Annotated in this window: 55 protein-coding genes (2 of these 55 cut by a window edge); 30 read left to right on the top strand and 25 right to left on the bottom strand. The window is 70.4% G+C overall.

The features are described 5' to 3' along the window. Together AB0M35_RS07090 and AB0M35_RS07085 are read right to left on the bottom strand one after the other, a co-directional pair. A protein-coding gene (locus AB0M35_RS07090; protein WP_363743020.1) for a DUF2637 domain-containing protein crosses the window boundary here: on the bottom strand, positions 1-220 show its 5' portion. The gene continues 545 nt to the left of window position 1, outside the view; the window shows 220 of its 765 coding nt (coding positions 1-220); it begins with the start codon at positions 218-220; its stop codon lies off the left edge, out of view. After that, positions 220-465: a DUF6284 family protein gene (locus AB0M35_RS07085; protein WP_363742554.1), complete on the bottom strand. Its 246-nt coding sequence runs from the start codon at positions 463-465 to the stop codon at positions 220-222. The genes AB0M35_RS07090 and AB0M35_RS07085 overlap by 1 nt, the downstream gene beginning before the upstream one ends. A gap of 220 nt (positions 466-685) precedes the next feature. Between AB0M35_RS07085 and AB0M35_RS07080 the strand changes: the two genes are divergently transcribed. Both AB0M35_RS07080 and AB0M35_RS07075 read left to right on the top strand, forming a co-directional pair. Next, positions 686-1540, top strand: coding sequence for a GntR family transcriptional regulator (locus tag AB0M35_RS07080; RefSeq protein ID WP_363742553.1), 855 nt, complete (start codon positions 686-688; stop codon positions 1538-1540). After that, positions 1537-2097, top strand: coding sequence for a kinase (locus tag AB0M35_RS07075; protein ID WP_363742551.1), 561 nt, complete (start codon positions 1537-1539; stop codon positions 2095-2097). The genes AB0M35_RS07080 and AB0M35_RS07075 overlap by 4 nt, the downstream gene beginning before the upstream one ends. A gap of 605 nt (positions 2098-2702) precedes the next feature. Here AB0M35_RS07075 and AB0M35_RS07070 read toward each other — a convergent pair. Both AB0M35_RS07070 and AB0M35_RS07065 read right to left on the bottom strand, forming a co-directional pair. Then, positions 2703-3344, bottom strand: a complete 642-nt coding sequence (locus AB0M35_RS07070; protein ID WP_363742549.1) for a hypothetical protein — start codon at positions 3342-3344, stop codon at positions 2703-2705. 438 nt (positions 3345-3782) lie between these two features. Then, positions 3783-3977 (bottom strand): hypothetical protein, encoded by a 195-nt coding sequence (locus tag AB0M35_RS07065; protein WP_363742547.1) that lies wholly within the window; start codon positions 3975-3977, stop codon positions 3783-3785. A gap of 502 nt (positions 3978-4479) precedes the next feature. Here AB0M35_RS07065 and AB0M35_RS07060 point away from each other — a divergent pair. After that, positions 4480-5364: an LLM class flavin-dependent oxidoreductase gene (locus AB0M35_RS07060; protein WP_363742545.1), complete on the top strand. Its 885-nt coding sequence runs from the start codon at positions 4480-4482 to the stop codon at positions 5362-5364. 50 nt (positions 5365-5414) lie between these two features. Here the strand turns inward: AB0M35_RS07060 and AB0M35_RS07055 are convergent, their stop codons facing one another. Then, a complete protein-coding gene (locus tag AB0M35_RS07055; protein WP_363742543.1) occupies positions 5415-5846 on the bottom strand; it encodes an ASCH domain-containing protein in 432 nt (143 codons plus the stop codon). Positions 5847-5955: 109 nt separating this feature from the next. Here AB0M35_RS07055 and AB0M35_RS07050 point away from each other — a divergent pair, with 109 nt between their 5' ends. Next, positions 5956-6471 carry an alpha/beta hydrolase gene (locus AB0M35_RS07050; protein ID WP_363742540.1) on the top strand — a complete coding sequence of 172 codons (516 nt, stop codon included), beginning with the start codon at positions 5956-5958 and terminating at the stop codon, positions 6469-6471. 74 nt (positions 6472-6545) lie between these two features. Here AB0M35_RS07050 and AB0M35_RS07045 read toward each other — a convergent pair whose 3' ends face one another. After that, the gene (locus tag AB0M35_RS07045; protein WP_363742538.1) at positions 6546-7088 is read right to left on the bottom strand and encodes a phosphoribosyltransferase; all 543 of its coding nucleotides are present in this window, start codon (positions 7086-7088) and stop codon (positions 6546-6548) included. A gap of 180 nt (positions 7089-7268) precedes the next feature. Between AB0M35_RS07045 and AB0M35_RS07040 the strand changes: the two genes are divergently transcribed. The 4 genes from AB0M35_RS07040 to AB0M35_RS07025 all read left to right on the top strand — a co-directional run bounded on the left by AB0M35_RS07040 (position 7269) and on the right by AB0M35_RS07025 (position 11650). Then, positions 7269-7910, top strand: coding sequence for a septal ring lytic transglycosylase RlpA family protein (locus tag AB0M35_RS07040; RefSeq protein ID WP_363742535.1), 642 nt, complete (start codon positions 7269-7271; stop codon positions 7908-7910). A 100-nt stretch (positions 7911-8010) separates the two neighbouring features. After that, positions 8011-9138 carry a PP2C family protein-serine/threonine phosphatase gene (locus tag AB0M35_RS07035; protein ID WP_363742533.1) on the top strand — a complete coding sequence of 376 codons (1128 nt, stop codon included), beginning with the start codon at positions 8011-8013 and terminating at the stop codon, positions 9136-9138. Positions 9139-9266: 128 nt separating this feature from the next. After that, positions 9267-11123: an acyl-CoA dehydrogenase gene (locus tag AB0M35_RS07030; protein ID WP_363742531.1), complete on the top strand. Its 1857-nt coding sequence runs from the start codon at positions 9267-9269 to the stop codon at positions 11121-11123. A gap of 257 nt (positions 11124-11380) precedes the next feature. Next, on the top strand, positions 11381-11650 hold the full coding sequence (locus AB0M35_RS07025) for a DUF6458 family protein (RefSeq protein WP_013730795.1): 270 nt from the start codon (positions 11381-11383) through the stop codon (positions 11648-11650). A 103-nt stretch (positions 11651-11753) separates the two neighbouring features. On the opposite strand, the gene AB0M35_RS07020 is transcribed toward AB0M35_RS07025, so the two are convergent. Next, positions 11754-12293 carry a histidine phosphatase family protein gene (locus AB0M35_RS07020; RefSeq protein ID WP_363742529.1) on the bottom strand — a complete coding sequence of 180 codons (540 nt, stop codon included), beginning with the start codon at positions 12291-12293 and terminating at the stop codon, positions 11754-11756. Between the two features lie 116 nt (positions 12294-12409). On the opposite strand from AB0M35_RS07020, the gene AB0M35_RS07015 reads away from it, so the two are divergent. Next, positions 12410-12694: a DUF6458 family protein gene (locus tag AB0M35_RS07015; protein ID WP_363742527.1), complete on the top strand. Its 285-nt coding sequence runs from the start codon at positions 12410-12412 to the stop codon at positions 12692-12694. 51 nt (positions 12695-12745) lie between these two features. On the opposite strand, the gene AB0M35_RS07010 is transcribed toward AB0M35_RS07015, so the two are convergent. Continuing rightward, a complete protein-coding gene (locus AB0M35_RS07010) occupies positions 12746-13423 on the bottom strand; it encodes a hemolysin III family protein (protein ID WP_363742524.1) in 678 nt (225 codons plus the stop codon). Between the two features lie 105 nt (positions 13424-13528). Here AB0M35_RS07010 and AB0M35_RS07005 point away from each other — a divergent pair, with 105 nt between their 5' ends. Genes AB0M35_RS07005 through AB0M35_RS06995 form a run of 3 tightly spaced genes read left to right on the top strand, consistent with a single transcriptional unit; the run spans position 13529 to position 15781 of the window. Then, a complete protein-coding gene (locus AB0M35_RS07005; RefSeq protein ID WP_363742522.1) occupies positions 13529-14200 on the top strand; it encodes an allophanate hydrolase subunit 1 in 672 nt (223 codons plus the stop codon). Then, positions 14197-15051 carry a biotin-dependent carboxyltransferase family protein gene (locus AB0M35_RS07000; RefSeq protein ID WP_363742520.1) on the top strand — a complete coding sequence of 285 codons (855 nt, stop codon included), beginning with the start codon at positions 14197-14199 and terminating at the stop codon, positions 15049-15051. The genes AB0M35_RS07005 and AB0M35_RS07000 overlap by 4 nt, the downstream gene beginning before the upstream one ends. Then, on the top strand, positions 15035-15781 hold the full coding sequence (locus AB0M35_RS06995) for a 5-oxoprolinase subunit PxpA (RefSeq protein ID WP_363742518.1): 747 nt from the start codon (positions 15035-15037) through the stop codon (positions 15779-15781). Before AB0M35_RS07000 ends, AB0M35_RS06995 begins: the two co-directional genes overlap by 17 nt. An 87-nt stretch (positions 15782-15868) precedes the next feature. Here the strand turns inward: AB0M35_RS06995 and AB0M35_RS06990 are convergent, their stop codons facing one another. The 7 genes from AB0M35_RS06990 to AB0M35_RS06960 form a co-directional block, all read right to left on the bottom strand. Beyond that, positions 15869-17704, bottom strand: coding sequence for an NHL domain-containing thioredoxin family protein (locus AB0M35_RS06990; RefSeq protein WP_363742516.1), 1836 nt, complete (start codon positions 17702-17704; stop codon positions 15869-15871). A 299-nt stretch (positions 17705-18003) separates the two neighbouring features. Continuing rightward, positions 18004-20640 carry a hypothetical protein gene (locus tag AB0M35_RS06985; RefSeq protein ID WP_363742514.1) on the bottom strand — a complete coding sequence of 879 codons (2637 nt, stop codon included), beginning with the start codon at positions 20638-20640 and terminating at the stop codon, positions 18004-18006. A gap of 340 nt (positions 20641-20980) precedes the next feature. After that, positions 20981-21118 (bottom strand): hypothetical protein, encoded by a 138-nt coding sequence (locus AB0M35_RS06980; protein WP_363742512.1) that lies wholly within the window; start codon positions 21116-21118, stop codon positions 20981-20983. Positions 21119-21341: 223 nt separating this feature from the next. Continuing rightward, positions 21342-22811, bottom strand: a complete 1470-nt coding sequence (locus AB0M35_RS06975) for a dihydrolipoamide acetyltransferase family protein (protein ID WP_363743018.1) — start codon at positions 22809-22811, stop codon at positions 21342-21344. A gap of 5 nt (positions 22812-22816) precedes the next feature. Then, positions 22817-23806 (bottom strand): alpha-ketoacid dehydrogenase subunit beta, encoded by a 990-nt coding sequence (locus AB0M35_RS06970; protein WP_363742510.1) that lies wholly within the window; start codon positions 23804-23806, stop codon positions 22817-22819. Then, positions 23806-24981: a pyruvate dehydrogenase (acetyl-transferring) E1 component subunit alpha gene (gene pdhA, locus AB0M35_RS06965; RefSeq protein WP_363742507.1), complete on the bottom strand. Its 1176-nt coding sequence runs from the start codon at positions 24979-24981 to the stop codon at positions 23806-23808. Before pdhA ends, AB0M35_RS06970 begins: the two co-directional genes overlap by 1 nt. A 634-nt stretch (positions 24982-25615) precedes the next feature. Continuing rightward, on the bottom strand, positions 25616-26206 hold the full coding sequence (locus AB0M35_RS06960) for a hypothetical protein (RefSeq protein ID WP_363742505.1): 591 nt from the start codon (positions 26204-26206) through the stop codon (positions 25616-25618). 173 nt (positions 26207-26379) lie between these two features. Between AB0M35_RS06960 and AB0M35_RS06955 the strand changes: the two genes are divergently transcribed. Then, positions 26380-27009 (top strand): phosphatase PAP2 family protein, encoded by a 630-nt coding sequence (locus AB0M35_RS06955; RefSeq protein ID WP_363742503.1) that lies wholly within the window; start codon positions 26380-26382, stop codon positions 27007-27009. Positions 27010-27019: 10 nt separating this feature from the next. On the opposite strand, the gene AB0M35_RS06950 is transcribed toward AB0M35_RS06955, so the two are convergent. Genes AB0M35_RS06950 through AB0M35_RS06940 form a run of 3 tightly spaced genes read right to left on the bottom strand, consistent with a single transcriptional unit; the run spans position 27020 to position 31830 of the window. Further along, positions 27020-28240: a hypothetical protein gene (locus tag AB0M35_RS06950; protein WP_363742501.1), complete on the bottom strand. Its 1221-nt coding sequence runs from the start codon at positions 28238-28240 to the stop codon at positions 27020-27022. Positions 28241-28298: 58 nt separating this feature from the next. Beyond that, entirely contained in the window at positions 28299-30005 is a 1707-nt protein-coding gene (locus AB0M35_RS06945) for a GTPase (protein WP_363742499.1), read from the bottom strand. A 4-nt stretch (positions 30006-30009) separates the two neighbouring features. After that, on the bottom strand, positions 30010-31830 hold the full coding sequence (locus AB0M35_RS06940; protein WP_363742497.1) for an ABC transporter: 1821 nt from the start codon (positions 31828-31830) through the stop codon (positions 30010-30012). Between the two features lie 221 nt (positions 31831-32051). On the opposite strand from AB0M35_RS06940, the gene dnaK reads away from it, so the two are divergent. From dnaK to AB0M35_RS06915, 5 genes are all read left to right on the top strand, one after another. Next, positions 32052-33929: a molecular chaperone DnaK gene (dnaK, locus tag AB0M35_RS06935; RefSeq protein WP_363742495.1), complete on the top strand. Its 1878-nt coding sequence runs from the start codon at positions 32052-32054 to the stop codon at positions 33927-33929. A gap of 46 nt (positions 33930-33975) precedes the next feature. After that, the gene (gene grpE / locus AB0M35_RS06930) at positions 33976-34740 is read left to right on the top strand and encodes a nucleotide exchange factor GrpE (protein WP_363742493.1); all 765 of its coding nucleotides are present in this window, start codon (positions 33976-33978) and stop codon (positions 34738-34740) included. Between the two features lie 84 nt (positions 34741-34824). Continuing rightward, positions 34825-36006 (top strand): molecular chaperone DnaJ, encoded by a 1182-nt coding sequence (gene dnaJ, locus AB0M35_RS06925; protein ID WP_363742491.1) that lies wholly within the window; start codon positions 34825-34827, stop codon positions 36004-36006. A 28-nt stretch (positions 36007-36034) separates the two neighbouring features. Then, positions 36035-36472, top strand: a complete 438-nt coding sequence (locus AB0M35_RS06920) for a MerR family transcriptional regulator (RefSeq protein ID WP_363742489.1) — start codon at positions 36035-36037, stop codon at positions 36470-36472. 202 nt (positions 36473-36674) lie between these two features. Further along, positions 36675-36950 (top strand): hypothetical protein, encoded by a 276-nt coding sequence (locus tag AB0M35_RS06915; RefSeq protein WP_363742487.1) that lies wholly within the window; start codon positions 36675-36677, stop codon positions 36948-36950. Positions 36951-37060: 110 nt separating this feature from the next. Here AB0M35_RS06915 and AB0M35_RS06910 read toward each other — a convergent pair whose 3' ends face one another. Next, positions 37061-37489 (bottom strand): hypothetical protein, encoded by a 429-nt coding sequence (locus AB0M35_RS06910; RefSeq protein WP_363742485.1) that lies wholly within the window; start codon positions 37487-37489, stop codon positions 37061-37063. A 269-nt stretch (positions 37490-37758) separates the two neighbouring features. On the opposite strand from AB0M35_RS06910, the gene AB0M35_RS06905 reads away from it, so the two are divergent. The 9 genes from AB0M35_RS06905 to AB0M35_RS06865 all read left to right on the top strand — a co-directional run bounded on the left by AB0M35_RS06905 (position 37759) and on the right by AB0M35_RS06865 (position 46536). Beyond that, positions 37759-38886, top strand: a complete 1128-nt coding sequence (locus tag AB0M35_RS06905) for a hypothetical protein (RefSeq protein ID WP_363742483.1) — start codon at positions 37759-37761, stop codon at positions 38884-38886. Between the two features lie 100 nt (positions 38887-38986). Beyond that, positions 38987-41578 carry an ATP-dependent chaperone ClpB gene (gene clpB / locus AB0M35_RS06900; RefSeq protein WP_363742481.1) on the top strand — a complete coding sequence of 864 codons (2592 nt, stop codon included), beginning with the start codon at positions 38987-38989 and terminating at the stop codon, positions 41576-41578. A 125-nt stretch (positions 41579-41703) separates the two neighbouring features. Beyond that, positions 41704-42081: a hypothetical protein gene (locus tag AB0M35_RS06895; RefSeq protein WP_363742479.1), complete on the top strand. Its 378-nt coding sequence runs from the start codon at positions 41704-41706 to the stop codon at positions 42079-42081. Positions 42082-42137: 56 nt separating this feature from the next. Further along, positions 42138-42722 carry a DUF4178 domain-containing protein gene (locus tag AB0M35_RS06890; protein WP_363743016.1) on the top strand — a complete coding sequence of 195 codons (585 nt, stop codon included), beginning with the start codon at positions 42138-42140 and terminating at the stop codon, positions 42720-42722. A gap of 97 nt (positions 42723-42819) precedes the next feature. Next, positions 42820-43752 (top strand): hypothetical protein, encoded by a 933-nt coding sequence (locus AB0M35_RS06885; RefSeq protein WP_363742478.1) that lies wholly within the window; start codon positions 42820-42822, stop codon positions 43750-43752. Between the two features lie 136 nt (positions 43753-43888). Further along, complete coding sequence (locus AB0M35_RS06880; protein WP_363742476.1) at positions 43889-44569, top strand: hypothetical protein; 681 nt, start codon at positions 43889-43891, stop codon at positions 44567-44569. A gap of 23 nt (positions 44570-44592) precedes the next feature. Beyond that, entirely contained in the window at positions 44593-45402 is an 810-nt protein-coding gene (locus tag AB0M35_RS06875) for an SDR family oxidoreductase (RefSeq protein WP_363743014.1), read from the top strand. A gap of 168 nt (positions 45403-45570) precedes the next feature. Beyond that, positions 45571-46101, top strand: coding sequence for an orotate phosphoribosyltransferase (locus AB0M35_RS06870; protein WP_363742474.1), 531 nt, complete (start codon positions 45571-45573; stop codon positions 46099-46101). Between the two features lie 57 nt (positions 46102-46158). After that, positions 46159-46536 carry a metalloregulator ArsR/SmtB family transcription factor gene (locus AB0M35_RS06865; RefSeq protein ID WP_007454255.1) on the top strand — a complete coding sequence of 126 codons (378 nt, stop codon included), beginning with the start codon at positions 46159-46161 and terminating at the stop codon, positions 46534-46536. 47 nt (positions 46537-46583) lie between these two features. On the opposite strand, the gene AB0M35_RS06860 is transcribed toward AB0M35_RS06865, so the two are convergent. The 4 genes from AB0M35_RS06860 to AB0M35_RS06845 all read right to left on the bottom strand — a co-directional run bounded on the left by AB0M35_RS06860 (position 46584) and on the right by AB0M35_RS06845 (position 51938). Then, positions 46584-47519: a DUF368 domain-containing protein gene (locus AB0M35_RS06860; protein ID WP_363742472.1), complete on the bottom strand. Its 936-nt coding sequence runs from the start codon at positions 47517-47519 to the stop codon at positions 46584-46586. 93 nt (positions 47520-47612) lie between these two features. After that, the gene (locus AB0M35_RS06855) at positions 47613-50138 is read right to left on the bottom strand and encodes a polynucleotide kinase-phosphatase (RefSeq protein WP_363742470.1); all 2526 of its coding nucleotides are present in this window, start codon (positions 50136-50138) and stop codon (positions 47613-47615) included. A 68-nt stretch (positions 50139-50206) separates the two neighbouring features. After that, a complete protein-coding gene (locus AB0M35_RS06850) occupies positions 50207-51634 on the bottom strand; it encodes a 3' terminal RNA ribose 2'-O-methyltransferase Hen1 (RefSeq protein WP_363742469.1) in 1428 nt (475 codons plus the stop codon). Between the two features lie 91 nt (positions 51635-51725). Then, positions 51726-51938, bottom strand: a complete 213-nt coding sequence (locus tag AB0M35_RS06845) for a hypothetical protein (RefSeq protein ID WP_363742466.1) — start codon at positions 51936-51938, stop codon at positions 51726-51728. A 153-nt stretch (positions 51939-52091) separates the two neighbouring features. Between AB0M35_RS06845 and AB0M35_RS06840 the strand changes: the two genes are divergently transcribed. Beyond that, entirely contained in the window at positions 52092-52475 is a 384-nt protein-coding gene (locus tag AB0M35_RS06840) for a phage holin family protein (RefSeq protein WP_363742464.1), read from the top strand. 165 nt (positions 52476-52640) lie between these two features. Beyond that, positions 52641-53666, top strand: a complete 1026-nt coding sequence (gene fbaA, locus AB0M35_RS06835) for a class II fructose-bisphosphate aldolase (protein ID WP_363742460.1) — start codon at positions 52641-52643, stop codon at positions 53664-53666. Positions 53667-53777: 111 nt separating this feature from the next. On the opposite strand, the gene AB0M35_RS06830 is transcribed toward fbaA, so the two are convergent. Next, positions 53778-55025, bottom strand: coding sequence for a hypothetical protein (locus AB0M35_RS06830; RefSeq protein ID WP_363742457.1), 1248 nt, complete (start codon positions 55023-55025; stop codon positions 53778-53780). A 251-nt stretch (positions 55026-55276) separates the two neighbouring features. On the opposite strand from AB0M35_RS06830, the gene AB0M35_RS06825 reads away from it, so the two are divergent. Further along, positions 55277-55705 carry a DUF3151 domain-containing protein gene (locus AB0M35_RS06825; RefSeq protein ID WP_363742455.1) on the top strand — a complete coding sequence of 143 codons (429 nt, stop codon included), beginning with the start codon at positions 55277-55279 and terminating at the stop codon, positions 55703-55705. Between the two features lie 165 nt (positions 55706-55870). Here AB0M35_RS06825 and AB0M35_RS06820 read toward each other — a convergent pair whose 3' ends face one another. Continuing rightward, positions 55871-56277, bottom strand: partial view of a chromosome partitioning protein gene (locus AB0M35_RS06820; RefSeq protein ID WP_363742453.1) — the end only. Its footprint extends 1783 nt past the window's final position; only the last 407 of its 2190 coding nucleotides appear in the window; its start codon lies off the right edge, out of view — the gene reads right to left on this strand; its stop codon occupies positions 55871-55873.

The following is a 56277-nucleotide window of genomic DNA, read 5'->3' as shown; positions in this document are numbered from 1 at the left end:
CGAGACGGACGGCGGACAGTGCGCCGCGACGGGCCGGAATCCGGGAGATCAGCTCGACTGCCAGCAGCAGCGCCACCGGCGACCACGCGGAGATGGCCTGGCTGATCACATTGTCGGCGGCGTGAAGCACGTTGCCCGCCAGTGACGCCGCAATGCCGAGGGCGAACACCGAACGGACGCCCCACCCGATGCGCTTTAGGCGCTTGAGGTCCTGAGTCATCACGCGACCGCCTTCCGGGCGGCGAGACGCGCGGCCAGCTCGGCGGCGACACGGGTCACGCGGGCCTCGGCCCGGCGCAGCCGCCGCCAGTCCAGCGGCGACGGGCCGCCCTCGGCGGTCAACACTCGGATCTCGGCGTCAACGAGGTCGATCTCTGCGTCGATCAGCGGCATCTCGCGCTCGATCGCGGCAAGGTCGGCAACAGTAGGACCTTGGAGTTCGGATGGCAGGCGCTTCCTGTGCATCGATGGCTTCCTCTGCTGTTAGCTGGCGCGGCCTAGAAGGCCGGTCCGCCCTGCTGGGCTGTGACCTACGCAACCTAACAACTGATATGCCAGCAGGTCAACTGTTAGGCCAAAGGTCGGCCGTGACCAGGTAGAACGCGTGACAGCGACCTACCATCTGGTAGGCCGCTGGTAGGCTGCTCAGGTTCGCTGGCTGCCGTGAGATGCGAGGTCCCGAGACATGACGTCCCCTGAACCCCGGCTGTCTAGGTCGGAAGCGCTGCATCTGCAAGTAGCCCGCAAGCTGCGAAACGACATCGGGGCCGGAATACTCCGAGACGGGGAAACGCTGCCATCTACCCGAGAGCTAGCCAAGCAATGGGATGTAAGCGTCTTCACCATTACCGAGGCAATGCGAGTCCTGACCGATGAAGGCTTAGTGGTCAGCAAGTCAAGGTCCAAGCGTGTAGTGCACGCGCCGGACCAAAATCGCCGTAATGAGATTCGGCTGCCCCAGCCGCAGGTAATCTTTGTTGGCGGTTATGCCGGGAGCGGCAAGACGGAGCTAGGCAGAATTCTCGCCAAGGAGACCGGCTGGCCGATGCTCGATAAGGACACGCTGACGCGACCAGTCGTCGAGGCCGCGCTAGAAATCCTCGGGCTGTCGCCGAACGACCGCGAATCCGAGAGGTATTTGACGCTTATCCGGCCTAGGGAATACGAATCTCTGATGGCTGCCGCGCTAGAGAATGTCGGCTGCGGGAATAGTGCCATCGTGACCGCCCCGTTCATTCGGGAGTTCAACGACGCATCTTGGATCTCCCGCACGCAAGCCATGTTTGCCGGACTGAAGGCTGTGACTACGCTGGTGTGGGTTTACTGCGATGCTGACTCGATGAATGGCTATATCAGGCAGCGGGGCGCAGCGAGAGACGGAGCGAAGCTTGCCGACTGGCCGGGTTACGTCGCCAGCATCAACCTTGACTTCCGACCCTCGGCCCCTCACATAGTCGTCAACAACTGCACGTCAGGCGAACCGCTGCAAAGTCAAGCCGCAGAGCTGATTAAGACCGTCCTCGGCGGAGAGCAGCCATGACTCTGGGCGTAATCCTTTACGGTCCGCCAGCCGCAGGAAAAGACACCGTTACGCAAGAATTGGTCAAGCTGGCGAACGAATACGCCCCCTTCCGTCGAATCAAGGTGGGGCGTGGTCGCACGGACGGATATCGGATGGCAACGGCTGCCGACGTCGAACGCCTGCGCGCGAATGGCGATCTCCTGTGGGAGAACGAGCGCTATGGATCAACGTACATAGTTGACTACGCGGCGTTGGCCAATGATCTCTCGCGGAGTATTCCCGTACTGCATCTAGGGCAACCCGGCGGCATCGACGCCGTGCTAGGCGCGTTCCCTTCGGGCTCTTGGATCGTCGTCTATGTATGGTCGTCGCGGAGCATCGCAGCAGAAAGGATCGAGGCGCGGCAAACCGGTGACACAGCGGAGCGTCTCGCCGCATGGGACGCGACCCCGCCGGTTGACGCAGACATTGAGATCAACACTGATCGCCTGTCCGCCGAGCAGGCCGCGCGGCGGATCGACGCGGCTGTCCGGCTGCGCGGTGCGCTGCCACCCGTGTCCCCAGGGAATGGCTGAGCTGCCAAAACAACGGGGGCAGCTCAGTTGGTAGCTGTCCCGGTGACGGGGCCTACGGCAGTGCGGCACCTCTACTTGTCTCTTGTATCTGGGAAACTTCGGAACAGAGCACGAAGAGCGTCTGCCGCTTCGGCATTAAGCTTCTCGAACTCCGTAAGCGCGTATTCGATACGACAATCGGCGATTTCGTACGATTCGGACAGTAGGTCCTGCAAATGCCTTTGCGCAGCCTCGCGCAAGCCGTCCGGCGGCTCAGGCTCCAAGATCTGCTCAGGAGGATCCCAATCAAGAGGCGCTTCGCGCTCCCTCTTCCAAGAGCGTAGCAAGTCCGCCGGAAAACGGTCGCTAGCAAGGTTGTCAATTAAGGAGTGGTGGGCGAGGCATAGTAGAAGGAGATTTGAGAATGAGTTGACATCCTTGCGGGGTAATGAAGGATCGAATCGCGGAGACCCGGGACTCGCCCCCGATATGTGGACAATGTTGGCGTTGAGGGCGGGATTGCCATCGATCATCCTAACGATGGGCTCATTGCAGCCAGGGTAGTAACACTTCCCGCTGGATAGCGCTATAAGCCCCATTTGATCTGACCTGCTAATTTTCACGTCTTACCGCCCGCCCGCCGAGGCACTTCCGCCGCTTGCTGCGTCTTTCATCGTCGATTCACCAGAGCTGCGCTGCTCCGGCATGTGAACTTCAATCATGTGAAACCTCATTGCCGATAGCATTCGCGCCTTTGACCTCTCCAATTCCTCTCGCTCATTTCGGCCGTCAAGTGCAGCTCTAGAGGAAGAGATTAAGCGAACGTTGAGTTCGCGGGCTAGCTTGACTACAGTTTCGTGGCCGAATAGCTCAAGGTCGCGCAGACCAGCTCGGAAATTTCGACTCGCAGTCATATATGCTGCAACGTGCGGAGAAGCTGCTGACGCTTCGCTAGCACTTCCAACCTGCACCTTAGGTAATTCCGCACTGGCGAGGTCTCGATTTGCATCCATCCACTCGTCAGCGGCCTCGATTAGCCGCGCATATGCGCCCTTACGCTCGGACCACAGAACTTTGTTCCGATCTTCAAGAGCAGCGTGCGCCCATTTCTCTAACTCGGTCAACCGCTTGAGCTCGGCTTCCCTTGCCTGCCAGCGCAACTGCCTCCTGGTCGTGAGGTATTGAAATCCACCAGCAACTAACGCGCCGAACAACGTACCGCCAACAGCTATCAAGCTGATCAGGTACGGGTTTACTTGAGCGGCCATACCGGCAGGCTCCTCCTGGACTCGACAGGGTGCCTCCATGGACCTCTCAGTATGGACGGTCGTGTCATGCAACGATCCTCGTGGACACGCCCGGCCGTGTCTCTGTTGTCCCTCCTGTCCCCCGTGTCCCCCGATGGCTTCTGAACTGGGTAAACTTGGGAGACAGGGGGCAAGCCGGTGTCCCCAAGCGAGCAGACCGATGATCGAGCGAGCGGGCCATTAGCGGGCCATTACGACAGGCTACGCGGTGGTACTCCAGGCCACTCGATCTCTCGCTAAGCTGCCCACCGGGGTAATCACCTGAGGCCCTTGTACGGTTCCCAAGCTGACAGTGCGGGTTCGATTCCCGTCACCCGCTCCACGCTGAAGCCCAGGTCAGGATATGTTCCCCGACCTGGGCTTCATCGATCCGGTCGGTTCTTGGGCTGCCGTGCCCCGCTACGTGCCCGGATCGATCAGGCGGCCGACGGTGATCAACTCCGTTCCGCCGAAACAGCGGTTTCCGACCGCTGTGCACTCCGCCGTTTCGGCGATACGGCGCGTCAGCGAAGCGGTGCCTGTAGATGATCGGGCGGGTCGCCGCACGGTCAGCTGTGCGGTGACCATGCTCAGGACATCGCGCGCAAACGGCATCCACTCAAGGCTGCCCGGCCCTCTGTGATCATGCGATGGACATCCACGGGCCATCACCGCGCCGGACTATCCCCCGGTCGCTCCCGGTACGTGCGGCGAAAGTGTTCCCGCTGTTCAGGCCGCCGAGGACATGCCCCTGGGCACTACACCGCCGCTTTATCGACTGGACCAGGCAGCCGCCAGCGGTACAGCAGCGAGGACAGCAACCATGTCCGCCACACCGATGCCGACATGAGCGTCCGCATTGACCCGAAAGGGCCATGCTGGGCCGCTGGCTCCGTCGGTCACCGGAAGCGGTCGGTGGCCGACGGTCGATACGCTGCCGGCCGTGGGTGCGATCAAGCCGTGGCAACTGTTCATCCTCAGCCTGTGCTGTCTGGTGCCGCTCGCCGCGGTAGCCGTCGCCGGCCTCTGGGTGGCGCGACGTGACCGCAAGTAGTGATCACGCGCTCCGACGGAATTGAGCCGAGGGTTCAGCGCGCCCGATGTCCGCCGTACCCTGGTGATCATGCGGATTGGCATCGTGATTCTGCCCGACCAACGCTGGTCGGTGGCTCGGCACCGCTGGCAGCAGGCCGACGAGTGGGGGTTCGACCACGCCTGGACGTACGACCATCTGGGCTGGCGGGATCTGGTGGACGGGCCCTGGTTCGACTCGATGGCCACGCTGACCGCCGCGGCGACGGTGACCTCCCGGATCCGGCTCGGGACGCTGGTGGCGTCGCCCAACTTCCGGCATCCGGCCGGGTTCGCCCGGCAGGTGACGGCGCTCGACGACGTCTCCGACGGGCGGGTGCTGCTCGGGATCGGTGCGGGTGGCATCGGCTTCGACTCTGCGGTGCTCGGCGGCGAGACCCTGCCGCCACGGCAGCGGGTGGACCGGTTCGCCGAGTTCACCGAACTGCTCGACGCGATCCTGCGCCACGACGGTACGACCTGGCGCGGCGACTGGTTCGCGGCGGTCGACGCGCGCAACAACCCGGGCTGCGTGCAGCAGCCTCGGGTGCCGTTCGTGGTCGCTGCGAACGGGCCGCGGTCGATGCGGCTCGCCGCCCGGTACGGCCAGGGTTGGGTGACCATCGGTGTCGGCGGCGACGACCTCGACGCCTGGTGGGCGGGGGTGGCCGAGACGGTGACCCGGTTCAACGCGGTGCTGGAGGCGCAGGGGCGTGACCCGGCCGGTCTGGACCGCTATCTCTCCTTGGACGCGGCTCCGGTCTTCTCGCTGAGCAGCGCTCAGTTCTTCGCCGACCAGGTGGGGCGGGCGGCTGAGCTGGGTTTCACCGACGTGATCACCCACTGGCCCCGGGAGAGCAGTTGGTACGCCGGTGACGAGGCGATCCTGGCGGACGTCGCCACCCGCCTGCTACCGCAGCTACGCGGCTGAGAACGCTCGCCGGTTGCCCGCCAGAGCGCCGGCCTGCGACCAGGCCGGGCTCAGGTGCTGAGGTCGCCGGTGGCGATGCCACCCGCACCGGCGCTGACCAGGCGGAAGCGGATGCAGACGATCTGGGTGTCGTCGGTGACCGGGGTGCCGATGCGGGCCCAGTAGGCGGCGTGACCGGCCCGCCATTCCTCGATCGAGCGGTCACCCTCACCCTCGGCGCGGGCGAAGTCCCAGGGCACCTCGGCGAAGCGGCACACCTGCACATCGGTCACCTCGACGACACCCACCAGCACGTCGTGGTCGTCGACGAGAGCCAGCCGCTCGCCGACGTGCTCAAGTTCCTCGCCGTCCTCGGCGTACTCGTCGAGCAGACCGGCAGTCGCAACCTTCACGCCGTTCAACACCAGGGTGTTGAGGTTGGTCCGCAGCTCACCGGGGGTGCCGAGAGCGAGGGCGCGCAGGTCGCCGATCCGTGGCCACATTCTGCCGAGGGTACCGGCCGACCAGCCGGTCGGCGGCCGGTGGCGCTTCGGCCATGCCGCTGCGGCTTTCCTGGCGGTACGGTCGATGCCCGACAAGAAGGAGATGTCCATGGCGGACCGACGTGCGGTGCTCATTCCGGGCCGTGGTTACGACACCCGGTACCCACTTTTTCTCTATCTGGGTGAGGCACTGCGGCGGGCCGGTTTCGGGCTGCACGGGATCTCCTGGCAGGTGCCGGAGAACTTCGACGTGGACACCATCGGCAGGTGGGTGTGCGACCAGGTGGCCCCGTCCCTGACCGAACGCACGGACCTGCTGGTCGGTAAGTCGCTCGGCACCCTGGCCGCGCCGTTGGCGGCGGCGCGCGGGTTGCCCGCCGTCTGGCTCACCCCGCTGCTGCACCGTGGCGAGCTGGTCGACGCGCTGCGTCGGGCCACCGCCCCGTTCATCCTGGTCGGTGGTACGGCGGACTCGTCCTGGGACGGCGATACCGCCCGGCGGCTGACTCCGCACGTGCTGGAGATCCCGGCCGCCGATCACGCGCTGATGGTGCCCGGGCCGCTGGCCCATTCCGCCGAGGCGCTCGGCCGGGTCTGCACCGTGGTCGAGGGCTTCGTCCGCTGAGTGGGGCGGGCAGGGTGCTGGTGTTAACAAGGGGCCCTTCCTCTACCTGAGGCGTTAATAAGGTGCCCTTCCTTTCACTCGGGCAGGGTGGTGAGGGCGTGGATGCGGAGGGCGGTGGCGACGGCGGGAGGGCAGTCGGCGACCACGGCGGAGGTGCCCAGCGGTTCGGCGCCCAGGGTGGTGCAGATTTCGTAGAGCGCTTGGACCTGGGCGGCGGTGGCGACCCAGTCGTCCACCACCAGGACTCGGTCACCCACGCCGAGGTGCCGGTTCTGCACCGCCAGGTCGACGCGCCGACCGCGGAAGTCGGGTGGGCTCTGCGCCCAGGTCAGCGGCCCGGCGGGCAGCCGTCCGTCGCCCGGCTTGTGTGCCGGCACGAAGCCCACGCCGAGCGCGGTGGCGGCCAGCGGGCCGAGCAGAAAGCCGGTGACCGCCGGAGCGACGACCACGGTGGGTCGGGCTGACCGGAACGGTGCGACCAGCGCGGGGCCCAGCTCGGCGAGGACGGTCGGGTCCCGCCACCAGCCGGAGACGTCGCTGACTAGATGGCTCGCGTCCGGGCCCGGATCGACCCAACGGAACAGCTCGGCGAGACGTTTGCTCAGCTCAGCGGACATCTTCCTATCCTGCGCTCGCACCGCGTTCGGCACCGGGCCGCCCGGCCCATCGCGGGTCGGATGATCGGCTTCAGGTATCGCCGCAATTCCGGTGATATCACCGTGATCACGTTGACTTCCGAAGTGCTTCTCTCGTTATGGTCCGACCCGATTTGATCCGTTGAGGAAAGGACCGGGCCGGTGACTGGTAGGCACACTCGTATCCGCAGGATCACCTCGCCGGCCGGTATCGCGGCCAGCGCGGTGGTGGCCGTCGCGCTCGCCGTCGGCGGTACTGTGGGCGCCGTACGGCTGACCGCCGGGTCGGAGCCGGTCCGGCCGGCGGCGATCGACCTCTCGCCCACCCTCGCCGAGTCTGACCCGGCAACCGGCTCGCCCAGTCCGAGCGCCAGCGTCTTGCCGAGCGCGACCGCGAGCCCGACCCCGAGCCGCACCGCGCAGGCACCGTCGCGCAGCAAGCCGCGTACGCCCAGCCCCAAGGCGACGCCCACCACGAAGCCGACGCCCACCGCGAAGAAGACGACGGCTCGGCCGGTGGTGGAGACCGGATCGTGCGGCGCCTCGTTCTACTGGCAGGGTCAGATGACCGCCAACGGCGAGACGTTCAACCCGGAGGAACTGACGGCCGCGCACAAGACGTTGCCCTTCAACTCCAAGGTGCGGGTGACCAATCCGGCAAACGGAAAGTCGGTCACCGTCCGGATCAACGACCGGGGTCCGTTCATCGACGGTCGTTGCCTGGACCTGTCGCGGGCCGCGTTCGCCGAGATCGCGTCGCTCGACCTGGGGCACATCGAGGTCCGGTACGAGGTGCTCGGCTGACGTGGTTCCGGCCGGCGATCGGCTCTGGGCCGCGATCCTGGCGGCCAGATCCCGCTCGTACGACGGGTCAGGTTCGTGCTTTCGTTCACATCCATCAGGCATGCTGTCGGACGTACGTAAACGACTCCTCCAGCCGGGCCATAGCCCGCTGAGCCCCGGATCCCGCGCCGGCCTCGGCGCGGCCCTCGTTCTGCTCGCGATCGTCTCCGCCGTGGAGCTGGCGGACGGCCGTGCGGCGAACTACATCGCGTTGCTGGTGGCCGTGCCCTTCCTGGCCGCTGCGTTGGCGTACTGGCGGGTGGTGCTCGGCGCCGGCGCCGCGGCGTCCCTGCTCGGTGCCGGCTTCGCGCTGGCCGAGCGGACGCTGTCGTTCTCTGCCGCAGTTGCCGTGGCGGGCATCGTGGTGGGCACCGGTATCGCGGTCGCGGTGGCGTCGGTGCGGGAGCGGCAGGACAAGCAGATCGCTGAGCTGTCCAAGCTCGCGGCGGTCGCCCAGCAGGCGGTGCTGCGCCCGCTCGGTCCCCGGGTGGGCACCCTTTCGGTGGCCGGACGGTACATCTCCTCGACCGCGCGAGCGGAGATCGGTGGCGATCTGTACGAGGCGATCGACACCCCGTACGGCGTCCGCATGATCATCGGAGACGTACGCGGCAAGGGGCTGGAGGCGGTCCGGCTGGCCAGCATCGTGCTGGGCTCCTACCGGCACGTGGCCTACGAGCGGGCCGACCTGCGGGCCGTGGTGGCGGACCTGGACCGCGCGGTGGCCCGCAACGTCGGCGACGAGGACTTCGTCACCGCGGCGCTGGTGGAGGAGCGTGGCGGCACGCTGACCATCGTGAACTGCGGGCATCCCGCTCCGCTGCTGTTGCGCGGTGGTGCGGTGATCCCGCTGGAACCGCCCGCCCCCGCGCCGCCGCTGGGCTTCATGCCGGTGGTCCGTCCTCGGGTCGAGCGGCTGGAGCCGGGCGATCGTCTGCTGTTGTTCACCGACGGCCTCGGCGAGGCGCGCCGGGACGGCGAGTTCTTCCCGACTGCGGACCGTGCCTGGCGGCTGCTCGGGCACGGGACGGTCGCCGACGGCCTGGCCTCCCTGGAGACCGCGCTGAAGGAGTGGGTGCACGGTCGGCTCGACGACGACATCGCGCTGGTGTTGATGGAGTACACGGGCACGCCGAGCGGCGTGACGGCGGTGGTGCCGAGCTGGGAGGTCGGTGCGGCCGAGAGCTGACGGCGTCGGCCGTATTCGCTCGTGTGTAATTGCCGTCACTTCGACGGGCGACTTGTCGCTGTCTACCCACGGGTAATACAGTCGGGGTTACTGATCGGTAACACCTGTCCGGAAGCGGGGCCAGCGGCATGACCCACTACAAGAGCAACCTTCGGGACCTCGAGTTCAACCTGTTCGAGGTGTTCGGGGCGGACCGGGCGTTCGGCCAGGAGCCGTACACCGACCTCGACGTCGACACGGCGCGGACCTTCCTCGCCGAGATGGACCGCCTGGCACGCGAGGACCTGGCCGCCAGCTACACCGACAGCGACCGCAACCCGCCGGTCTTCGACCCTGCCACGCACACCGCGCCGCTGCCGGAGTCGTTCAAGAAGTCGTACCAGGCGTTCATGGACGCCGAGTTCTGGCGCCTGGACCTCCCTGCGGACCTGGACGGCAGCAACGCCCCCCGGATGCTGTGGTGGGCGCTCGCCGAGTTGGTGCTCGGCTCGAACGCCCCGATCTGGATGTACGCCTCCGGCCCGTCCTTCGCGCACGTACTGCGCGTCGAGGGCACCGAGCGGCAGAAGAAGTGGGCGAAGCTCTTCGTCGACAAGCAGTGGGGCTCGACGATGGTGCTCACCGAGCCGGACGCCGGATCGGACGTGGGCGCCGGCCGGGCCCGCGCCATCCCGCAGCCGGACGGCTCGTGGCACATCGAGGGCGTCAAGCGCTTCATCACCTCAGGTGAGCACGACCTGAGCGACAACATCGTCCACTACGTACTGGCCCGTCCGGTCGGGGTGGAGGGCGTGGGCGGCCCGGGCACCAAGGGCCTGTCGCTGTTCGTCGTGCCGAAGTACCACTTCGACTCCGAGACCGGCGAGCTGGGCGAGCGCAACGGCGTGTACGCCACGAACGTCGAGCACAAGATGGGCCTGAAGGTCTCCAACACCTGTGAGTTGACCTTCGGCGAGCACGGTGTGCCGGCCAAGGGTTGGCTGATGGGCGACAAGCACGACGGCATCCGGCAGATGTTCATGATCATTGAGTACGCCCGGATGCTCGTCGGCACCAAGGCGATCGCCACCCTCTCCACCGGCTACCTGAACGCCCTGGAGTACGCCAAGAACCGGGTGCAGGGCGCCGACCTGCTTCAGTCGACGGATAAGACCGCGCCCCGGGTCACCATCACCCACCACCCCGACGTACGGCGCTCGCTGCTGCTGCAGAAGTCGTACGCCGAAGGTCTGCGGGCGCTGGTCTGCTACACCGCCTCCTGGCAGGACAAGGTCGCCATCGCCGAGGCGGCCGGTGACGAGAAGGCCACCAAGCTGGCCAAGCGGGTCAACGACCTGCTGCTTCCGCTGGTCAAGGGGGTCGGCTCGGAGCGGGCGTACGAACTGCTCGGGCACGAGTCGTTGCAGACCTTCGGTGGCTCCGGTTTCCTCCAGGACTACCCGCTGGAGCAGTACGTCCGGGACGCGAAGATCGACACCCTGTACGAGGGCACCACGGCGATCCAGAGCCTCGACCTGATCTTCCGGAAGATCGTCCGGGACAACGGCAAGGCCCTGATGGCGGTGGCCGCCGAGATCCAGGAGTTCATCACCACCGAGGGTGGCAACGGCCAGCTCAAGCAGGAGCGCCAGGCGCTCGGCAAGGCGCTCGCCGAGATCCAGAACATCCTCGGCGTGCTCACCGGCTGGCTGGGCGAGGCGCAGGGTGGTGACGCCCGCGCCCTGTACAAGGTCGGGCTCGCCAGCCGGCGCTTCCTGCTGGCGATCGGTGACCTGGTGGTCGGCTGGCTGCTGCAGAAGCAGGCTGACGTGGCGCTCAAGGCGCTGGCCGGTGAGGTCTCGGCGGCGGACAAGGCGTTCTACACCGGCAAGGTGGCTGCCGCCCGGTTCTTCTCCCGCGAGGTGCTGCCGCGTATCGGCGCCGACCGGCGGATCATCGAGGGCACCGATCTGGACATCATGGACCTCCCGGAGGAGGTCTTCTGATCCTCGGGGCTACGGCCTCGCCGACGGCCGGTGGGCGTGACGCCCACCGGCCGTCCGGCCGTTGACGCGCCGGTCGTCTTCCGACCGTTTCTGCCCTTCGGCGGTCGGTAGCGCCGACCCGATGCGGTTCGTCCGATTCGCCCCGGTGGTCGGCGGTGTTCGCCGGGCGTCGCGCGGGTAACCGCGGATCGGACGGGTAACCGTCGCGGGCCAGTCAACGTACGCCCAGAGCAACCGCACGGGGGAGTGCCGAGCACATGGGCATTGGTAGTGGGATCTTCCTGATCGCCATCGGCGCGATCCTGACCTTCGCCATCCGGGCAAATGTCTGGTGGGTCGATCTACGCGCGGTCGGTTGGGTGTTCATCCTGGCCGGGCTGGGCGTCCTGCTCACCACGCTCTGGTTCTGGCAGGACCGCCGTAAGCGGGCGAGGACGCTGATCGTGGAGGAGAACCGGCTGTCGCATCCGACCGCGATGATGCCGCCACCTCCCGATCCGCCGCCGCCCACCGCACCACCGAGCTGAGACAACAGCGCGCTGAGCCAGCGGGGCCACCGATCGGCCCGCCGGCTCAGCGCGCGTTCGTGTCTGCACGGAACAGCCGGCCGGACCGCGTGGTCGGTCGTACTCAGCCTCGGACGGTGTGTCGGGCGTTGATCGCTGCCGTGGCGCGAGCCAGTTCCGCCCAGGGCAGCGTCGTACGATGCACCACCAGGTCGCAGGTGCGCAACCCGTTCCGATCGGCGCGTTGCGGGTCGAGCAACTCGGACAGCAGCGAGATGCCCGGGTTGTGGGCGACCAGCAGGACCGTGCGGACCGTCGGCTCGACCCGTCGAACCAGGGTCAGCAGATCCTCCGGATGCGCCTCGTACGCATCCGGCTCGTAACGGACTCTCGGTACCGAACCGGCCGGGCCACCCTCCGGGGGTGACCCGGTCACACCCATCTCCACGCCGTGCCAGGTCTGCCGGGTACGCAGCGCCGCCGAGCAGAGCACCACCTCGGGCAGCAGCCCGTGCCGGGCCAGCCAGGCACCTGCCGCGGCGGCGTCGGCACGTCCCTGCGCGGACAGTGGGCGTTCGACGTCGAGACCGTCCGCCGTGGGCGGTTCCGCCTTGGCGTGGCGCAGCAGCACGAGCGTCCGTTCCTGCACCGGGCTGTCCGTCATGCCCCCAGCTTGCCCGATTGGCGATCTCCGTGTCGGGGTAAGTCCAGGCATGCCGCAACCTCATCTATGGCCGCGGCGAAGTGGAATGCCAGCTTCGATAGCCGAGGAGACGAGAGATGGGCATCGGTGGCAGTATCTTCCTGATCGCGCTCGGCGCGATCTTCGCGTTCGCCGTGGAGGCGGATCTCGGCTGGCTCAACGTGAGTGTCGTCGGCTGGGTGCTGATGCTCACCGGGGTCGCCGGCCTGCTCATGACCCTCTACTTCTGGAACTCGCGCCGCCGGGCCGTGGTCACCCCGGTCCGTCAGGAGCGGGTGGTCGCCGACCGGGCCGTACCGGTTCAGGAGGACCGGGTGGTGCAGGAGTACCGCGAGGTGCGCCGGCCTGGTCCCACGGTCTGATCCACGCCACCCGGGGTTGGTGGGTTCGCCCGCCAACCCCGTGGCGTGCGGTCAGGCGAAGAGTGCGAAGTAGATGGCGATGTGGTGACAGATCGCCGCGACCAGGGTGCAGGCGTGGAAGAACTCGTGATGCCCGAACACGGTCGGCCACGGGTTCGGGCGGCGCAGCGCGTAGAAGACGGCACCGACGGTGTAGATCGCACCACCGACGCTGAGCAGCACCAACGCGGTGACGCCGCCCTGGTGGAGGATGTCGGGCAGGATCGCCACCGCCACCCAGCCGAGCGCCAGATAGAGCGGTGCGGAGACCCAACGTGAGACGTGCGGCCAGATCATCTTGAGGGCCACACCGGCCAGCGCGCCGCCCCAGACCACCGCCAGCATGGTCACGGTGGCGCGGGTGTCGAGCAGCAGCAGGCAGAACGGTGTGTACGTGCCGGCGATGAACAGGAAGATCATCGAGTGATCCATCCGGCGCATGATCTGGAAGCCGCGCTTGGACCACACTCGACGGTGGTAGAGCGCGCTGGTGCCGAAGAGACCGCAGACGGTGAAGCTGTAGACGGCGCAGCTGAGCAGAGGTGTCCAGCCGGGTCGGGCGGCGGCGATCGAGCAGAGCACTATGCCACAGACCACGGCGACGAAGAACGCGTACGTGTGCAGCCAGCCGCGCATCCGGGGTTTCCCGATGTCGACCGGCCTGAGCCGGGACGGTGCTGAGGTCGTCACAACCCTAGGTTACGACACCGTAGGTTACCTTCGGGTAGTGCAACGGGTCACGCCTGTCGACGGCGGGATGACGACCGTGGTACCCGGGTCCGGAAGGATAGCGGCATGCGGATCAGACCCGTCGGCGGGCACGCCCTGCTCCTCGACTTCACCGCGCCGTCGCCCGAGCCCGCCGACCTCGACCCGCCGACCCCGGTCGAGCCGGTCGACCCCGCGCTGGTGGAGAGGTGGCGAGCCGAGCTGTGGCGCCGCCGGGAGCGGGGCGAACTGGTGGCCAGCGAGATCGTTCCGGCGGCCGCCACCGTGCTGCTCGACGGCGTACCGGACCCGACCGCCACGGCCGCCACCATCATGACCTGGACTCCGGCGTCGCCCGCAGCCGCCACGGCACCCGACGCTGAGCTGGTCGAGGTCCCCGTGACGTACGACGGGGAGGATCTGCCCCGCGTGGCCGCGCACTGGCACACGGATGTGCCGTCCGTGGTGCGTCGACTCGGCCAGACCGAGTTCCGGGTGGCGTTCTGCGGCTTCGCACCCGGCTTCGGCTACCTGACCGGGCTCCCCGCCGAACTGGCGGTGCCCCGGCTGGCCTCGCCGCGACCCCGGGTGCCGGCCGGCTCGGTGGCACTGGCCGGCCCGTACGCCGGCATCTACCCCACCGCCTCGCCCGGCGGTTGGCTGCTGGTCGGGCGTACCCCGCTGACCCTGTTCGACGTACACGCCGACCCGCCGGCCCGACTCACCCCCGGAACCCAGGTCCGCCTGGTACCGGCATGAGTGAGATCGAGGTCCTTCGCGCCGGGGCGCTGACCACCGTGCAGGATCTGGGCCGGCCGGGGTGGGCGCACCTGGGAGTTCCCCGTTCCGGTGCGCTCGACCCCGACGCGATGCGGCTGGCCAACCGACTTGTCGGCAATCCGGAGTCGGCAGCCGGTCTGGAGATCACCATGACCGGCTGTGAACTGCGCCCCACCCGGGCCACCACCGTCGCCGTAGTAGGGGCCGAGGTCGACGTACGGGTGGGCGCCCGGCCCGGCGACACCGGTCGCCCGCTGGCCGTACCGGCCGGGGCGGTGCTGCGGATCGGTCCTGCCCGACGGGGCCTGCGCTGTTGGCTGGCCGTGGCCGGAGGAATCGCGGTGGACCCGGTGCTGGGCAGCCGGGCCACCGACACCCTCGCCGGACTCGGACCGGCGCCGCTGCGTGACGGCGACCGGCTGCCGCTGGGCGTCCCGGCCGGTCCACCCGCACCGGTCGACGTCACCGTGCCGGTGGCGCACCCGGCCCAACTGCACCTGACCGCCCGGCTCGGCCCCCGGCACGACTGGTTCGACACCGTCGCGTTCGACCTGCTCTACAGCTCGGCGTACACGGTGAGTCCGTTGAGCAACCGGGTCGGCGCGCGACTGACCGGCGCACCGCTGCCCCGGACGGTGCCCGGGGAACTGCCCAGCGAAGGAGTCGTCCTCGGCGCGGTGCAGGTGCCGGCGGACGGCCAACCGTTGATCTTCCTCGCCGACCATCCCACGACCGGCGGATATCCCGTCATCGCCGTGGTGGACGACGTGACCCCGCTCGCCCAGGCCCGCCCAGGGACTACCGTCAGGTTCCATGGACCTCAACGCTGATCTCGGTGAAGGCTTCGGTGTCTGGCAGCTCGGCGACGACGAGGCGTTGCTGGACCTGGTCACCTCGGCCAACGTCGCCTGCGGCTTCCACGCCGGTGACCCCACCACGATGCGCCGGGTCTGTGCCGCCGCCGCAGAGCGCCGGGTGGCCGTCGGAGCCCAGGTCGGCTACCGCGACCTGGCCGGATTCGGCCGTCGACACATCGCGTACGAGTTCGCGGAGCTGCGTGACGAGGTCCTCTACCAACTCGGCGCGCTCGATGCCTTCTGCCGTCCGTACCGCACCCGGGTCCGCTATCTGAAGCCGCACGGCGCGCTCTACCACGCGGCGGCCCGCGACGAGACCCAGGCGGCGGCGTTGGTCGCCGCCGTCAACGACTACGACCCGGAACTGCCCCTGCTCTGCCTGCCCGGCTCGGTGCTGGCCCAACTCGCCCAGGGGGCGGGACTACGGGTGGTGGCCGAGGGCTTCGCCGACCGTAACTACCTGCCCAACGGTCAACTGGTGCCGCGTACCTCGGCCAACGCCCTGGTCACCGACCCGCATCAGGTGGCCCGCCAGGCGGTACGCATGGCGACCGAGCGGACGGTGGTCGCCATCGACGGCAGCATCATCCCCTGCACCGTGGAATCCATCTGCCTGCACGGCGACAGCCCCGGTGCGGTGGCCGCCGCGGAACTCGTCCGCGCCGCCCTCATCGACGCCGGAGCCACCCCCCGGCCGTTTTGAAAGGAAGGGCCCCTTATTAACGCCTGCGGTAGATAAGGGGCCCCCTGTTAACAAACCGCCCGGAGCGGAAACTGACCGTTTGCGGCGTCAGCTGGCGTCGAGGCCGCGTAGCACCAGGGGTAGGCGGGTCGCGCTGTCGGCGACGACGCGCACCGGCACGCCCCAGTCCTGCCGGGTCAGGTGGCACGCCGCGTGCTCCACGTCGGCGTCGCAGGTCGCCGCCTGGGCGGTCACCTGAAGCACCCCGTCGGTCACCGAGTCGGAGATCACCAGACGGCGGGACAACTCGGTGCCGGTGCCGGCCCCCTCGATCAGCAACTCGGGCGGGGACGCCGAAACCACCAGGCGGGTGGATGGGCCGTACGTCTCGTCCAGCTTCTGCCCGGGCGCCGGAGTGAAGATCACATCCAGCACCACCTCGCCGGCAGCCAGTTCGGTCGGCTTACGTTCGGTGCGGTGTCGAGGACCGTCGACGGTGTTCGCGCCGGCGGCGGAGAGCGCGCCCGGGGCCAGCCGGGTGATCCGGTGCCCGGCGGACTCCACGACCAGCACCGCACCGTCCGGGGTGAGCACCAGGTCACTCGGCTCGGCCAGGGCGGTGGCCACGGTGGACACCTGATCCGTGGCCGGGTCGTAGCGCCGTACCGCCCCGTTGTAGGTGTCCGCGATCAGCACCGAACCGTCGGGCAGTGCGCAGACGCCGAGCGGATGCTGGAGCAGCGCCTGCGCCGCCGGCCCGTCCACATGACCGAAGTCGAACAGACCCTGGCCGACCGCCGTACCCAGCACGCCGTCCTCGACGTACCGGATGGCGCTGGTTTCGCTGTCGGCGACCCAGAGTCGGGCGCCGTCGGCGGAGACGGCGAGCCCGGACGGCTGGGCCAGCCACGCCTGCGCCAGCGGCCCGTCGCGCAGTGCCTCCACCGTCGTACCGGCGTACATGCCGGCGGTCCGCTTGATCGGGTCGAACCACCACAGCTGGTGGATACCGGCCATGGCGATGACGACCTTGCCGTCGTACCAGGCGAGGTCCCAGGGTGAGGAGAGGTCGACCGAGAGCGCGTCGTGGGCGTGGTCGTCGACCGTGGACCGCCACTGCCGCCCGGTGCCGGCGACGGTGACCACCTCACCGCTGCCCAGGCGTACGCCGCGCAGCAGGTGGTTGACCGTGTCGGCGACCACCAGGTCGTAGCCGGCCACCTCGGCCACGTGCGTCGGGAGCAGGCACAGCCCCTGCGGCTCGGAAAAGGTCGCGGTGTCGGCCGTACCGTCGACCCGGCCTCGGCTGCCGGTGCCGATCGCACGCAGCAGGGTCTCCCCGTCGGCGGCCAGTTCGACCACCCGGTGCCGGGCGGAGTCCGACACCAGCAGGTTGCCGTCCGGCCCGACCACCAGCTTGCCGGGGAAACGCAGGATGGTCTGCGGCTGCGCCGGCGGGACGTACGGGCCGTCGCCCCGGTGCAGGGTGCCCTTGGTCTCGTGGGTGGCGATCAGGTCGTCGATCAGCCGGGCCAGCCCTTCGGCGTGGCCCTCACCGGCCATCGTGGCCACCACGTAACCCTCAGGATCGACCACCGCGAGGGTCGGCCAGGCGCGAGCCGCGTACTGCTGCCACATGTCCAGCTCGGGATCATCGAGTACGGGATGGTGCACCCCGTACCGTTCGACGGCGTCGACGAGCGCGTCCGGATCCTTCTCGTGCTCGAACTTCGGCGAGTGCACCCCGATCACGACGAGGACGTCCGCGTACTTCTCCTCAAGCGGGCGCAGTTCGTCCAGTACGTGCAGGCAGTTGATGCAGCAGAAGGTCCAGAAGTCGGCGATTACGATCTTGCCGCGCAGGTCGGCGAGCGTCAGCTCCCGCCCGCCGGTGTTCAGCCAGCCTCGGCCCCGCAGTTCCGGCGCCCGTACCCGTGCACTCATGCCCCCATCGTGCCGTACCGCCGGTCGTGACCGACCCGCTGGGCGTGATCCCCGGATGATCCGCACAGTTGCGCCGAAATTGCGGTATCCAAGCCGCCGGGATACCGCAACTTCGCCGCAACGGAGCCGATCACCCTTGCTAAGCCACCGCAGTCCTGCTGTTCGACACGCCGGGCCGGGAGCAGTTGCACTGCCACGATCGGGCCGCCTCTGGACCACCCGAGTATGCGAAAGCGCCCGCCCCTTGGTGGGGGCGGGCGCTTCGCGTTGGTCGTAACGGCGCGGTTGGCAGCGAGTGATCAGCTGGCGGCGTTCTTCAGACAGAGCACCGGGTTCGCCACGTTGCCGCGCAACTCGACGTACGGCAGGGCCGGGTCGGGGCACTTGTCCTTCGACTCGACCTTCGACACCACGCTGAACGACTCCGGCTCGCCGCAGACCGCCTCGACGGCGGTCTCGCCCGAGCGCTTGACACAGGAGCCGACCGCCGGGTCGAAGGCGCCGTCGTCCGATCCGCCGAACTTGCCGAGCAGCAGGAGCAGGCCGAGCGGGATGGCGAGGATGAGCACTGCGGCGACCAGCACCGCGGCGAGCACCCGACCGTTGCGCACCTTCGGTGGCGGCGCGTCGGCGGCCGGCTCGGCGACCGGCTTGAACGCGTCGAAGCGACCCTGCTCCGCCTCGGACGCCGGCGCGCTCGGGCTCCATGGCGCGTTCGCCTGGGGTGCCGGCGGGAAGGCCGAGGTGTGGTCCCCGCCGGACTCGGGGCGGGCGGGTGAACCGTAGGTGACACCGGGGCGGTCGGTCGGGCCGGCGAAGGGGTCACGAGACGCGCCGCCGAACGGGTCACCGACCGGGCCGCCGAAGCGGTCGGCCGGGCGCTCCGGTTCCGCGTGCGGCTTGACACCGTTGACCGGCCGGTCACTGGCCGGCGCGTCGGCGAAGGAAGGCAGGCCCGGCGGGAAGGCCGGTGCAGCGGGAGCGGCCGCGCCGGTGAAGGCGGCCGGTCCGGACTGCTCGTGATCCGCAAAGCGTGGATCTGGGCCCTGATCGAACCGGGGCGCCGAGGCTTGCTCATCCCGGTCCTGAGCCGACTCCTCCGGCTCCGGCCGGGCCGGGCGGCCGTACACCCGTGGTGCCGCCGTACCGGTCGGACGTACCGCGTGGTCGGCCGGCGGCGTGACCCGGCTGGCCGTCGGCACCGACGCGCTCGCCGAGACGCCACCAGCACCCGCAGGAGGGGTGGCCCGGCCGACGGATTCGGGCGAGGTACGGGGCCCGGGGATCGCGGCCTCAGCTGAGGGCTGCGGATCGTCCTGCCGCGACTCGGGCTGACCCCAGCCGATGCCGCCAGCTGGCTGCTCGACACCCGGACGTGGATTCGGCGCGGCCTGGTCACCGGCGAACTGGGCCGGGGCGGGGTAGTCGGCGGGGGGCACGGCGGCCAGGCTGGCACCCGGGACCCGCTGTTCCTGCGGCGGCAGCGGGACCATGTTGGCCGGCGAGATTCCCGGCCCCGGCGCGGGCTGATAGACGGGGTTCTCACCGGAGCGCCCGGTGTCGGATCGGGGCGACCCGACCTCGGGGGATCCGCCGCTGCCCCATGCCTCACCGGGTGCCCACGGCTCGACCTCGGTCAGCGGCGCGCGGTCGGCGGCGGTGCGGGACGGCAGCGGCGATGCCGATCCGGTGGTGCTCTCGGTGGGCGTCCATGCCGCCGCCGGGCGGTCCTGAGCCGGAGACGACCACTGAGGCCGCTCGTCGGCCGTCGGGCCGCCACCGGACCAGCCGGCCGGCTGCGGGGTGGCCCAGTCGGGCTGTGTGGGCCGGTCACCGCCGGTCTGCCGCTCCTCGGTCGCCCGTTGCTCGCCGCCCCAACCGCCGTTCTCCGGCTGCCGTGCCTGGCCGGTGGCCCAGCCGGGTTGCTCCTGCTGCTCGCCCGGCCAGGCACCGGCCCGGGCCGCATCGTCGGGAGCGGACAGTTGCTGAAGTGCCGGGTCGGCCTGTGGCACCTGGGCCGTGGCCCGGGCCGCCGGCTCGGCGCGCGTCGTCGAGTGATCGGTCTGGGCCCAGTCGGGCTGCGCGGACGGACCGCCCTGTGCCCAGTCGGGCTGCGCCGGTGGGTTCGCCTGCGCCCAGTCGGGCTGTGCGGGCGGGTTGCCCTGTGCCCAGTCGGGCTGCCCAGCCGGACTGCCCTGTGCCCAGCCGGGCTGTGCGGGCGCACCGGCCTGGGCCCACTCCGGTTCAGCGGGTGGGCTGTTCTGGGCCCAGTCGGGCTGCGCGGGCGCACCGGCCTGTGCCCAGTCGGGCTGCGGCGTCGCAGGCTTGGCCTGCGCCCACTCCGGCTGCGCCGACTCGGGCGGGCCCGCAGTGGCGGCCCAGCCGGCCGGTTGGTCACCGGGTCGGGGTACGCCGTTCCACTCCGGCTGCTGGCCGGCAGACCAGCCGGCCGACTGGGGCGCCCCTGGCTGGCCGCCGGTCGACTGGTCGGACGAGGTCTGGTTGGGCGTCCACTCTGTTGGTCGGGCGGCGTCTGATGTGGTGGCACCACCCCAGCCGGGGTTGCTCTGCCCACCGTTGGCCCAGGCGGGCTGGTCCGACGTGGACGGCGTCGCCCAGTTGGCGGGCGGCTGCTCGCCCTGTGCGGCCCAGGACGGCTGACCGCCGGTGGCCGGAGCCCAGGTGCCGGAGTTCGGGCTCTGCGCCTGCCGGGTCGCCTGCGGGTTGCCCCAGCTCGCTCCGGGCTGGTTCGCCCAGGCGGGAGCGGCCGGATCGGGTCGGGCCGGCGGTGGGGGAGCCCAGCCCAGGTCCGGGGCGGGTGCGCCGTATCCGTTGTCCTGCTGAACCGGGCGGTCGCCATACGGCGCCGATCCGCCGCCGCCCGGCGGCACCTCGTCCGGCTCGTGGCCGGGGTGGTGCGGGCCCTCGGACGTCATGCGTGCGCCTCCTCCATCACATGTCGGCCGCCGTCGCCGATCGTCTCGGCCGGGCAGCCGGCGGTGCCGGCGTGCCGGCCGTGCCGGCTCCCCCGCACCGTATCCGGTGGTCACCGGGGCGCTTCCGGGGAGCGCCGATCGTCACTGTCTGTTGCCGGGCGGTGTCGATTCGCATCTATCGCATCGGCCTGCCCGGGCGGGGGAAGACGACCGTGCCCCACCGTACCGGGCGCTGGGGCGAGGCGGTATCCCGGTGTCAGCGCCCGGGCGCAATGCCGACGACCCGCCCGGTGCTCCGGGCGGGTCGTCGTGGGGAGGAGGTGAATAACGTCGTGTGGCGTCAGTGCATGTGACGCTGGGCGATGGCGAGGATCTCGTCGCGTACGGCCGGCGAGCTGGCGGAGCGCAGGGCCCGCTCGATGGCCCGGGCGCGGCGGTTGGCGTCGCGGCGGCTACGGATTCGCTCGATCATGCTCATGGTGGGTCTCTCCTCCTGGCTATTCGGTTGTCGGCCCGTCGTTGTCTCTATTGAACCGCAAAACCACGTCAGGATCCATCGATTATTAGGTGAGCTGCAACACCAGCCTAAGAATCTTAGGTTCGAGGTGGAGTGTGGAGCGACTTTCTTCGCCCAACGGTAACGGCCGGTGTGCCGGGCGTTCACCCGTGGCACACCGGCCGTCGTCGTACTGCGTGGTGCGTCAGGTCCAGGCGAGCAGTGCCGCCTCGGGGTCGGTGAGGAAGTCACCGATGTCGCGGAGGAACTTCGAGCCCAGCTCACCGTCGATGATCCGGTGGTCGAAGGAGAGCGCGAGCGTGGTGACCATGCGTGGCTTGACCTTGCCCTTGTGCACCCACGGCTGCTCGCGCACCGCGCCGAAGGCCAGGATCGCCGACTCGCCCGGCGGCAGGATCGGGGTCCCGGTGTCCACCCCGAACACACCGACGTTGGTGATGGTCAGCGTGCCGCCGGACATGGCGGCCGGCGAGGTCTTGCCGGCCTTGGCCGTCTGCACCAGGTCGGTCATCGCGTCCGCCAACTCACGCAGGGTCAGCCGGCCGGCGTCCTTGATGTTCGGCACGATCAGGCCGCGCTCGGTGGCCGCCGCGATGCCCAGGTTGACGTACTCCTTGACGACGATCTCGTCGCCGGCCCAGGTCGAGTTGACCATCGGGTGCCGCTTGACCGCCAGCAGCACCGCCTTCGCCACCAGCAGCAGCGGCGAGACCCGTACGTCGCGCCACTCCCGCCGACCACGCAACCGGTCCAGCGCCTTCATCGCCCGGGTCATGTCGATGGTGAGGAACTCGGTGACGTGTGGGGCGGTGAACGCCGAGCGGGACATGTTCTCGGCGGTGAGCTTGCGTACCCCCTTGACCGGGATGCGCTGCTCGCGGTCGGCACCGAAGCTCGCGGCGGAGGTGGTCGGCGCGCTGACCGTCAGCGGCTCGGTCGCCGCCGGGGCCGACACGGCCCGCTGTACGTCCTCCCGGGTGATCGAGCCGAGCGGGCCCGAGCCGGTCAGCGTACGCAGGTCGACGCCGAGATCCTTGGCGAGCTTGCGTACCGGAGGCTTGGCCAGCACCGGACCGGCGAGATGGCCGTTGCCGTTCACCGTCGTCGCGGTTGACGCCGGCGCGACCTGGACCGGCACCGAAGCCGGCGCGGCCGGGGCCGAGGTGACCGGGGTCGACGTGACCGGGGCGGTGGCCTGAGCCGGGGCCGCACCCTTGCGAGGACGGCGCTTCGCGGCGGTGGTGCGCGGGCCGTAGCCGACCAGGACGGCGGTACGACCGCCGGGGGCGGGCCCACCGATCAGACCCGGCTCGACCGCACCCTCCGCCGGGGCGATGTCGACGGCGGCCAGCGAAGCCGCCGAGGGCGCGGGCAGATCCTCGGTCGAGGACTCGACCGGCCCGGCGCCCGGGTCGGTGTCGATCGCGATGATCGGCGTACCGACCTCGACCGTGGTGCCCTCCGGGTGGAAGATCGCCTGCACCTGACCGGCCCACTTCGCCGGGATCTCCACCGCCGCCTTGGCGGTCTCCACCTCGACGATCGGCTGGTTCAGCTCGATGATGTCGCCCACCTTGACCAGCCAGGCGAGGATCTCGCCCTCGGTCAGACCCTCGCCCAGGTCGGGGAGGTTGAACTCTTTGATCCGGGACATGCCGCTCACCAGCCGAAGGTGCGGTCGACGGCGTCGAGCACCCGGTCGAGGTCGGGAAGGTACTCCTCCTCCACCCGGGCGGCCGGGTAGGGGGTGTCGAAGCCGGTCACCCGTAGCACCGGCGACTCCAGCGAGTAGAAGCACTCCTCGGTGATCCGGGCCGCGATCTCCGCGCCCAGGCCGACGTTGGACGGTGCCTCGTGCACCACCACCGCGCGGCCGGTGCGCCGCACCGACTCGTACACCACGCCCAGGTCCAGCGGGGAGAGCGTACGCAGGTCGATGACCTCCAGGTCGCGGCCGTCCTCGGCGGCGGCGGTCGCGGCATCCAGGCAGGTACGCACCATCGGGCCGTACGCCAGCAGGGTGGCATCCGTGCCGGGCCGCGCGACGCGGGCGGCGTGCAGCGGGTACGCCTCGGCCAGCGGGGCGTCCAGGTCCACCTGCCCCTTCTCCCAGTAGCGCCGCTTCGGCTCCAGGAACACGATCGGATCGTCCGAGGCGATCGCCTGCTGGATCATCACGTACGCGTCCTGCGGGTTGGAGCAGGAGACGACCTTCAGCCCGGCGGTGTGTGCGAAGTACGCCTCGGGCGACTCCGAGTGGTGCTCCACCGCACCGATGCCGCCACCGAACGGGATCCGGATGACCATCGGGATGCTCAGCCTGCCGCCCGATCGGTAGTGCATCTTTGCCACCTGCGAGACGATCTGGTCGTACGCCGGGTAGACGAAGCCGTCGAACTGGATCTCGCAGATCGGCCGGTAGCCGCGGATGGCGAGGCCCACCGCGGTGCCGACAATGCCGGACTCGGCCAACGGGGTGTCGATCACCCGCTGGTCGCCGAAGTCCTTCTGGAGGCCGTCGGTGATCCGGAAGACGCCGCCGAGCTTGCCGACGTCCTCGCCCATGATGACGACCTTCGGGTCGTTCTCCAGGGCCTTGCGCAGGCCGATGTTGAGGGCCTTGCCGAGGGTGAGCGTCTCCGTGGCCATCAGTGTGCGCTCCCCTCGAACGAGTCAAAGTACTTGCTGAACTGTGCACGCTGCTCGTCGAGCAGCGGCGACCCGTTGGGGTAGACGTTGTCGAACATGGTGACCGGCTCCGGGTTCGGCATGGCCAGCACCCGCTCGCGCAGGTCGATCGCCTCTTGGCGGGCCTGCTCGTCGACCTCGGCGAAGAAGCCGCTGTCGGCGATCTTCTCCTGATCCAGGAACGCCTTCATCCGGGCGATCGGGTCCTTGGCCTGCCACGCCTCGACCTCGCTGGCGATCCGGTAACGGGTCGGGTCGTCCGAGGTGGTGTGCGCCCCCATCCGGTAGGTGTACGCCTCGATCAGGGTCGGGCCCTGCCCGTGCCGGGCGTTGTCCAACGCGTGCCGGGTCACCGCGTACGTGGCCAGCACGTCGTTGCCGTCCACCCGGATGCCGGGGAAGCCGAAGCCGGCGGCCCGCCGGTACAGCGGGACCCGGGTCTGGCGTTCCAGCGGCTCGGAGATGGCGTACTGGTTGTTCTGGCAGAAGAAGACCAGCGGGGCGTTGAACACGCTGGCCCAGACGAACGACTCGTTGACGTCGCCCTGGCTGGTGGCACCGTCACCGAAGTAGGCGATGACCGCCTCGCCGTCCTCGCCGCCGGTCTTGCCGTCCATGGTGACGCCCATGGCATACCCGGTCGCGTGCAGGGTCTGCGCCCCGATCACGATCGTGTACATGTTGAACTTGAACTCGTTCGGATCCCAGCCGCCCTGATCGACGCCGCGGAACAGGCCCAAGGGCATGATCGGGTCGATGCCGCGGCAGTACAGGACGCCGTGCTCCCGGTAGGTCGGGAAGGCCATGTCCTGCGCGCGCAGCGCCCGGCCGGAACCGACCTGCGCGGCCTCCTGGCCCAGCAGGCTGGCCCACAGGCCCAGTTCGCCCTGCCGTTGCAGGGCGGTGGCCTCGGCGTCCAACTTCCGGACGAGTACCAGGTCGCGGTAGAGGCCGCGGTACTCCTCGTCGGTGAAGTCGACGCGGTACTCGGTGCCGTCCGGGCCGGTCACACTGTCGATCCGCGCACCGGCTGGGGTGAGCAACTGCACCAGTTCCGGATCGCCGGTCACGGCCTTCTTGGATCGGGGTGCGGCGCGCCGGCCGCGGGTGCTGGCCCCGGGGTCGCCCTTTGCCATCCGTCTCTCCCTGTCGTGTCTGCGTCGGCACCGGGGGATCACCCGGCCACGCGACTCGTACGCCGGCCCCGGCTGGTGCCGGGATCGGTTCCTGGCGACCGCGCCTAGCCCCGGTGGGGGTTGCCGCGCGGCGTGAGCCGGATTCATGGCCGAACCCGGTTCGGGGAGCGCCGGCGCCCAGTCGCGCCTACCGCGTGGGTGCGCGGAGGTCGCGGCTGCACTGCCGTCGTGGCTCCCATATTCGCATCACAGGTGAGCCGTCCCACACCCTGCCTGCCCCGCATCCCAGGTCCGACCCGGTTCGTTACCCGAAATGCCGAGGTGACTGGTCGAGCGACGCCCGGCCGATCCGGTGGTGGTTCGTCACCATTCGGTCAGATGCGCGTTTCGACACGCGGTGGGGGTTGGCTGACGCAGAGCCACTCACCCACGCTGTTTCGGGTGGGCCCCGAGCCAGCCTCGGCGGTCCGTCGGCGCTGCTCATGGCGGTTCCGGCACGGGGCGACGACGAGGAGTGCGTGGTGTCGGAACCAGACGAGGGAGCCGGAATTCCCGGTCGGCACCGGACACCCGGCGATTACCGTCGGGTGGTGGGTGCCCATCGCGCCACCCGCACCTCCGGCCCCTCCCGGGGTTACCTGCTGACCGTGGCGCTGCTCGCCGGCACGGCCTCGTTGCCGGTTCTCGCCGCGATCAGCACCGGCTCGGCGACGGTGGGCAGCACCGCCCTGCCGGACAGCGGCACGCTGTTCATTCCGACGCCCTCCGTCGGGCCGGTGGTCATCCCGCCGCCACCCACCGGCGCTCCGGCCGCCACCTCGACGGCGGTGCCGTCGACCGCGCCGGCCCCGCCGGTGGACCTGCACGGCCGACGGCCGACCCGCATACCGGCCGACCTGACACCGGAGCGTCGCGCTGAGCCGCCGGTGACCTCCCCCCGGCCCAGGCTGCCGACGCCCGGCCCGGTGCCCGCACCGCATCCGCGCCCGACCCCGGCGCCCAACCCCACACCGAGCCGGCCGCTGCCCGGAACCTCCCCGTCGCCGACGGCCACACCCACCTCGTCGCCCGCCCCGAGCGACTCCACCAGCCCGCCCGCTTCGGCCGACCCGGCCGGCGGTGCCGGGCCGAGCGCGTCGGCGGAGCCGCCGGACACGACCGACCCGTCGGCAAGCACAGCGCCGCCCGCCACGACCGACCCGTCCACGTCGGCGGACCCCAGCACGCCCGGCGACCTTCGTACCCCGGCGGAGCCCGGCGCCTCGGCGGGCCCGGGGGCGTCCACCGAGCCGGCACCCGCCACGCGAGATCACCCAGGAAGTGCCGGGTCGCCGACGGTACGGTGAGGACGGCGTCACATCGCCGTCGGCGGACCGGAGCGGAGCGGGGGATCGGATCTTGGCCGACCGTGACCCGGTCGTTGACGACGTCGCTGCGGCCCGGCCCGGCCCAGGGCTGCGACTGGCCCGGATCATCACCGAGCTGACCGCGCCCGCCGTCCTGGTGTCGCTGCTCACCGTCGTGATCGGCTGGCACAGCGCCCGGGGCGCGATGAGCGGCGTCGGATGGGGCCTGGTCGCCGTCGTCTTCGTCAGCCTGATTCCGATGTCCTACATCCTCGGCGGGGTACGTCGTGGCCGGCTCACCGATCACCACGTCCGGGTACGCGAACAGCGGCGGGTTCCGCTGCTGTTCGGGCTCGGATCGGTCGCCGCCGGGCTGGCCCTGCTCTCGGTGCTGGGCGCGCCGCGACCCGTGCTGGCCCTGGTCGCCGCCGGACTGGTGGGCCTGGTGGTGGCGGTGACGGTCAGCCACTGGTGGAAGATGTCGATCCACTCGGCGGTCGCGGTCGGTGCGCTGGTGATACTGATGGTCACTTTCGGCGCCTGGCTGCTCGTCGCCACTCCGCTGCTCGGGCTGGTCGGCTGGTCGCGGGTCCGACTGGGCGATCACACTCCTGCCCAGGTGCTCGCCGGTGGTGCACTCGGTGGTCTGGTCGCGGCGGTCGTCTTCGCCCTGCTGCGTTGACCGGACGGAATCAGCCGTCGTCGGCGAGGCGGTGCCGGTTGGCGTCGATCCAGGCATCGAGGGCGGCGGGATCGTCCGGGTCGACACCGTCGGCCATCAGCTGCGCCACCGCAGCGGTCGCCGGGCTGCGACGCTCGCCGGTCGCGTAGAGCCGGACGAACTCCGGCACCATCTCCGCGATGGCGGTGTCCGTCCCGGCGGCGGCAGTCGTCGGCAGCCCACGCCTGCGGGCCGCGTACCCGGCCCAGGCGCGTAGCACCCGGGGCAGCATCGCCGCGTCGTCCATGTCCAGTACCGCCCGGCGGTGCACCCAGTCGAGCAGGAAGAACCCGGCCACGGTCGGGCTCCACCGCAGCGGATCGGCGTCCGCGAAGGTGGCCGCGTGGTCGAGCAGCAGGCCCAGGCAGAAGTGCAGCGAGGCCAACTCGGCACCGTCGACGTCGTCGAACCCGGCCCGGTTCGCCTCCGGCGAGGCGAGGAAACGCCGGATCTCGTCGGCCCGTACGGCGGCCGGCAGCGGATCGTCGGAAGGCACCGGCACAGGGCCCTGCCAGGCCGGCAGGATCGCCAGCCGGGCACCGACCAACGCGCGATCGGTGGCCAGTGAACTCGTCCCGGGCAACTGCCCCAGGTGGTCGGTGACGGCCAGGTGCCGGGTCACCTCGCCACGCATCCGGCTCGGGTCCTCCTCCCGGAACCAGGTCAGCTCGTCCTCGGCGCACAACTGCCGGACCTGGGCCAGGATCCGACTCGCCGGCCCGCCGACGAAGACGTCCTTGGCGATGCCGATGTTGTGGTCCACCAGCGCGATCAGGGCGTGTTCCGGCCCACCGATCGTGTCGTCGTAGGCGAAGGTCGCCAGGTAGGAGGTCTGGTCGCCGTAGACGTCGCCGTACGCCCAGGTGCCGGTCACGTGCACCCGGCCGAGCTGACCCGACCAGGCCGGTGCGGCAGCGCCGGGGCGTACCCGGTCCGCGCCCCTCGCGTCCGGCACGAGGGCGGCGAAGATCGCCCGTACGGTGGTCGCGGCGAGGGCCCGCCGTCGCGAGGTCGCCGCGAGGAAATCGGCCACGAACTCGCGTACGGCGGTCTCGCGGTCCGTCTCCGCGACCTCGTACACGCTGCCCAGCAGGGCCGCGCCGAGCATCTCCGCGTCGAGGGCCGTGTCGAGCTTGGTCACGTCGCGGGCGGCGTGCAGCACCGCTTCGTACGGGGTCTGTGGCGTGGCCATGACCCGACACTACGCCGCTCACGGCCCGGCCACCGGTGAGCGAACCGCCCGACGTCGGTCAGCGGTGCCGGGCGACCTCGAGAACGGTTCGCGCGTCGGCGTGCGCGGCGATCACCGCACGGACCGGTGTGAGCACGTACTCCTCGCCGATCTCGGTCACCGCGTCGGTCAGTCGGGCCTCGGCGCGCTGCCGGGCCCGGCGGGCGGCCCACCGCGCCACCGGTCGGGTCAGGGCCGCCACCAGCAGCCCGGCCAGCAGCCCGCCGAGCAGCAGCAGGGTCGGCACGGGCACCTCACCGACCATCGGATGACGCAGTTCCGGCAGTCCCAGGACCCGCAGCGCATAGCCGAGAGCGAGCCAGCCGAGCCCGGCCACGGCGGCCAGGGTCACCAGCCACTGCACCGCGCCGACCAGCCGCCACCAGATGCGCGGCCGGTTCATCCCCAGGTCGGTGCCGGCGACCGCGCGGTCCAGGGCATCCGGCAGGTCGCCGAGCCGGGACCGGGCCGCCGCGGTGACCGCGTTCGGCCAGGCGCTCGGCAGTCCGGCACCGGCCTGCTCGGCCACCGTGCGGATCGCGAGCCCCAGCGCGGACCGGTCGGCGGCGCTGGGCTCGGGCACGGACGTCGCGGCGACCAGACTCTCCGCCGGGTCACCTGGGCCGCCCGGTCGCTCGGGAAGGTGCAACCGGCGCAGCGGATCGGGGCGCAGTCGCCGCCAGAGCCGTACCAGCGGCCAGCCGGTGGCCGAGGCGGCCCGATGCCGGTACGCCTGCTCGACCGCCTCCACCACCGTCGGCACGCCCGCCGTGGCGACCAGCGCCCGGTCCAGTACGGCCAACGCCGGATCGTTCGTGGCCAACGCCGGGCGCGGCGCACCGACCATCTCGTCGAGTGCGGCGACCACCGCGTCCACGTCACCGGAGAGCCGGCGCAGCGCGGCCTGCCGCTCGGCGACACTGCGTTCGAGCGCCTCGCGCAGCCCTTTCGTCCCGCCCGGGTCGGTGATGGTGGTGGCCAGCAGCGGTACCCCGGTGAGCCCGTCGGAGTCGAGCAGTCGACGCAGGTCGGCCACCACCCGGGGCACGTCGGCCGGAGGTAGCCGGTCGGCCTGGTTGAGCACGACCACCGTGACGTCGCGGTGCCGGTGGAACTCGCGCAGGTAACTGCCGTGCACCACCCGGTCGGCGTACTTCTGCGGATCGACCACCCAGACCACCAGGTCCACCAGGCCGAGCAGCCGGTCCACCTCCAGCCGGTGCGAGTGCTGCACCGAGTCGAAGTCCGGCAGGTCGAGCAGGATCAGCCCGTGCAGCGTGGACTCGTCGTCGGCGTCCAGCACGCTTTCGCGGACGAACCGGTGCCGGGGCAGTACGCCGAGCCAGTCCAGCAGCCGGGTGCCGCCGTCGAGCGGCCCCCACACACAGGCGTGTGTCACTCCGGTGGTGGGTCGGCGTACCCCCACGGGGGAGAGATCCATCCGGGCCATCGCGTTGAACAGGCTCGACTTGCCGCTGCCGGTCGCGCCGGCGAGCGCCACGACGGTGTGGTCGCGGGAGAGCGCCAGTCGGGTACCGGCCCGCTCGACCAGCGTGCGTGCCGGCACCAGCGGAGTGTCCGGCAGTTGGCCGTCGACGATGCCGAGGAACCGGCGGATCGCCTCCAACCGGGCGACCAGCTGGTCGGCGTCCACCCGGCCGTCAGCCCGCAACGCCTCGCGCAGGCGTCCGCCCATTCCCATCACGGCCGCTCCCGGCTGGTCCATGTGCTCACGCCGGCCGCCCCTGCTCGGTCGGCCCGCTCAGGGTGGTGGTCGCGTCGACGAATCCGCTGCCCAGTCGGGCCGCCTCCACCCGCTCGGCCGCCTGGCGCAACGCGGTCGCGGTCTGCGCCGCCGGCCGGGCCTGCTCGGTCCGGGCGAGGTAGCGGGCCGCCTCGGCGTCGAGCAGGGTCCGCACCCGTTCCAGTAGATCCTCCCGGGCCTTGTTGGCCAGCGTACGCACGGCCTGGTCACCGAAGATCGCTTGCAGCACCGCCTGGCCGGCGACGGTGGTGCCCGCTCCGGTGGCGACCTCCAGCCCGGTCGGGATGAAGGCGGTCGAGGCGAAAACGGCGATCATGACGGCCAGCCCGGTCGCGTTCACCGCGTAGGCCGCCGTACGGGCCACGAAACGCCGGTCGCCGCCGGAGGTACGGACCAGTTCCAGCACCCCCCGCTGCCAGTCCCGGACCAGCCGCTCGGCGCGCTCGGGCAGGTCGGTGCCGTAGTGGGCGAGTTCCGGTACGAGCAGCGCGGCCCCGGCCGGATGAGCCTTCCAACCGGTGTACGTCTGCTCGGCCGCCTCGGCGGCCACCGCCCGCAGCAGGGTGATCAGTTGAGACTCGATCGCCTCGCGTAGCTCGGCGGCGGGCGCCGGATGTCGGCTGAACGCGGCCACGAGGCGGTCCCGCAGCCGGCTGATCCGCGCTTCCAGAGTGCGGAAGAAGTCGCTGGTGCCGACGAACTCCTGCCAGCGGGCCAGCACCTCGCCGCGGAGCAGTTGGCCGTCGCGCAGCCCCTGCTCGACCGTCCGGTTCGCGGCCCGGTACGCGGCGCGTACCCGATCGTCCAACGCGTCGGCGGCGGCCACCTGCTCGTCGGCGGCGGCAGCCAGGCTCTCGACGGCGGGTTGCAGCGCGGCCAGGGCGCCGCCGAGGGTCTGCCGGACCACCGCCGAGCGGGCGTCGGCGTCGGCGGCGAGCCGGGCGAACCAGTCGGCCAGCGGCGCGGTCACCCGGTCGGGGAGCAGGCCCTGCCCGTCGACCCAGGTCTCCGGCAGCACGAACAGCGGCGCCGAGCCCAGATCCTGCTCGGCGAGCATCTCGGCGAGGTGGGCGGCCACCTCGTCGATGGCCTCCGCCGGCACCCGGTCGAGCACCATGGCGATCACCGCGCCCCGGGCCCGCGCGCCGCGCAGCAGTTCCCAGGGGACGGCGTCGGCGTACCGGGCGGCGGTGGTCACGAAGAGCCAGAGGTCGGCGGCAGCGAGCAGTTGGCCGGCCAACGCCCGGTTGGCGTCGACCACCGAGTCGATGTCGGGGGCGTCCAGGAACGCCAGCCCGGGAGCGAGCGCCGGGGCGGTGACCAGGTGCAGGGTGCGCGGGTCGTCGCTGGGCTGGTTGGTGCGGGTGAGGCCGGGCAGCAGTTCGCCCCGGCGGAACCAGGGCGAGTCGGCCGGGTTGCAGACCAGCACGGGTGAACGGGTGGTGGGACGCAACACCCCGGCGGCACTGACCCGCGCCTGCACCAGGCTGTTGACCAGGGTCGACTTGCCGGCGCCGGTGGACCCGCCGACCACCACGAGCAGCGGCGCATCGAGGCGGGTGAGCCGGGGCAGGAGGTAGTCGTCGAGTTGGTCGGCGAGGGCGGCGCCGATCCGCTCGGCGGGCTCGGCCGAGGGCAGTACGAGCGGGAACCGGGCGCCCCGGATCGCGGCACGCAGGCCAGAAAGGGCGTCGGGTAGGTGGTCGTCCCCGGTGTCGGTGAGGCCGGTGCGGGCTGCGACGGCGGGCGCGCCGGAGAGTGAGGCGGGATCGCCGTTCGTCGTCACCGCTAAAGCGTGCCCGACCGACACAAGGTAAGACAACCGGTCAGTAGCGAGTGACGAGTTGCGCCGAGCCGACTCAACCTTGACTTGACGATTGCGTCAGGCGTGGCACTATTGAGTCAAGTTCACTCAACTTGAGGTGGGGTCGCTGCGGGCGGCGCCTGCCGGGCGGTGTGCCGGGAGTGCCCGTCACCTGCTCAACGTTACGAAGCGAGGAAGCGAAGATGGCACGTGCGGTCGGTATCGACCTCGGCACGACGAACTCCTGCGTCAGCGTCCTGGAGGGCGGTGAGCCCACCGTCATCGCCAACGCTGAAGGCTCGCGGACGACCCCGTCGATCGTCGCGTTCGCCCGCAACGGCGAGGTGCTCGTCGGCGAGGTCGCCAAGCGCCAGGCGGTGACGAACCCGGACCGGACGATCCGTTCGGTCAAGCGGGAGATCGGCACCAACTGGTCCGTCGACATCGACGGCAAGAAGTACACCCCGCAGGAGATCTCGGCCCGGACGCTGATGAAGCTCAAGCGGGACGCCGAGGCCTACCTGGGCGAGCAGATCACCGACGCGGTGATCACCGTCCCGGCGTACTTCAACGACGGCCAGCGCCAGGCCACCAAGGAAGCCGGTGAGATCGCCGGCTTCAACGTGCTGCGGATCGTCAACGAGCCGACCGCGGCCGCCCTGGCGTACGGGCTCGACAAGGGCTCCAAGGAGCAGACCGTCCTGGTCTTCGACCTCGGCGGCGGCACCTTCGACGTGTCGCTGCTGGAGTTGGCTGAGGGCGTCATCGAGGTCAAGTCGACCAGCGGTGACAACCTGCTCGGCGGTGACGACTGGGACCAGCGGATCATGGATCACCTGGTCAAGACCTTCCGTGGTGAGCACGGCATCGACCTGTCGCAGGACAAGATGGCGATGCAGCGGCTCAAGGAGGCGGCCGAGAAGGCCAAGATCGAGCTGTCCGCCGCCACCACCAGCAACATCAACCTGCCGTACATCACCGCCGGCGCGGCCGGCCCGCTGCACCTGGACGTGACGCTCAGCCGGGCCGAGTTCCAGCGCATGACGCAGGACCTGCTGGACCGCTGCAAGGGCCCGTTCGAGCAGGCCGTCAAGGACGCCGGGATCAAGGTCGCCGACGTCGACCACGTGATCCTGGTCGGCGGCTCGACCCGGATGCCGGCCGTGACCGACCTGGTCAAGCAGATGACCGGCCGGGACCCGAACAAGGGTGTCAACCCGGACGAGGTCGTCGCCGTCGGCGCCGCCCTGCAGGCCGGTGTGCTCAAGGGCGAGGTCAAGGACGTCCTGCTGCTCGACGTGACCCCGCTGAGCCTGGGCATCGAGACCAAGGGCGGCATCTTCACCAAGCTGATCGAGCGCAACACCACCATCCCGACCAAGCGTTCCGAGGTGTTCACCACCGCCGACGACAACCAGCCGTCGGTGCTGATCCAGGTCTTCCAGGGTGAGCGCGACATCGCCGCGTACAACAAGAAGCTCGGCACCTTCGAGCTGACCGGTCTTCCGCCGGCCCCGCGTGGCGTGCCGCAGATCGAGGTCACCTTCGACATCGACGCGAACGGCATCGTGAACGTCCACGCGAAGGACCTGGGCACCGGCAAGGAGCAGAAGATGACCATCACCGGCGGCTCCTCGCTGCCGAAGGATGACATCGAGCGGATGCGCCGGGACGCCGAGGAGCACGCGGAGGAGGACAAGCGCCGCCGCGACGAGGCGGAGAGCCGCAACGTGGCCGAGGCCCTGCAGTGGCAGACCGAGAAGTTCCTCGCCGAGAACGGCGACAAGCTGCCCGCCGAGAACCGCGACAAGCTCAACGAGGCCCTCGGCGAGCTGCGTGGTGCCCTCGGTGGCAGCGACATCGATAAGATCAAGTCGGCGCACGAGCGGCTGGCGCAGGTCTCGCAGGAGGCGGGCTCGCTGCTCTACGCCCAGCAGGGCGAGCAGGCCCAGGCGGGCGGCGCTGCTGGTGGTGCCGGTGCGGCCGGTGCGGGTGCGACCGGTGGCGCCCAGGCCGGTGCGCGGCCCGGTGCCGACGACGTGGTCGACGCAGAAATCGTCGACGACGAGGACAAGAAGTGACGGTCCGGACGACGCAGGCTCACGGGCAGAGGGATGAGGTAGTCGTATGACGGAGAAGCCACGAGCCGCCGCCCCGGGTGACACCGGGTCGGCGCCGGGTGGCTCGGCGCCGGAGCCGGCCACCGGCGACGCGCCGCGGGTCGTCATCCGCAACAACCGCAAGATCAGTCAGGCCGCCGAGCCGGATGGTGCGGCTGCCGATGCCGGGTCGGACGACCCGGCGGAGGGCCTGGTCGAGGATGCCGAGGTGGTGGTCGACGCCATCGAGGTCGAGGCTGCCGCGTTGAGCGAACCCGCGACCGAAGGGCCGCCGGTGGTGGACTCTCCGGCGAATCCGGTCGACAGGCCCACGAGCGGCAAGGCGTCGGATGTTGCGGCTGCCGAGTTGGGGGCGCTGCGCGCCGACCTTGAGGAGCGCACCCGGGACCTGCAGCGGGTCACGGCCGAGTACGCCAACTACCGCAAGCGGGTCGAGCGCGACCGTGGGTTGGTCACCGAGCAGGCGACCGGCTCCGTGCTCGCCGCGCTGCTGCCGATCCTGGACGACCTGGACCGGGCTCGGGAACACGGTGACCTGGTCGGCCCGTTCGGTTCGGTGGCCGAGCAGCTGATCGCCGCGTTGGGCAAGTTCGGCCTGACTCCCTTCGGCGAGCAGGGTGACCCGTTCGACCCGACGCGGCACGAGGCGGTGGCCCACCAGACCTCGGCCGACGTCACCGAGCCGACCTGCGTACAGGTGATGCGGCGGGGCTACCAGATGGGCGAGCGACTGTTGCGGCCGGCGATGGTCGCGGTGGCCGATCCGGAATAGTGCGCGACGGTGACCGGGCCGTCCTGTCCGCCGAGTTACGGCGGGCGGGACGGCCCCGGCCCGGCAATGGGGAGGAGGTGGACGTTGAGTTCCAAGGACTGGATCGAGAAGGACTACTACGCGGTCCTGGGCGTGGCGAAGACCGCCTCCGCTGACGAGATCAAGAAGGCGTACCGGAAGCTGGCCCGCGAGTCGCACCCGGACCACAACCCCGGCGACCCCAAGGCCGAGGAGCGCTTCAAAGCGGTCTCCGAGGCGTACGCGGTGCTCGGCGACGACACCAAGCGCCGCGAGTACGACGAGATGCGCTCCCTGTTCGGCTCGGGCGCGTTCCGCCGAGGTGCCCGCCAGACGGGCCAGCCCGGCGGGATGCCGTTCGACGTCTCCGACCTGTTGGGCGGGGCGTCCGCAGGTGGTGGTCGGTTCGCCGGTGGCGGCATCTCCGACCTGTTCAGCTCGATGTTCTCGGGCGGCCCGCGTGGTGCCGGTGGCGGTGCGCCCGGTCCGGCGCGTGGGCGGGACGTCGAGGCCGAGGTGGCGCTCGACTTCGACGACGCGGTCCGGGGGGTGACGCTGCCGTTGACGCTGCGGGCACCCGGTGTCTGCGACACCTGCCACGGCAACGGTGCCAAGCCGGGCACCCAGCCGAGGGCCTGTCCGGTCTGCCACGGCGCCGGGGTGACCACCCGCAACCAGGGCGCCTTCAGCTTCTCCGAGCCGTGCCGCAACTGTCAGGGCGTCGGCAACGTCGTCGACGAGAAGTGCCCGGAGTGCCAGGGCACCGGTGGCGTTACCAAGACCCGCACGCTGAACGTCCGCTTCCCGGCGGGGGTGGCCGACGGCCAGCGGATCCGGCTGGCCGGCCGGGGCGAACCGGGCGTGCGCGGCGGCCCGGCGGGCGATCTGTTCGTGCACGTCAAGGTCCGGCCCGACGAACTGTTCGGGCGCACCGGCGACGATCTCACCCTGACCGTGCCGATCACTTTTACCGAGGCGGTGCTCGGCACTGACCTGCGGGTGCCGACCCTCGACGGTGCGGTGACCTTGCGGGTCCCGCCGGGTACGCCGAGCGGGCGGGTCCTGCGGGCCCGGGGCAAGGGAGTGAGCCGCCGGGACGGGCAGGCCGGCGACCTGCTCGTCACGTTGGACGTGGTGGTGCCGGCGCGGGTCACCGACGAGGCGCGGGCGGCCCTGGAGGCGTTCGCCGAGCAGACCCCGCCGGCGGCGCGGGAACATCTCGACGCGCGGGTGCGTCGGTTCAGTTGATCGGTGAAGCGGTGCGGAGGTGAGCGGCATGGACGGGTTCGTCGGTTCGGATGACCCCGCCTACGAGGCCAAGGTGCTGATGATCTCGGTAGCGGCGCGGATGGCGGGAATGCATCCGCAGACGCTGCGCCAGTACGACCGGCTCGGCCTGGTTCAGGCCGGCCGGGCGGCGGGCGGCGGGCGGCGCTACAGCGTCCGGGACGTGGTGTTGCTGCGCGAGGTGCAGCGGCTCAGTCAGGACGACGGGGTCAACCTCGCCGGGATCAAGCGGATCATCGGCCTGGAACAGCTGCTGGAGCAGGCACAGCAGCGGGTCGCTCAGCTGGAGGCGGAGCTGGAGGCCGCGTACCGCCGGATGGCCGAGTTGGAGTCGCTGGCCCGTTTCCCCGGCCGTGACCTGGTCCCGACCAACCAGACCTCCACCGCCCTGGTGGTCTGGCGTCCCCGCCGCAGCCCCGGCCGCTGACCCGCAGGTCCGGCGGAGGCACCCACGGACCACGCTGCCCGCGTGGTTCCCGCCGGGCCTGCGTGGCCTGCTGGGAAGGGCGAGGATCTCCTTCCTGGCGTGCGCATCTTCGACAAATCCGAGCGGGGGACAGGTTGCCTTCGCTAACATCTACGCCAAATCAGGTCTAACCATCTCAATCCGTAATCCGGCGGGGGGAGCCATGACGGAAGCGGCGAGGAAGGTGGCCGAAGAGGCAGAGCTCCGGTTCGACAACCTGGCCGAGCACGTTCAGAAGCGATTCGATCGGATCACCAACGGGCGCTTCTCCGACCAGGTCAAGTCCGGCCGGTTCAGCGGTCAGACCAGCCGGCCCAGCAATCGACCCAGCAGCCGGAACACGGGTGGCAACTGGGGCGTACGGGTGGGTCAGGGCGGCCACGGTGCCGGCCAGGCGCGCACCGATCAGCATCGCCGCGAGCGGGGCGGATCGCGCTGACGATCCGCCGACGTGCGGGCCGGGAGCCACGGGGGGTCCCGGCCCGTTCGCGCGAGACCACGTCATCCGTTGGCGGGTCACCGAGCTGAGGTGCGGCTCCGGGAGCAGGCTCAGAGCCGGCGGCCCTCCCGGACCAGCCCGCCCTCACACCATTCCCGGTAGACGAACAACTCCGGATGGGTCAGCAGTACCCGGCTGTTGTGCGCCCAGGTACGCATCATCTCGTCGCCGTTACGCTCGGCCTGGTCCACCAGCTTGCGGAAGCGTCGCCGTGGATGTGCCCGGAAGTTCGTCCGGATTCCGTCGGCGGCATAGATGTAGAGGCAGTGCAGGGCGAACCGCCGGGCCGGACAGGTCGAGTCCATGGCCAGGTCGAACAACGTCATCACCAGCCGGTCACCGGAGACCAGCAGATCCCAGTCCGGTGGCATGGACGTCAACGGAACCGAATCGGGGTTGTACGCCCACGTTCGCAACTCCGCCGGGGTCGGGTCGACGGGGTTGGCGAAGCCGTGGAACGTTGACTGCTGCACGCTCACCGGCCAACCTTCCGCTCTGCCGGCGGGGGCGTCGTCCGCCCTCCGCGAACCCTGGCTGCTGGGGCGACACGGTAACGCGGTACCGGCGGGTACGGGTAGCCCTTCCTGGAAGCAATTCTCCGCCTGTCGGGCGGGGTGGATCCTCCGGACGGCCGAGCCGCCGTAGGTTGTGGCCGGACTCCGTCATCATGTCGTGGCGTACCGGTGCCCGAAAGGGCGGCTCGACCGCCACTGAGACGGGCGCAGGCCACTCTCGTGACGGAGGCTGGATGATCACCCGGCGGAGACGTTGGATGGCGATGCTCGCCCTGGCGCCGGCCCTGGTGGGCTGTTCCATCGGGGATGTCCGCCGGCTGCCGCCCGCGCCGACCTCGGTGCCGTCGACGTCGACGCCGTCGAGTCCGGTTCCGACACAGATCGCGGAGATCCGCGGTAGTCGGCTCGCCGTACCGCAGCGTTACGACCAGCCGTACGTCGAGTTCGTTGACGCCTCGCGGGGCTATGCCCTCTTCAGCGCCTGCGACGGCCGGCCGCCCGGCCCGGACTGTCCCGCCCTGCTCTGGTCCACCATCGACGGCGGTCGGTCCTGGCAACGGCTCCGGCACCCGAAGCCGGTGGCCGATAACCAGCAGATGTACGCCCTGCCGGGGGTGCTGGCCCTGTGGGCCGAGCCGCACGGCTGGTGGACGTCGACCGACGGTGGCCGGACCTTCCAACACCGCCCGGGTGAGGCTGCGCCCCCGCAGTGGCAGGCTGCCCAGGGCAAGTTTCAGATCATCGAGGAAACGGGCAAGGTCGGGCGGTGGACCGGTAAGGCGCTGCGTCCGCTGGCCACCCAACCGCCGCTGCCCGCGCTGAACATGGTGGTGCAGGGCGACGGGTGGATGGTGCGGGACGGCATCAAGTACTACGGGCCGCTGGTGGCCGCCGGGGCGGGAGAGGACGGCCGGCCGTACGCGGCGATCTCCTGGGACGAGGGACGGCGCTGGGAGAAGACCCCGGTGCCGGCACCCGACGGCGCGGTGTGGCTGCTCCGGACGGAGCTGGCGGCCGGCGAGCTCTGGCTGATCGGCGAGCGGCCGGACCGGATCAGCTTCCCGGTGCTGTGGCGGCTGGAAGGCGGCTCCTGGCAGCGGGTACGCGCCGAGGGGAATCCGGAAGCCGGACGAGCCGTTCCGCTGGGCGCCGAGGTGGTGGCGGTGATCAGCTCGCGGGGGGCGGGTGCGCTGCTCGGCGGCCGGTACGTCGACCTGCCTCGCTGGCCGTTGACCGACCGGCACCACCTGCGGCGGCTGTCCGACGGCACCCTGTTCGCCGGTACGTCGGAGACCATCCTGCTCGGCATTGGTCACCTCGGCGACCGGACCTGGGTGCAGGTGGTGTTGGAGATGGACTGACTCCCATTGCCATGGGGTAGATCACACCGCTAGGGTTGAGCGGAATAGACTCAACTCTGGTTCTGTCGGTACCAGTGGACACGCCGATCCAGGGGAGCCCATGAACACCGAACGCCTCACCACCCGCAGCCGCGAGACCATCACCGGTGCCGTCGCCCTGGCCAACCAGCGCGGGCACGCGACCGTGGAACCGTGGCACCTGCTGTTGTCGCTGCTGGACACCGAGGGTTCGACCGCTGCCGGCCTGCTGCGCGCCGCCGGGGCCGACCCCGCCGAGCTGCGCCGCGCCGCCCAGCGGGCGGTCGACGCCCTGCCCGCCGCTCGTGGTTCCAGCATCGCCGAGCCGACCCTGGCCCGTGAGTTCGTCAACGCCATCGGCGCAGCCGAGCAGATCGCCCGGCCGCTCGGCGACGAGTACACCTCCACCGAGCACCTGCTGGCCGGGCTGGCCCGGGTCGGTGGCGCCGTTTCCGGCGCGCTGAAGGCCGCCGGTGCCACCGAGGAGACGCTGGTGGCCGCCTTCCCCAAGGTGCGGGGCGGGGACCGTCGGGTCACCAGCGCCGACCCGGAGCAGACCTACCAGGCGCTGGCCAAGTACGGCGTCGACCTGACCGCGAGCGCTCGGGACGGCAAGATCGACCCGGTGATCGGCCGGGACTCCGAGATTCGCCGGGTGATCCAGGTGCTGTCCCGGCGGACCAAGAACAACCCGGTGCTGATCGGCGAGCCGGGCGTCGGCAAGACCGCCATCGTGGAGGGCCTGGCCCAGCGCATCGTCGCCGGTGACGTGCCCGAGTCGCTGCGCGACAAGAAGCTCGTCTCGCTCGACCTCGGCGCGATGGTCGCCGGTGCGTCGTACCGGGGTCAGTTCGAGGAGCGGCTCAAGTCCGTCCTGGAGGAGATCAAGAACTCCGACGGGCAGGTCATCACCTTCCTCGACGAGCTGCACACCGTCGTCGGTGCCGGCAAGGGCGAGGGCTCGATGGACGCCGGCAACATGCTCAAGCCGATGCTGGCCCGTGGTGAGCTGCGGATGGTCGGCGCGACCACGCTGGACGAGTACCGCGAGCACATCGAGAAGGACCCGGCGCTGGAGCGCCGCTTCCAGCCGGTGCTGGTCGGTGAGCCCACCGTCGAGGACACCATCGGCATCCTGCGCGGGCTCAAGGAACGCTACGAGGTGCACCACGGCGTACGCATCACCGACGCCGCCCTGGTCGCCGCCGCAGCCCTCTCCGACCGGTACATCACCGACCGGTTCCTGCCGGACAAGGCGATCGACCTGGTGGACGAGTCGGCGTCGCGGCTCCGGATGGAGATCGACTCCCGGCCGGTCGAGGTGGACGAGATCGAGCGGGCGGTTCGCCGGCTCGAAATCGAGGAGATGGCGCTGGCCAAGGAGCCGGACGCCGCCTCGGCCGAGCGCCTCGAACGGCTGCGCAAGGAATTGGCCGACAAGCGCGAACAGCTCACCGCCCTGTCCGAGCGGTGGAAGCTGGAGAAGACCCACATCACCAAGCTCTCCACCGCCAAGGAGGAGTTGGAGCGCCTCGGCGGCGAGGCCGAGCGGGCCGAGCGCGACGGCGAGCTGGAACGCGCCGCCGAGCTGCGGTACGGCCGGATCCCGGCGCTGAACAACGAGTTGAAGCAGGCGGCGGAGGAACTGGCCCGGCTACAGGCCGACGGCGCGATGCTCAAGGAGGAGGTCGGCGCCGACGACATCGCCGCCGTGGTCGCCTCCTGGACCGGCATCCCCGCCGGCCGGCTGCTGGAGGGCGAGACCGCCAAGCTGCTGCGGATGGAGGAGTCGCTGCGCGAGCGGGTCGTCGGCCAGGCCGAGGCCGTCGGCGCGGTCTCCGACGCGGTACGCCGCGCCCGGGCCGGCGTCGCCGACCCGGACCGCCCGACCGGCAGCTTCCTCTTCCTCGGCCCGACCGGTGTCGGCAAGACCGAGCTGGCCAAGGCACTCGCCGAGTTCCTCTTCGACGACGAGCGGGCCATGGTCCGCATCGACATGAGCGAGTACGGCGAGAAGCACTCCGTGGCCCGTCTGGTCGGTGCCCCACCCGGCTATGTCGGGTACGAGGAAGGTGGCCAGCTCACCGAGGCGGTACGCCGCCGGCCGTATTCGGTGATCCTGCTGGACGAGGTGGAGAAGGCCCACCCCGACGTCTTCGACATCCTGCTCCAGGTGCTCGACGACGGTCGGCTCACCGACGGACAGGGTCGTACCGTCGACTTCCGCAACGCGATCCTGATCCTCACCTCGAACCTGGGATCGGCGGTGATCAGCGACCTGACGCTCGCCGAGGAGCAGCGCCGGGAGGGTGTGCTCGCGGTGGTCCGGTCGCACTTCAAGCCGGAGTTCCTCAACCGGCTCGACGACATCGTGGTCTTCGCCGCCCTTCAGGGCGACGACCTGCGGGCCATCGTGGACATCCAGATCGCCCGGCTGCGCCGTCGGCTCGCCGACCGCCGGCTGGTGCTGGATGTCACCGACGCCGCGCGGACCTGGCTCGCCGAGCACGGGTACGACCCCATCTACGGCGCCCGGCCGCTGCGCCGGTTGGTCCAGTCCGCGATCGGCGACCAGCTGGCGCGGGCCCTGCTCGCCGGCAAGATCCGGGACGGCGACACGGTGCGGGTCGACCTCGCCGACGCCAAGGACGGTCTGTCGGTGACCGCCGCCTGACCGCCGCACCGGGACATCGGGCCCGCGTCGCGCCTCGTCGCGACGCGGGCCCCGTCGTCGGTACGGGCGCAAGACGGCACCGGGACAGTAGTGCGCCGCCAGCCGGTCCGGGTCACGATGGAGGCATGTTCGCGATGGGACGACAGCACGACGAGTTGGCGGACGCGGTCGCGGCCCTCGCCGACGCCGAGACGGTCTCCTTCGGTGGAGTGGGGCTGGCCGGCACCATGTTGCCGGAGACCGAGGCGTACCAGCGGATCGAGGAGGTTGCCGCCGACCGCCCCGACGAGGTACGCGGGCAGCTCGAACGCCTGTTGTCGGCGGGGTCACCGGCGGCCCGGGTGTATGCCGCCACCCTCCTGGAACGGCTCGATCCGCCGGCCGGGCGGGCGGCCTGGGCCGGGTTGCGGGCCGACCCGACGCAGCTGCACACCGCTACCGGCTGCGTACTGGACAGCACCACCGTCGGTGAGTACGCGGCGAACCGGCTCGCCGAGTCCTGAGCCTGCGCCGGCGGCCCGGGGACCTGTCCCGGCTGACTGACCTCGGAGGTGACCAACTGGAGAAGGCATGGGTGTACCTGCTGGCAGCCCTCGGGTGCCTGCTCGGGTTGGCGCTGGTGGCCGTGCTCCGGCGCCGCTCGGCCCGTCGGCCCCGGCGAACGGCGGGTGCGCCGCACAGCCGCCCGCGCGTCGACCCGCGTCGGATCGAGGTCGGCGACATAGTCGAGATCGGGGACGTGGCTTATCCGGTACGCGGCTCGGTCCGTCTGATCGAGGGCGAGTGGACCTGGGCCGAGCATCTGCTCGACGATCCCGACGGCCGGCGCTGGCTGTCCGTGGCGGAGAACCCTGAGTTCGAAATGGTGCTCTGGCGGTCCGAATCCGGCGATGCCGGCACCGCCGGTGCTCCGGTGGTCGAGTTCGCCGGTCGCCGGTACAGCTGGCGAGAGTCCGGCCAGGCTCGCTACACCGCCACCGGCGCCACCGGCCTCGCCCCGAGCGGGGTGATGCGCTACCACGACTACCGGGCGGCGGCCGGTGCCCGCCTCACCTTCGAGGCGTACGGCGGATCCGGCTGGCAACTGGCCCGGGGCGAGCGGCTGGATCGGGCCGACGTGATCGTCCATCCCCAGAGCCGATAGCCCGTTGCGGCAGGTGACGCGCCGTGTGGCCGGCACCGTGGCGTGCCGAACTGGTCGGGTGCCGATACGGTGAAGCGCGTTGCAGGGAAGGAGAGAGATGGCCGATCCTCAGAGCACCCCGACCCGGTCTCGGCCGGGCGTGGTGACGATTTCCACCTATTTGCTGTTGCTGTTCGCGGTCTGCCAGTTGATCAGTGCGATCATCACGCTGGCCACCATCGGCACCGTACGTGACGCGATGGAGGATGCCCTTCAGGGCAGCGAGGGCGAAGGGCTGGAGGGGATCGCCGACCTGGCGGTCGCTGTCGGCGTCGGCACCTCCATCTTCATGCTGGTGGCGGCGCTGGCGCTGGCCGGTCTGGGCCTGGTGAACCTCCGGGGCAAGAACGGTTCGCGGATCGCCACCTGGATCGTGGGCGGCATCCTGTTCTGCTGCAACGGGTTCAACGTGCTCGGCAGCATGACCGGCGGCCTGACCGCACCGGCCGACACCAGCGGGGACATGCCGAGCGCTGAGGAGATCCAGCGTCGGGTCGAGGAGGCGCTGCCCTCCTGGGCCACTCCGGTCAGCATCCTGCTCGGCGTGATCAGCCTGATCTCGCTGCTGGTGGCGCTGATCCTGCTGGCGCTGCCGAAGGCCAACGAGTTCTTCCGCAAGCCGACGCCGCAGTGGGAGCCGCCCACTCCCGGCGCCACCTACCCGGGTCAGCCCGGCTACCCGGGTCAGCCCGGCTACCCCGGTCAGGCGGGTTACCCCGGTCAGGCGGGTTACCCCGGTCAGCCGGGTTACCCGGGTCAGCCGGGTTATCCGGGTCAGCCCGGCTACCCGGGTCAGGCGGGTTACCCCGGCCAGCCCGGTGAGCCTGGTTACCCGCCGGCGCCCGGCCATCCGGGTGCCGCGCAACCGTCCGGTGAGCCCGGGTACCCGCCCATCCCCGGCCAGACGTCCTCCGGCCAGTCGGGCGACCAGGGTGGGCAGAACCCGCCGGGCCAGCCCGGCGACCAGCCGCCCAGCGGCAACTCCAACTGATCGAGGCTGATCGGCTGTTCGAGGTCCGGCCCGGCCCGCGTGGCCTGGGTCCGGCCCCCGACACGCCCGAACCGCCGCGACTGTGACGGTCCCTCCGAGTAGGTTGCTTCCCGAACGCCTACCGGAGGGACTCGTCGTGTCGTACCCCGAACAGGCGCCGGATCGTCGGCCGACCGTGGTCCGGCTCGCCGTGGCGGTGCTGTCGGTGATGGCGCTCGGGGCCCTCGGGTACGCCCTGGCGGGCCTGGCCACGGTCGGGGGCACCGTGAGTCGCTTCCGCGCTGCGGCTGCCGACACCTCGGCGGACGGCGGCCAGATCGACGTGATGACCACCCTCCTGCGGACCTCGGTCGTGCTGTCGGCGGTGGTGAGCGTGTTCGCCGGGCTTCTGCTCGCCGGTCTCGCGCTCGGCGTGGCGGCAGGCCGGACCGGTGCCCGGGTGGCCAGTTGGGTGGTCGCCGGGTTCGGCGTGCTGTTCGGCTGCTGCGGCATCGTGGCCCTGTTCATTCAGCGCATCACGCCCCTGGATTTCGGCGACGACCAGGTTGCCGCCGAACTGGTTGATCTGACCGGAAACGCCTACCCGTCCTGGTGGATTCCGCTCACCGCGACCCTTTCGGTCGCCCAGGTGCTCGGTTACCTTGTGGTAGCCGTACTGCTGGCGTTGCCCGCAGCTGGTGCCTGGTTCCGGCGTCGCCGTTCGACAGTCGCACCGATGCCTCATCCGCCGGGCGGATTTCCGCCATCGGCGCCGCCGCCATACCAGCCGTATCCGCCGCCCGGGGCCCCGCCGTCGCCCCCCTACCCGCCGAGGTGAGCAGTTCCGTGACGCCCGAGCCCGTGCCGTCCGACCAGCCGCTGGCCGGGCGCTGGGCACTGATCACCGGCGCGACTGCGGGCATCGGGGCGGCCTTCGCCGGGCGACTCGCCGCCGACGGGTGGCATCTGGTGCTGGTCGCTCGGGACGGGACCCGGCTCGCTGCTCAGGCCGCCGAGCTGACCGGCCGGTACGGCGTGGAGACCGAAATCATCACCGCCGATCTGTCCACCGACGACGGTTGCGCGCCGGTGGAGCGGAGACTCGCCGCCACCCCACCCGTCGAGCTGTTGGTCAACAATGCCGGGATCAGCTTGAACACGCCGTTTTTGCGATCTTCCGCAGCGGACGAGGCCCGGTTGCTCCGGCTTAACGTGCATGCCGTCATGCGGCTCACCCTGGCCGCGCTGCATACGATGACCGAGCGGCGGACCGGGGCAGTGATTAATGTCTCCTCCGTTGCCGGGTTCGGTGCGATCATGCCCGGATCGACGTACCCGGCCAGCAAGGCCTGGGTCACCAACTTCAGCGAGTCGGTCGGCCAGTCCGCGCGCCCCTTCGGCGTACGGGTGATGGCGTTGTGCCCTGGCTACACGCGTACCGAATTTCATCAGCGAGCCGGCATCGACATGTCGAAAACCCCCGAATGGATGTGGCTCAGCGCCCCGGCCGTGGTCGACGAAGCCTTGCGTGACCTGGGAAAAGGCAAGTTGGTCAGTGTTCCGTCGTGGAAGTACAAGCTGGCCGTGGCGGGTCTGCGGCACGCACCGCGTCGACTGCTCGACCTGGTCGCCCGGGACACCCGGGGTCGCATCGGTCGGGAGCGTGGCTGATCGGCGCAGCCCGGCGGGCGTAGCCGCGTGATTCGGTGGCCGGTGACTCGACTTGCTCCAATGAGTAACCCACCGTAACGAGCATCGTCAATCATCGGTCGCCCGGAAGAGTTGCCGCAGGTAGCCCGCGCACGCGGCACACAGCTTTGCGCAGTACCCTCTACCCCCATGGGGGACCACGACGACCTGCGTAAATTCATCTCTGACCTGGCTGTGGTCCACGGCCGGGTGGTGCTGTCCTCGGGGCGGGAGGCCGACTGGTACGTCGACCTCAGGCGCGTCACGCTCCATCACCGGGCGGCACCGTTGGTCGGCCGAGTGATGCGGGAGTTGACCGCCGACTGGTCGTACGACGCTGTGGGTGGTCTGACGTTGGGTGCTGATCCGATCGCCCTGTCGATGCTGCACGCCACCGGACGTCCGTTGGACGCGTACGTGGTGCGGAAGGCGGGCAAGGCGCACGGGCTGCAACGGAGGATCGAGGGTCCGGATGTCGCCGGTCGTCGGGTGCTGGCGGTGGAGGACACCTCCACCACCGGTGGAAGTGTGTTGACCGCTGTCGAGGCTCTTCGCGAGGCCGGGGCCGATGTCGTGGGGGTGGCCGTTATCGTTGATCGTGGTGCCGGCGACGCGGTGCGAGCCGCCGGATTGCCCTATCGGGCGGCCTATACGTTGGCTGACCTCGGCCTTGTGGCGTAAAAGTTTGCCGATTCGGATCTGCTGATATGCAGGCGGATCGATGCTGCTGGTGGAAGGATGGAATACGTGGGAACTGCGTTGGCCGAAATGACTATGCCTCAGATCTCGCCGCTTGCCGGTGAGCCGATCGAACGTGCCGACGCCGAGCGGCTGGCGGGGGTCCTCAAGGCCCTTGCCGACCCCGCCCGGCTGCGGCTACTCAGCCTGATCCAGTCGGCGCCCGAGGGCGAGGCGTGCGTGTGCGACCTGACCGCACCGCTCGGCCTCTCCCAGCCGACGGTCAGCCACCACCTGCGTATCCTCACCGAGGCCGGCTTGCTGGAGCGGGAGAAGCGCGGTGTGTGGGCCTACTACCGACTGGTCCCGAGCGCGATCGCCACGATCGCGGACCTGCTGACCCCGCCGCGTAAGCGGGCCACCAAGAAGGCTCGCTGACTCGCAGCCGCCTGGTGGCTCCCGTGGGCAGCCACCAGGCGGCGGTGTCAGCGCAGTTGAGGCGTCTCGTACGCCTCCTCGGTGAGATCCCGGGCGGCACGGCGAAGCCGACGACGCTCGGCGATGACCATCGCCGTGACCACGGCGACGCCGACCAGGAACAGCGCGACGATGGGCAGGATGTTCTCGCCCGGCGCGTGCAGGTTCCGCTCGTCGGACTGCCATGGCCAGAGTGCCCGCAGGCTGCCCAGCAGAGCACCGGACATGACCGCGAGGGTCATCCGGCGGTGCTGCTCCAGCAGCCATTGGAGCAGTTTGACGAAAAGTGACAGGCCGATCACCATGCCGGTCGCGAAAATCGCCAGATAGCCGAAGTCGCGGTCGTTCAACGCGGTGATCGTCGGCTCGTAGAGGCCGACGGTCAGCAGCAGGAACGACCCGGACACTCCGGGCATCACCAGGGCGCAGACCGCGACGGCCGCCGCCACCAGCACGATCAGCGGATGCGGATCAAGGGTGGCCTGCGGCAGGCCGGTCAGCGCGAACGCGGCCACTGCGGCGAGGACAAGGGCGACGATCTCCTTGCGTTGCCATGGCGCGCCGACCATCGAGATCGGCACCAGCACCGAGGCGAGCACCAGCCCGAGGAAAAGCCCTCGGGTCTGCTCCGGATAGCCGGTGAGCAGCGGTTCGAGGGTCTTCGCCGCGATGAGCAGACCGGGCAGCATGCCGATCAGCAGCGGGACGACCACCTCCCAGTGCACCTGGCGTAGCTGGTGCCGGGCGCGTGTCCAGCCGCGCCCGCGTGGCAGGTCCGATGCCGCATATCGGACGGCGCTCACCACATGGCCGGCGGACGCGATGACCCGCTCGTACACGCCGGTGACCAGTGCGATCGTCCCGCCGCTGATCCCCGGTACCGCCTCGGCCACGCCGATGGCAGCTCCGCGTAGACCGTGCCCCACCCGTTCGCCCAATGCCATGAACAATCCGTTCCGTCAATCGCCCGACCCGACCCGGATGGCCTCCGGCGCGGTCACCCAGGCTACCGGTACGTCGTTCACCGGCCCGTCGGGTCACAGTCGAGGGTCGACCGGCTCGGATTCGCAGGCCAGAATCGCGAAGACCAACTCGTGTCGGCGCCACAGCGGTGCACCATCGGCCAGGGCGTCCAGCGCGGCCAGCCCGAGCGCGTGCTCGCGCAGGGCCAACCCTCGCTTGCGGCCCAGTGACCGGCGCCGCAGCGCGGCCAACTGGCCCGGCTCGGAGTAGCTCGGGCCGTAGATGATCCGCAGGTACTCCCGTCCTCGACACTTGACCCCCGGCTGGATCAGCGCACCCCGTTCACTGCGCGCCGCCGGGCCCGCGTACGGCTTGACGACCATGCCCTCACCGCCGTCGGCGGTCAACGCGAGCCACCAGTCCGTGGCGGCGCGTACCGCCTCGGTGTCGGACAGGTCGACCACCTGACGACGGGTGGACGTGAAGAGCTCCGGGTCCGCCGCGCAGAGCCGGTCGGCCAGGGCGAGGTGCCAGCCGTGATCCCGGTCGGCGTAGCTGGTCTTCCTTGCCGCCAACACCGCGAACGGTGCCAGCGTCACGCCGCGCAGGCCGTCCGTCGGGCGCACGTACGCGCGATAGGCCGCCGTGTAGGCGAGCATGTCATCCCGCTGAACGGCGATCCGCTCGCGTAGCACACCGACGTCCAGCCCACGGTCGGTCGCCGCGTACAGCGCCGTCAACGCTGCCGGCAGCGCCGCCCGACCGGCGGCGCCGACGCTCGCGTACTGCTCGCGGATCAGGCCTTCGGCCTTGGCCGACCAGGGCAGCAGCTCGCAGTCGAGCAGCAGCCAGTCGGTGTCCAACTCCTCCCAGAGCCCGGCGGCGGACACCGCCGCGCGGACCCGGGCGAGCAGTTCGGTGTCCAGCGGTCCGCCGAAGAAGGGCCGACCGGTGCGGGTGTGCACCACCCCGCCGCCCGGCCCGAACGGGCCGCCGTCCGCCTCCCGGCAGACCAGCACGACCGCGCGGGATCCCATGTGCTTCTCCTCGCAGATCACCCGGTCCACCCCGGCCGCCCGGTAGTCGGCGAAGGCCTCGACCGGATGCTCCAGGTAACCATCGATGTTCGAGGTCGAGCAGGGAGCCATGGTCGGCGGCAGCCAGACCAACCAGCGCGGGTCGACCGCGAACCGGCTCATCACCTCCAACGCTGCGGCAGCGTTCTCCGCGGGCACCGTGAGCGAACCGTACGGATGCTCCACGTGCCGCCGGCCGGTCACATCGGTCAACTCCAGCACCTCGTCGGGCCGGGCCGGGGCGGCGGTCAGCGGACGGACCGGCGCGTACCACTCACGCTCCGCCGGCACCGCGACCAGTTCCCGTTCCGGGTAGCGCAGCGCGGTCAGCCGGCCGCCGAACACGCAGCCGGTGTCGATGCAGATGGTGTTGTTGACCCACTCCGGCTCCGGGGTGGGGGTGTGACCGTAGACCACTGTCGCCGAGCCCCGGTACTCGCGAGCCCACGGGTAGCGCACCGGCAGGCCGTACTCGTCGGTCTCGCCGGTGGTCTCGCCGTACAGCGCGAACGCGCGTACCCGGCCGGAGGCCCGGCCCTGGTAATCCTCCTTCAGCCCGGCGTGCGCCACCACCAATCGGCCACCGTCGAGCACGTAGTGGCTGACCAGGCCGTCGACGAAAGTCGCCACCTCGGTGCTGAAGTCATCCGGCTCGGCGGCCAACTGCTCCAGCGTCTCCGCCAGGCCGTGGGCCACCTTCACGTTGCGCCCACGCAGCTTGCGCAGCAGCTTCTGCTCGTGGTTGCCCGGCACGCAGAGTGCGTGCCCGGCCGCGACCATGCCCATCACCAGGCGAAGCACGCCCGGAGAGTCCGGGCCGCGGTCCACCAGGTCACCCACGAACACGGCGGTACGCCCCGCCGGGTGCGTGGCGTCCACCGCCCGGCCCGCCTCGTCGCGGTGCAACTGCCAGCCCAGCCGACCGAGCAGCGACTCCAGTTCGGCGCGGCAGCCGTGCACGTCACCGACGATGTCGAACGGCCCGGTCAGCTCCCGCCGGTCGTTGAACAGCCGCTCGGTGCGGATCTGCGCGGCGTCGATCTCGTCGACGCCCCGCAGCACATGCACCTTGCGAAAGCCCTCGCGGGTCAGCTGGGAGTACGTCCGACGCAGGTCGCGGGACATCCGGGCCAGCACCTGCCGGCCGAAGTCCCGGTCGGCTCGGGCCTCGGTACGCGCCCAGGCCAGCGCCTCCGGTACGTCCAGCACGATCGCCACCGGCAGTACGTCGTGCTCGCGGGCCACCCGGACCAGGGCGGCCCGGGCGTGCGGCTGGAGGTTGGTCGCGTCGACCACGGTCAGCCGACCGGCCCGCAGCCGCTTGCCCGCCACGTAATGCAGCGCGTCGAAGGCTTCCGCGGAGGCGGACTGGTCGTTCTCGTCGTCGGCGACCATCGCCCGAAAGGCATCGGACGAGAGCACCTGGCTGGGGGCGAAGTGCCGGCGGGCGAACGTGGACTTGCCCGACCCGGAGACGCCGATCAGCGCCACCAGTGCCAGCTCAGGAATGTCCAGTACAGCCACCCAGTCCTCCTTGAAAGGAAGGGCCCCTTGTTAACGCCTCCGGTAGAGCGGGGGCCCCTTGTCAACACTCAGATTCGGGTGAGTACGGCCAACTGCGTCGGCGCACCGACCTGCGGATCCTCGTCGCCGATGCCGCGTACGACGGCGGAGTAGCCGTACGTCGCGCAGACCCGGTCCACCCAGCCGGCGAACTCGGCACGGGTCCACTCGAAGCGGTGGTCGGAGTGCCGGAACGCACCCGCCGCCAGACCCTCGTACCGCACGTTGTGCTCGACGTTGGGCGTGGTCACCACGACCGTGGTCGGCCGGGCGTAACCGAGGACCGCGTCCTCCAACGCCGGCAGCCGAGGGGGGTCGAGATGTTCGATGACCTCCATCAGTACGGCGGCGTCGTACCCGCGTAGCCGTTCGTCCCGGTAGGTCAGCGCGGACTGGTGCAGGGTGACCCGGTTGCGCTGACGCTCGGGGAGCCGATCCAGGCGCAGCCGGCGAGCGGCCAGGCCGAGCGCCTGGGTGGAGACGTCGGTGCCGATGATCTCGGTGAACCGGCGGTCCCCGATCAGCGTGGCCAGCAGCGCACCTGCGCCGCAGCCCAGATCCAGCACCCGCCGGGCACCGGCCTCGACCAGCGCGGCGTGCACCGCCTCCCGACGCCGTGCGGCCAACGACGCCCGGGGTGTCCCCGCCTGGCTCGGCACCTCCGACACGTCGTCGTCGGTACCCGGCTCGTCGGTGGGGCACTGCGCGGCCAGCCGCTCCAGCGCCCGATCGGTCAGTGCCCGCCGGTGAGCCAGGTAGCGACGCACGATCAGCGCGCGTTCGGGGTGCTCGGCGAGCCAACCGGCGCCGACCCGCAGCAGCTTGTCCACCTCTTCCGGGGCCACCCAGTAGTGCTTCGCGTCGTCCAGCACGGGCAACATGACGTACAGGTGGTTGAGGGCGTCGGCGACCCGGAGCGTGCCGGTGAGGGTCAGATCGACGTACCGGCTGTCGCCCCACTGCGGGTGCCGTTCGTCGAGCGCGATTGCGGTGGCGGTGACCGCCCAGCCGAGCGGGCTGAACAGTCGGCTGGCCACCTCGGCGCCACCCCGGCAGCGCAGCACGGGCACCCGGACCTCCAGCGGAATGCTGGTGGCGGCCAGCTCCGGCCGCTCCCGAGAGTCGCCGCGCAGCGCGGACCGGTACACCCGGGACAGCGCCGAGGCGAGCAGGCTGGATGCGGCGTACGGCCGGTCGTTGACGTACCGCCCGAGGGTGAAGCTCTCCGGGGTCGCGGTCGGCTGCCGCCCACGGCCCCGTCCCCGCGCGGCGGCCAGCTTCGCGGGGTCGACGTCAAGCAGGAGAGCGGCCGTGCAGCGCCCTTCGTCGGCCTGCGGATAGAACACGTGCGCGGTGCCGACCGGCACGTCGAAGGCGTGCGTACGATCGGGATGCTTGACCAGCAGATGACCGAGGTCGGTCGCCGGTCGGTGCGTCGTGGTCAGGGTCAGCAGCACCCGCCAATGGTGTCAGCTCGGTCGATCTTGCGTCGTCCCGTTTTTCGGCCGCCCGTGCCCGAACCGGGCACCACAGCGATGCCGACCAGGGTCAGCGGTAGTCGTCCTCGTCGGCGGCGACGACCCGAGCCTGCTCCATCGCGTCCCAGTCGTCGACCTCCAGGCCGCGGTGCGGCTCGTCTTCGATCTGGCTGGGTTCGATCACGGCGGCCTGCTCGATCGCGTCGGCCGGCTCAGCCTCCAGGTCGCGTTCCTCCGGGCTGAGGTGGTCGCCGGGGGCGAAGTCCTCGTCAGGCTGACCCATTCGGTGCCTCCGGGTAATCGGTGGACAGATTCCACCCACGTTACGGGCTGCGCCCGCACCTCGCTGGTAAGCAGCATGTCGGGCGAGCGAGGGGGGCAGTGCAGTCGGTCGAATCGTCCCACCCGAGGGTTCCCCCGGTGCCAGGATGTTGTCGTGGGCTTCCTCATCCGACTGGCGACAACCGCCGTCGCACTGTGGGTCACCACGCTGATCGTGCCCGGGGTCGACGTGACCGGACGCAGCGGCTCCGACAGCGCCTTAACCCTGCTCATCGTGGCGTTGATCTTCGGGGTGATCAACGCGGTGCTCAAGCCGGTAATCAAGGTGGTGGGCTGCGTCTTCTACCTGCTGACTCTCGGCCTGTTCGCGTTGGTGGTCAACGCACTGCTGTTCCTGCTGACCGACCGGATCGCGCGGGCGCTGGACCTGCCGTTCCATGTGAATGGCTTCTGGGCCGCCTTCTGGGGAGCCATCGTGATGGCGGTGGTCACCTGGCTGATCAGTGTCGTCGTGCCCGACTCGACGGGCCGGCGGTGAACGCTCGGTGCACCGGGCCGGTTGTGCCCGGCTGCGCCAGCTACGGGATACTGCCCGCGGAGGACAGCGCGGTCCGGCGTGCCCAATGGAATCAGGCGCCGTAAACCGGCACGCAAGGAGAACAGCGGCCGCATGGCCGACAGCGGCAAGTAAGGAGCGTTCGATATGCCCATCGCTTCCCCCGAGGCTTACGCCGAGATGCTGGACCGCGCCAAGGCGGGCCGGTACGCGTACCCGGCGATCAACGTGACGTCCTCGCAGACGCTGAACGCGGCGCTCAAGGGCTTCGCCGACGCGGAGAGCGACGGCATCATCCAGGTCTCCACCGGTGGCGCCGAGTACCTCTCCGGCCCCTCGATCAAGGACATGGTCACCGGCGCGGTGGCCTTCGCCGCGTACGCGCACGAGGTGGCCAAGAAGTACCCGGTCAACATCGCGCTGCACACCGACCACTGCCCGAAGGACAAGCTGGACAAGTTCGTCCGGCCGCTGATGGCGATCTCGCAGGAGCGCGTCAAGGCCGGGCAGGAGCCGCTGTTCCAGTCGCACATGTGGGACGGTTCGGCCGTACCGGTCGCCGAGAACCTGGAGATCGCCGAGCAGCTGCTCACCGAGGCAGCCAAGGGCAAGATCGTCCTGGAGATCGAGGTCGGCGTGGTCGGCGGCGAGGAAGATGGCGTCGAGAACGCCATCAACGACAAGCTCTACACCACCGTCGAGGACGGCCTGGCCATGGTGGAGGCGCTCGGCCTGGGCGAGAAGGGCCGCTACATGGCGGCGCTGACCTTCGGCAACGTGCACGGTGTCTACAAGCCGGGCAACGTCAAGCTGCGTCCTGAGGTGCTGAAGCACATCCAGGAGGCGGTCGGCGCCAAGTACGGCAAGGAGAAGCCGCTCAGCCTGGTCTTCCACGGTGGCTCCGGCTCGCTGCTGTCGGAGATCCGCGAGGCGCTGGACTACGGCGTGGTGAAGATGAACATCGACACCGACACTCAGTACACCTTCTCCCGCCCGGTCGCCGACCACATGTTCCGCAACTACGACGGCGTACTCAAGGTCGACGGCGAGGTCGGCAACAAGAAGATGTACGACCCGCGGGTGTGGGGCAAGGCCGCCGAGGCCGGCATGGCCGCCCGCGTGGTGGAGGCCTGCGAGCACCTGCGCTCGACCGGCACCACCATGACCAAGTGACGTACTGACGTCGTGACGACGGCGGCCAGGCTCCTTCCCGGAGCCTGGCCGCCGTCGCTTTGTTAATAAGGGGCCCTTCCTCTACCGGAGGCGTTAATAAGGTGCCCTTCCTTACCGCAGCAGCAGGCGGACGGCCTCGTGAGCGTCGTCGGTGAGGTGCACGGTGTCGGACAGGTCGCCGAAGGGTGAGGTCGTCAGCAGCGGACGCAGCAGCGACTCCACCGGCAGTTCCTCCGTCCAGTAGGTGCGGTCCAGGAACACGTAGGCGCCGCTGGCCCCGTCGGTGCCGTAGTAGGTCTTGGTGGCCGCCTGGAACACCTCCTGCACGGTGCCGGCCCGACCGGGGGCGAAGACGATCCCCCCTCGGGCCAGCCGCAGGATGGTGTCCTCCCGGATGGCGTTCGAGAAGTACTTGGCGATCCGGCCGGCGAACAGGTTCGCCGGTTCGTGGCCGTAGAGCCAGGTCGGAACGGCCAGCCCACCGCAGTGGGCCCAGTCCAGGTCGCCGGTGGCCAGCGCGGTCGAGTCGGCCTGGTAGGCCGCCACCGGGTCGGTACCGTCCGGTGGCGGCGTGACCGACCGGCCGAACAGTTCCCGGACGCGAAGGGCCGCCGCGGTGTAGCGGTCGTGATCGCTGAAGTCGGGCGCGGTGGCGAGCAGGTCGATGGCGGCGGTGAGATCCTCGGCCGGCCGGGTCGACAGGTACGCGCCCAGGTTGGCGGCCTCCATCACTCCCGGCCCACCACCGGTGACCACCAGCCGGTGAGCCCGAGCCAGTTCCCGGCCGAGCACCGCGGCCATCCGGTACGACCGGCTGCCCCGGCGTACCGCGTGTCCGCCCATCACCCCGACCACGGACTGCGGCCCGTGGACGGCCAGCCAGGCGCGGGTGGCGTCGGCGAGGGCGTTGTCCACGCCGTGGTCGTGCAGCCGTTGGCCGAGCGCCTCCCGGACGTCGGGCAACGCCCCGCCGTGCGCCCGGAAGTGCGTGTACACCCGGGTGTCGTACATCGTCTCGAACCCGCCCTCGGTGAAGCCGGCGGCCAGGTCCTCCGGGGTGTAGAGGTGCGGAGGTTGGGTCGGGTACGGCAGCCCGGAGAACGGCGGCACCACGTTCGCGCCGCGCCGGACCAGGTCGGCGCCGACCTGGCGGGAGGCGAAGCGGCAACCGACGAAAAGCGTTCCGGCCACCTCGACGGCGGTGAGGTCGGGGACCGGGTCCAGGTCCAGCCGAAGTCCCTGAACGGTGAGGCCGACCAGGCTTCCGCTGGCCAGCCGCCGGTCGAACTCGGTCCGGGTCTGAATCTCGTTTGTCCAGGTGTGCGGCTCGATGACGTCCGCGGGGGGTGGAGTCGGCACCTGATCATCCTGCCCGGCCCGCTCAACCCTCGCCCAGTGGCCCCGGGGGCCCGGCGACGGTGGGCGGGAGCCCGGCGGCCTGGCCGGACTCCCGCAATTCCGGTTCCTGGGGAGGCTCCGGAGATTCAGTTGTAGTGGATTTCGTCGACCGTGGGCATGGGCCGCAGGCGTGACGGACCTCTCGGCCGTTCAGCCAGCCGGCTTGCCGGACCCGCTCGCGTACCCAGGTTGGAAGCGGGTTGAATGGGGCGATGCAGAACCTCCTACCTGAGCCACCCGCCACGCTCCTGCCCGCCCACGAGGACGCCGACGCCGCACTGGCCACGGCGAAGCAGGCCGGCAGCGACGAGGCGTACGCCGACGCGGCGGGCCGGTTCCCGAGCCACAGTGCCGCGTGGGCCGCGCTGGCGGCTCGGGCCTTCGAGCAGGGCCAGCCCGTCACGGCGTACGCGTACGCCCGCACCGGCTACCACCGTGGCCTGGATCAGTTGCGCCGCAACGGCTGGAAGGGGCACGGTCCGGTGCCCTGGTCGCACGAGCCGAACCGTGGCTTCCTGCGTTGCCTGTACGTCCTCTCCCGGGCCGCCGACGCGATCGGCGAGGCCGACGAGGCCGCCCGCTGCGCCCAGTTCCTTCGCGACTGCGATCCGGCGGCCGCCGACGCCCTCGCCAGCAACTGACCCTCGGCCCCGGGTCGACACCACCGCAGTGATCCACCTGCCCTGAGGGCGGCGGTGACTCCGCCGACCAGCATGATCGCGCTCGATCCCGGATCGAGTGGTCTCCATTGCGCTGGAAGCCACTCGATCCCGGATCGAGCGCGCCGGGTCCACGCCCGGTCCGGGCTAGAGGCCCTCGGCCACCGCTGCGGCGATCTTGAGCCAGGCGTCCCGGGTGGCCGCCGACAGTCCGGCGTACCGGATGGGCTCGCCGGTGTCGATGAGCCGCTCGTACGGAGCCAGCAGCACCGCCCGGGTACGCGCGGCGAAGTGTTCCTGGATCGCCGGCAGATCGATCTCCTTGCGCGACGGCGGCATCGAGACGACCGTGACCGCCTGCCGGACCAGCCGTTGCCGCCCGCTCTGCTCCAGGTGATCGAGCATTCGGGCGGCGGTTTCGGCCGAGTCGTTACGGGCCGACATGGTGACCACCAGTTGATCGGTGGCGTCCATCGCCGCCTGCCAGTTCTGCGCCCGGACGTTGTTGCCGGTGTCCACGAAGATCAACTTGTAGAACCGGCTGACCACTTCGC

Origin of the sequence: Micromonospora sp. NPDC051196 (assembly GCF_040682415.1) — a bacterium.
Classification (GTDB): domain Bacteria; phylum Actinomycetota; class Actinomycetes; order Mycobacteriales; family Micromonosporaceae; genus Micromonospora.
This window is presented reverse-complemented; position numbering and strand designations above follow the sequence as displayed.

Coding starts and splice junctions, on each gene's coding strand:
- AB0M35_RS07085 (WP_363742554.1), bottom strand. CDS start 465: ATGCACAGGAAGCGCCTGCCATCCGAACTCCAAGGTCCTACTGTTGCC.
- AB0M35_RS07080 (WP_363742553.1), top strand. CDS start 686: ATGACGTCCCCTGAACCCCGGCTGTCTAGGTCGGAAGCGCTGCATCTG.
- AB0M35_RS07075 (WP_363742551.1), top strand. CDS start 1,537: ATGACTCTGGGCGTAATCCTTTACGGTCCGCCAGCCGCAGGAAAAGAC.
- AB0M35_RS07070 (WP_363742549.1), bottom strand. CDS start 3,344: ATGGCCGCTCAAGTAAACCCGTACCTGATCAGCTTGATAGCTGTTGGC.
- AB0M35_RS07065 (WP_363742547.1), bottom strand. CDS start 3,977: ATGCCGTTTGCGCGCGATGTCCTGAGCATGGTCACCGCACAGCTGACC.
- AB0M35_RS07055 (WP_363742543.1), bottom strand. CDS start 5,846: ATGTGGCCACGGATCGGCGACCTGCGCGCCCTCGCTCTCGGCACCCCC.
- AB0M35_RS07050 (WP_363742540.1), top strand. CDS start 5,956: ATGGCGGACCGACGTGCGGTGCTCATTCCGGGCCGTGGTTACGACACC.
- AB0M35_RS07045 (WP_363742538.1), bottom strand. CDS start 7,088: ATGTCCGCTGAGCTGAGCAAACGTCTCGCCGAGCTGTTCCGTTGGGTC.
- AB0M35_RS07035 (WP_363742533.1), top strand. CDS start 8,011: ATGCTGTCGGACGTACGTAAACGACTCCTCCAGCCGGGCCATAGCCCG.
- AB0M35_RS07030 (WP_363742531.1), top strand. CDS start 9,267: ATGACCCACTACAAGAGCAACCTTCGGGACCTCGAGTTCAACCTGTTC.
- AB0M35_RS07025 (WP_013730795.1), top strand. CDS start 11,381: ATGGGCATTGGTAGTGGGATCTTCCTGATCGCCATCGGCGCGATCCTG.
- AB0M35_RS07020 (WP_363742529.1), bottom strand. CDS start 12,293: ATGACGGACAGCCCGGTGCAGGAACGGACGCTCGTGCTGCTGCGCCAC.
- AB0M35_RS07015 (WP_363742527.1), top strand. CDS start 12,410: ATGGGCATCGGTGGCAGTATCTTCCTGATCGCGCTCGGCGCGATCTTC.
- AB0M35_RS07005 (WP_363742522.1), top strand. CDS start 13,529: ATGCGGATCAGACCCGTCGGCGGGCACGCCCTGCTCCTCGACTTCACC.
- AB0M35_RS07000 (WP_363742520.1), top strand. CDS start 14,197: ATGAGTGAGATCGAGGTCCTTCGCGCCGGGGCGCTGACCACCGTGCAG.
- AB0M35_RS06995 (WP_363742518.1), top strand. CDS start 15,035: ATGGACCTCAACGCTGATCTCGGTGAAGGCTTCGGTGTCTGGCAGCTC.
- AB0M35_RS06990 (WP_363742516.1), bottom strand. CDS start 17,704: ATGAGTGCACGGGTACGGGCGCCGGAACTGCGGGGCCGAGGCTGGCTG.
- AB0M35_RS06985 (WP_363742514.1), bottom strand. CDS start 20,640: ATGACGTCCGAGGGCCCGCACCACCCCGGCCACGAGCCGGACGAGGTG.
- AB0M35_RS06980 (WP_363742512.1), bottom strand. CDS start 21,118: ATGAGCATGATCGAGCGAATCCGTAGCCGCCGCGACGCCAACCGCCGC.
- AB0M35_RS06975 (WP_363743018.1), bottom strand. CDS start 22,811: ATGTCCCGGATCAAAGAGTTCAACCTCCCCGACCTGGGCGAGGGTCTG.
- AB0M35_RS06970 (WP_363742510.1), bottom strand. CDS start 23,806: ATGGCCACGGAGACGCTCACCCTCGGCAAGGCCCTCAACATCGGCCTG.
- pdhA (WP_363742507.1), bottom strand. CDS start 24,981: ATGGCAAAGGGCGACCCCGGGGCCAGCACCCGCGGCCGGCGCGCCGCA.
- AB0M35_RS06950 (WP_363742501.1), bottom strand. CDS start 28,240: ATGGCCACGCCACAGACCCCGTACGAAGCGGTGCTGCACGCCGCCCGC.
- AB0M35_RS06945 (WP_363742499.1), bottom strand. CDS start 30,005: ATGGACCAGCCGGGAGCGGCCGTGATGGGAATGGGCGGACGCCTGCGC.
- dnaK (WP_363742495.1), top strand. CDS start 32,052: ATGGCACGTGCGGTCGGTATCGACCTCGGCACGACGAACTCCTGCGTC.
- grpE (WP_363742493.1), top strand. CDS start 33,976: ATGACGGAGAAGCCACGAGCCGCCGCCCCGGGTGACACCGGGTCGGCG.
- AB0M35_RS06920 (WP_363742489.1), top strand. CDS start 36,035: ATGGACGGGTTCGTCGGTTCGGATGACCCCGCCTACGAGGCCAAGGTG.
- AB0M35_RS06915 (WP_363742487.1), top strand. CDS start 36,675: ATGACGGAAGCGGCGAGGAAGGTGGCCGAAGAGGCAGAGCTCCGGTTC.
- AB0M35_RS06905 (WP_363742483.1), top strand. CDS start 37,759: ATGATCACCCGGCGGAGACGTTGGATGGCGATGCTCGCCCTGGCGCCG.
- clpB (WP_363742481.1), top strand. CDS start 38,987: ATGAACACCGAACGCCTCACCACCCGCAGCCGCGAGACCATCACCGGT.
- AB0M35_RS06895 (WP_363742479.1), top strand. CDS start 41,704: ATGTTCGCGATGGGACGACAGCACGACGAGTTGGCGGACGCGGTCGCG.
- AB0M35_RS06885 (WP_363742478.1), top strand. CDS start 42,820: ATGGCCGATCCTCAGAGCACCCCGACCCGGTCTCGGCCGGGCGTGGTG.
- AB0M35_RS06870 (WP_363742474.1), top strand. CDS start 45,571: ATGGGGGACCACGACGACCTGCGTAAATTCATCTCTGACCTGGCTGTG.
- AB0M35_RS06865 (WP_007454255.1), top strand. CDS start 46,159: ATGGAATACGTGGGAACTGCGTTGGCCGAAATGACTATGCCTCAGATC.
- AB0M35_RS06860 (WP_363742472.1), bottom strand. CDS start 47,519: ATGGCATTGGGCGAACGGGTGGGGCACGGTCTACGCGGAGCTGCCATC.
- AB0M35_RS06845 (WP_363742466.1), bottom strand. CDS start 51,938: ATGGGTCAGCCTGACGAGGACTTCGCCCCCGGCGACCACCTCAGCCCG.
- fbaA (WP_363742460.1), top strand. CDS start 52,641: ATGCCCATCGCTTCCCCCGAGGCTTACGCCGAGATGCTGGACCGCGCC.
- AB0M35_RS06825 (WP_363742455.1), top strand. CDS start 55,277: ATGCAGAACCTCCTACCTGAGCCACCCGCCACGCTCCTGCCCGCCCAC.